Origin of the sequence: Sneathiella sp. P13V-1 (genome assembly GCF_015143595.1) — a bacterium.
In the GTDB taxonomy this organism is placed as follows: Bacteria; Pseudomonadota; Alphaproteobacteria; order Sneathiellales; family Sneathiellaceae; genus Sneathiella.
Genome location: NZ_WYEU01000005.1, coordinates 115,344 through 156,078, shown reverse-complemented (window position 1 = coordinate 156,078; position 40,735 = coordinate 115,344). Strand labels below are relative to the sequence as shown.

At 48.1% G+C, this 40,735-nt stretch carries 34 protein-coding genes and 1 tRNA gene (1 of these 35 running past the window's edge); 22 read left to right on the top strand and 13 right to left on the bottom strand.

Annotated features, from left to right (window positions below; genetic code table 11):
- Both GUA87_RS17190 and GUA87_RS17185 read left to right on the top strand, forming a co-directional pair.
- Positions 1 to 2,602, top strand: a 2,602-nt coding sequence (locus GUA87_RS17190; protein WP_193717853.1) for a VCBS domain-containing protein, incomplete at its 5' end; no start/stop codon positions are given.
- A gap of 154 nt (positions 2,603 to 2,756) precedes the next feature.
- Complete coding sequence (locus GUA87_RS17185; protein WP_193717852.1) at positions 2,757 to 3,515, top strand: substrate-binding periplasmic protein; 759 nt, start codon at positions 2,757 to 2,759, stop codon at positions 3,513 to 3,515.
- A gap of 94 nt (positions 3,516 to 3,609) precedes the next feature.
- On the opposite strand, the gene GUA87_RS17180 is transcribed toward GUA87_RS17185, so the two are convergent.
- Positions 3,610 to 5,094, bottom strand: a complete 1,485-nt coding sequence (locus GUA87_RS17180) for an inorganic phosphate transporter (protein ID WP_193717851.1) — start codon at positions 5,092 to 5,094, stop codon at positions 3,610 to 3,612.
- 356 nt (positions 5,095 to 5,450) lie between these two features.
- On the opposite strand from GUA87_RS17180, the gene GUA87_RS17175 reads away from it, so the two are divergent.
- Positions 5,451 to 6,611, top strand: coding sequence for a branched-chain amino acid ABC transporter permease (locus GUA87_RS17175; protein ID WP_193717850.1), 1,161 nt, complete (start codon positions 5,451 to 5,453; stop codon positions 6,609 to 6,611).
- A 235-nt stretch (positions 6,612 to 6,846) separates the two neighbouring features.
- Entirely contained in the window at positions 6,847 to 7,455 is a 609-nt protein-coding gene (locus GUA87_RS17170) for a LysE family translocator (protein ID WP_321575929.1), read from the top strand.
- Positions 7,456 to 7,597: 142 nt separating this feature from the next.
- On the opposite strand, the gene GUA87_RS17165 is transcribed toward GUA87_RS17170, so the two are convergent.
- The 4 genes from GUA87_RS17165 to flgK all read right to left on the bottom strand — a co-directional run bounded on the left by GUA87_RS17165 (position 7,598) and on the right by flgK (position 12,133).
- Positions 7,598 to 7,674, bottom strand: a tRNA-Met gene (locus tag GUA87_RS17165).
- A gap of 188 nt (positions 7,675 to 7,862) precedes the next feature.
- The gene (mnmA, locus tag GUA87_RS17160; RefSeq protein WP_193717849.1) at positions 7,863 to 8,984 is read right to left on the bottom strand and encodes a tRNA 2-thiouridine(34) synthase MnmA; all 1,122 of its coding nucleotides are present in this window, start codon (positions 8,982 to 8,984) and stop codon (positions 7,863 to 7,865) included.
- Positions 8,985 to 9,054: 70 nt separating this feature from the next.
- Positions 9,055 to 10,014: a flagellin gene (locus tag GUA87_RS17155; protein WP_193717848.1), complete on the bottom strand. Its 960-nt coding sequence runs from the start codon at positions 10,012 to 10,014 to the stop codon at positions 9,055 to 9,057.
- Between the two features lie 22 nt (positions 10,015 to 10,036).
- The gene (gene flgK / locus GUA87_RS17150; protein WP_193717847.1) at positions 10,037 to 12,133 is read right to left on the bottom strand and encodes a flagellar hook-associated protein FlgK; all 2,097 of its coding nucleotides are present in this window, start codon (positions 12,131 to 12,133) and stop codon (positions 10,037 to 10,039) included.
- Positions 12,134 to 12,588: 455 nt separating this feature from the next.
- Between flgK and GUA87_RS17145 the strand changes: the two genes are divergently transcribed.
- From GUA87_RS17145 to GUA87_RS17080, 14 genes are all read left to right on the top strand, one after another.
- The gene (locus tag GUA87_RS17145) at positions 12,589 to 14,211 is read left to right on the top strand and encodes a flagellar hook-length control protein FliK (protein WP_193717846.1); all 1,623 of its coding nucleotides are present in this window, start codon (positions 12,589 to 12,591) and stop codon (positions 14,209 to 14,211) included.
- A 35-nt stretch (positions 14,212 to 14,246) separates the two neighbouring features.
- Positions 14,247 to 14,951, top strand: a complete 705-nt coding sequence (locus tag GUA87_RS17140; RefSeq protein WP_193717845.1) for a flagellar hook assembly protein FlgD — start codon at positions 14,247 to 14,249, stop codon at positions 14,949 to 14,951.
- Positions 14,952 to 15,012: 61 nt separating this feature from the next.
- Positions 15,013 to 16,341: a flagellar hook protein FlgE gene (gene flgE, locus GUA87_RS17135; RefSeq protein WP_193717844.1), complete on the top strand. Its 1,329-nt coding sequence runs from the start codon at positions 15,013 to 15,015 to the stop codon at positions 16,339 to 16,341.
- A gap of 154 nt (positions 16,342 to 16,495) precedes the next feature.
- Entirely contained in the window at positions 16,496 to 16,795 is a 300-nt protein-coding gene (locus GUA87_RS17130) for a DUF1153 domain-containing protein (protein ID WP_193717843.1), read from the top strand.
- Between the two features lie 231 nt (positions 16,796 to 17,026).
- Complete coding sequence (fliF, locus tag GUA87_RS17125) at positions 17,027 to 18,736, top strand: flagellar basal-body MS-ring/collar protein FliF (RefSeq protein ID WP_193717842.1); 1,710 nt, start codon at positions 17,027 to 17,029, stop codon at positions 18,734 to 18,736.
- Positions 18,737 to 18,751: 15 nt separating this feature from the next.
- Complete coding sequence (gene fliG, locus GUA87_RS17120) at positions 18,752 to 19,765, top strand: flagellar motor switch protein FliG (protein ID WP_193717841.1); 1,014 nt, start codon at positions 18,752 to 18,754, stop codon at positions 19,763 to 19,765.
- 11 nt (positions 19,766 to 19,776) lie between these two features.
- On the top strand, positions 19,777 to 20,418 hold the full coding sequence (locus tag GUA87_RS17115) for a FliH/SctL family protein (protein ID WP_193717840.1): 642 nt from the start codon (positions 19,777 to 19,779) through the stop codon (positions 20,416 to 20,418).
- Between the two features lie 35 nt (positions 20,419 to 20,453).
- Positions 20,454 to 20,843 carry a flagellar motor switch protein FliN gene (gene fliN / locus GUA87_RS17110; protein WP_193717839.1) on the top strand — a complete coding sequence of 130 codons (390 nt, stop codon included), beginning with the start codon at positions 20,454 to 20,456 and terminating at the stop codon, positions 20,841 to 20,843.
- Positions 20,844 to 20,856: 13 nt separating this feature from the next.
- Positions 20,857 to 21,630 carry a motility protein A gene (locus GUA87_RS17105; RefSeq protein ID WP_193717838.1) on the top strand — a complete coding sequence of 258 codons (774 nt, stop codon included), beginning with the start codon at positions 20,857 to 20,859 and terminating at the stop codon, positions 21,628 to 21,630.
- Between the two features lie 17 nt (positions 21,631 to 21,647).
- The gene (locus GUA87_RS17100; RefSeq protein WP_193717837.1) at positions 21,648 to 23,045 is read left to right on the top strand and encodes a sigma-54 interaction domain-containing protein; all 1,398 of its coding nucleotides are present in this window, start codon (positions 21,648 to 21,650) and stop codon (positions 23,043 to 23,045) included.
- 18 nt (positions 23,046 to 23,063) lie between these two features.
- Positions 23,064 to 25,175: a flagellar biosynthesis protein FlhA gene (flhA, locus tag GUA87_RS17095; RefSeq protein WP_193717836.1), complete on the top strand. Its 2,112-nt coding sequence runs from the start codon at positions 23,064 to 23,066 to the stop codon at positions 25,173 to 25,175.
- Positions 25,176 to 25,186: 11 nt separating this feature from the next.
- A complete protein-coding gene (locus GUA87_RS17090) occupies positions 25,187 to 26,377 on the top strand; it encodes a hypothetical protein (protein WP_193717835.1) in 1,191 nt (396 codons plus the stop codon).
- Positions 26,374 to 27,183 (top strand): MinD/ParA family protein, encoded by an 810-nt coding sequence (locus GUA87_RS17085; RefSeq protein WP_193717834.1) that lies wholly within the window; start codon positions 26,374 to 26,376, stop codon positions 27,181 to 27,183. The genes GUA87_RS17090 and GUA87_RS17085 overlap by 4 nt, the downstream gene beginning before the upstream one ends.
- Positions 27,184 to 27,197: 14 nt before the next feature.
- Entirely contained in the window at positions 27,198 to 29,024 is a 1,827-nt protein-coding gene (locus tag GUA87_RS17080; protein WP_193717833.1) for a hypothetical protein, read from the top strand.
- A gap of 4 nt (positions 29,025 to 29,028) precedes the next feature.
- Here the strand turns inward: GUA87_RS17080 and GUA87_RS17075 are convergent, their stop codons facing one another.
- Entirely contained in the window at positions 29,029 to 29,445 is a 417-nt protein-coding gene (locus GUA87_RS17075; RefSeq protein WP_193717832.1) for a hypothetical protein, read from the bottom strand.
- An 18-nt stretch (positions 29,446 to 29,463) separates the two neighbouring features.
- Positions 29,464 to 30,825, bottom strand: a complete 1,362-nt coding sequence (gene fliI, locus GUA87_RS17070; RefSeq protein ID WP_321575928.1) for a flagellar protein export ATPase FliI — start codon at positions 30,823 to 30,825, stop codon at positions 29,464 to 29,466.
- 202 nt (positions 30,826 to 31,027) lie between these two features.
- Here fliI and ctrA point away from each other — a divergent pair, with 202 nt between their 5' ends.
- Entirely contained in the window at positions 31,028 to 31,729 is a 702-nt protein-coding gene (gene ctrA / locus GUA87_RS17065) for a response regulator transcription factor CtrA (protein ID WP_193717830.1), read from the top strand.
- Between the two features lie 90 nt (positions 31,730 to 31,819).
- Here ctrA and GUA87_RS17060 read toward each other — a convergent pair whose 3' ends face one another.
- From GUA87_RS17060 to GUA87_RS17035, 6 genes are all read right to left on the bottom strand, one after another.
- On the bottom strand, positions 31,820 to 32,653 hold the full coding sequence (locus GUA87_RS17060; protein ID WP_193717829.1) for a CheR family methyltransferase: 834 nt from the start codon (positions 32,651 to 32,653) through the stop codon (positions 31,820 to 31,822).
- Entirely contained in the window at positions 32,650 to 33,777 is a 1,128-nt protein-coding gene (locus GUA87_RS17055) for a protein-glutamate methylesterase/protein-glutamine glutaminase (protein ID WP_227712119.1), read from the bottom strand. The genes GUA87_RS17060 and GUA87_RS17055 overlap by 4 nt, the downstream gene beginning before the upstream one ends.
- Before the next feature lie 44 nt (positions 33,778 to 33,821).
- Positions 33,822 to 34,187: a response regulator gene (locus GUA87_RS17050; protein WP_193717828.1), complete on the bottom strand. Its 366-nt coding sequence runs from the start codon at positions 34,185 to 34,187 to the stop codon at positions 33,822 to 33,824.
- A gap of 24 nt (positions 34,188 to 34,211) precedes the next feature.
- Positions 34,212 to 34,661 (bottom strand): chemotaxis protein CheW, encoded by a 450-nt coding sequence (locus GUA87_RS17045; RefSeq protein ID WP_227712118.1) that lies wholly within the window; start codon positions 34,659 to 34,661, stop codon positions 34,212 to 34,214.
- 2 nt (positions 34,662 to 34,663) lie between these two features.
- Positions 34,664 to 37,486 carry a chemotaxis protein CheW gene (locus tag GUA87_RS17040; RefSeq protein WP_193717826.1) on the bottom strand — a complete coding sequence of 941 codons (2,823 nt, stop codon included), beginning with the start codon at positions 37,484 to 37,486 and terminating at the stop codon, positions 34,664 to 34,666.
- A gap of 241 nt (positions 37,487 to 37,727) precedes the next feature.
- Positions 37,728 to 38,366, bottom strand: a complete 639-nt coding sequence (locus GUA87_RS17035; protein ID WP_193717825.1) for a histidine phosphotransferase family protein — start codon at positions 38,364 to 38,366, stop codon at positions 37,728 to 37,730.
- 106 nt (positions 38,367 to 38,472) lie between these two features.
- Between GUA87_RS17035 and GUA87_RS17030 the strand changes: the two genes are divergently transcribed.
- The 3 genes in view from GUA87_RS17030 to fdhF are tightly spaced (each overlapping or abutting the next) and all read left to right on the top strand, a layout consistent with a single transcriptional unit that may run on beyond the window.
- Positions 38,473 to 38,691, top strand: coding sequence for a DUF3553 domain-containing protein (locus GUA87_RS17030; protein WP_193717824.1), 219 nt, complete (start codon positions 38,473 to 38,475; stop codon positions 38,689 to 38,691).
- On the top strand, positions 38,691 to 40,385 hold the full coding sequence (locus GUA87_RS17025) for an NADH-ubiquinone oxidoreductase-F iron-sulfur binding region domain-containing protein (RefSeq protein WP_193717823.1): 1,695 nt from the start codon (positions 38,691 to 38,693) through the stop codon (positions 40,383 to 40,385). Before GUA87_RS17030 ends, GUA87_RS17025 begins: the two co-directional genes overlap by 1 nt.
- Positions 40,382 to 40,735, top strand: the start of a protein-coding gene (fdhF, locus tag GUA87_RS17020) for a formate dehydrogenase subunit alpha (RefSeq protein ID WP_193717822.1). The gene runs 2,391 nt beyond the window's last position; only the first 354 of its 2,745 coding nucleotides appear in the window; its start codon is at positions 40,382 to 40,384; the stop codon falls past the right edge of the window. The genes GUA87_RS17025 and fdhF overlap by 4 nt, the downstream gene beginning before the upstream one ends.

Genomic DNA, 40,735 nt, shown 5'->3' with positions numbered 1-40,735 from the left:
TGAGGAAGGCGCAGACAGCCTGTTTGGTGACAGCGGTAACGACACAATGCACGGCGGCGCTGACAATGACACTATGCGTGGCGGTGCTGACGACGATGTCATGTATGGCGATGGCGGCAACGACCTCATGTATGGTGACGGTGGTTCTGACAAGATGCATGGTGGTGCTGGCAATGACACCATGATCGGCGGCGCAGATAATGACTCTCTCCGCGGTGGCGATGACGACGACCATATTTCAGGCGGCACTGGAGATGACACTGTTGTGGGTGATTCAGGTCACGACCTGATGTTCGGCAATGAAGGAAATGATCTTCTTGTTGGCGGTACTGGCAATGACGAAATGTTCGGAAATGCGGACAATGACACATTGCTGGGAGGAAACGGCAGCGACACTATCATGGGCGGTTCTGGCGACGATACTATTCAATGGGTTATGAATGCTAATGCTGGCGCTGCAGATATCGTAGAAGGCGAGATCGGAAACGATACACTGGAACTTTATTTCACGGCCGCAGAGTTTGCTGCTCATGAAGAAGCGATTGCAAAATTTGCTAATGAGGTTGAAGCGGGCGGTACAGCTACTTTGAATGTCGCTGGTCGCACCCTGACAGCCGGTAGCATTGAAAATGTTGCGGTTATTGTTGATGGCGTTGAAGTACCCGTCCTGTTGGATGATGTTATCACGACTGACGAAGATACTGATATCACCGCGGAAGTTATAACTGGTCAGGCCCCAACTTGGGATCAGGATTTCGTTCCAAATGATGGGGACACAATCTTTAATGCACCAGGTGCAGTTACATTGACAATGCCTGGGCAAGCCGCCGTGATCCATTCCGGTTGGGTTGAGACAGCCGTTGGCTCCAACATCTGGAAATTGACCATTGCGGGCCATGGCGAGCTGACATTCGATGCTACAAATGAGGAGGATGTTCAGGTATCTTTGGATATCACTCCAATTGGAAGTGCTACGGATGGTTCATCTGCATTTGATGTAATGAATACCTCAGATCAGGCGACACTTGTCTTTGATTACACGGCTTCAATCAGCGGTTCCCCAACCACTGAAACTGCGACTGTTACAATCAATGTCGATGGTACGAATGACGCGGCGGTCATTTCTGGTACAACATCAGGTTCCGTCACTGAAGATGATGATACCGACACTGTTGGAGGATCACTCAATAGTGCTGATGTAGATAATCCTGATGACTTGTTCTTGGAGAGCAGCGGAACATCTGCCAATGGCTATGGTACATTTACTATGACGACTGCTGGCGTCTGGGAATACACATTGGATAACAGCAACCCGACAGTTGACGACCTGAACAACTTTGACAGTTTGACGGATAGCTTTGTTGTGTATTCTGCGGATGGCACGCCACAAACCATTACGATTGCAATCAATGGTACGAATGATGAGCCAAATGTAGCGCCTATTGCGGCGGATGATTTTATTGTCACCAATGCCTCCGCCTTTACAATCGCAGGGGCACTTCTGACAGCCAATGACACTGATGCAAATGGGGATCAATTAGCGGTCTCGGACGCTGGTGCTCTGAACTCAATAACTTCGGTCTCAAATGGTGATGTGTTGGTTTCAAATGTTACTGGAAGCGATCTTATTGGTTATGAAGTAACTGATGGTGATGAAACGGATACTGCGATCGTAGCTGTTTTCAAACAAACCGGTTCAACGATTGAAGGCACCCCAGATGACAATATCCTTATCGGAACTGACGGAGCGGATGTCTTTATCGGTGGTGAAGGGAATGATACGATCGTTGGTGGCTCCGGAGGTGGCGGCCTAAACGATGTGCTTGATGGTGGCGATGGCACTGATACAGCATATTACGGACACCTTTCTGACGGCATCTCAATCAATAGCAATGGTTTTGTTTCTCTAAATGGACAACTCATAGAATCACTTGGCAGCATTGAAAACATTATTGGCACGAGCGGTGATGATTTTATCAATTATGGCGACTATACAGCCTTTGGAGGCGGTGTTGTCAGAGTTGACAATCATTACGATGGTGGAGAAGGCAACGACGCTATCTATAGTGAGACGGGCAATGATACGCTCTATGGCGGCGAGGGTAATGATACCCTTGGCGGTGAAGGAGATGATGATCTGCTCTATGGTGAAGAAGGCAATGACCAACTATTTGGCGGAAGCGGCCTGGACACCTTGCATGGCGGGGTAGGCAACGACTATCTCGACGGTAGCTTAGGAAATGACGTTCTGGATGGTGGTGCAGGTGATGATACCCTGAATGGCAGCAACCAAGATGACCAACTAACCGGCGGTATTGGTGCAGATACTTTCCTTTACACAAGTATTTATAATGGCGATGATACTGTCACCGACTTCGATATTGCTGAAGGTGATACTATTGATTTGGATAGTCTGTTTGATAGCCTTGGGATCGCAACGGCAGATCGCGACGCAGATGTTATTCTGACGGATACTGGAACGGATACTGTTCTAACCGTTGATGGCCAATCTAACTTCTCTATCACACTGGAAGGTGTTGATCTGGATGTCGTTGATGAAACAGCCCTTCGAGCCCAGATAAATGTGAGTGACGAAAGTTAATCGCCTTCTCTGACAATCAAGTAAAAAGCCCGGTCCATGACCGGGCTTTTTTTATGCATCATTTTTGTAAAGCCGCACGATTTGACTAATTCAATTCATGCTTCATATCATTTTTATATTGCAGAGTGGCGGTGTAGAATAAGGGTGGCTTCATATGGGATTTCTTTTTAGATTATACGCGCTTTCAATCGCTATTAATCTGCTTTTGATTCAGATAAATCCAGCCAGCTCGTCAGAAATCAACCTGATCTCCAACAACCTCTATCCCACCTCATATGTTGAAGACGGTAAGATCAAAGGGTTAGCAATTGAGATTTCAAAAGCGGTATTCAAGCGCGCAGGATTAGAGTACCCATCCCCCCAAATATACCCTTATAAGCGCGCGCTGTACTTAACCGAAAACAGTTCAAATACAGTTTTGGTTTCTCTCGCCAGAACCCCCACACGTGCGGCAAACTTTGTCTGGATAGGACGGCTAGTTGTTGCTGTTAGGTTTATTGTATCCCGCAAAGACAGCCTCGCGTATAGCATCGCGGAAGCGAGAGAGTTGGAAAGCATTGGCGTTCTAAAAGGCTCCTCGTTAGAGAACCAGTTAAAAGGTATGGGTTTTAAAAACCTCGTTCCACTGGAGACTGAACAAACCAGCTTTAGGATGCTTTCCAAACAGCGGCTTGATGCCTGGTATACCTCAAATGTCTTGCTCTCTGGGGTTCTGCTTTCACAGGGGCTGGAGAGCAGATCGGCCATAACAATTGGGCCACCTCTTTCCGAAACAACCGATGTGTATATGGCCGCCTCAAAAAATTTCCCAGAGGGTGATTTTTTAAAACTCAAAAGTGCTTTTCAGCAACTTGAGAATGAAGGCGCCCTCACATCCATTAGAAGGAAATATGGGTTAGAGAGTTATCAATAACTGATGACTTTTAACCCTTATTCCTAATATCAGTAGCTATTTGACAATCGGCAAAAACCCAACCTGTTTGACAAACATATATGATCCAATCCCCCTAGATTGCGACCCAAGAAAATACCATAAAAATCAAACCAGAAATGATCGCTGCAGCGGGGACAGTGATCACCCAAGCAGCAATAATTGACAAGAAATGGGAGCGTCTTACCAGTTTTCTCCGGCTCCGTTCCTCAACCGACACCTCAACCTGCTGATCAGGGGTCAATTTGACCTTCTTCATGCGACGTACCGTATCCCACTCACGGAAAAAGCCCACGCCAAATACTGCGCCCACTGCGATATGAGTTGAGCTGACCGGTAGGCCTAACCAGCTTGCCACAATCACTGTAATCGCCGCAGACAATGCCACACAATAAGCCCGCATCGGGTTTAGCTTGGTAATCTGATCGCCGACCACTTTGATCATCTTTGATCCAAAAAGGAACAGCCCGAAAGAAATACCGGCGGCGCCGATAACCATCACCCATAATGGTATTGAGATCGCAGTTCCGTAATCACCAGATTGCGACGCCTGTACAATGGCGGCCAGAGGACCAACTGCATTAGCCACATCGTTGGCGCCATGGGCAAAACTCAACAGCGCCGCGGAGACAATCAAAGGAACATTAAACAGCTTCTTCAAGGATTTGTTTCTGTTCTCTAAGCCCCTCGCCTGACGTGCCACCAATGGCCGCATGACCAACCAGAAAAGAACGCCAATAGAAGCGCCAATCAGGATCGCTGTTTGCAGATCAATTTTGATGATTTTTTTCAGGCCTTTAAGCGCAAGGTAACTGGCAAAAGCACCTGACATGATGCCCACAAGAACGGGCACCCAACGCTTCGCAGCGGTTATTTTATCTTCTTGGTAAATGATGCGTGACTTGATGAACCAAAGGAACAAAGCCGCAATCAAACCACCCAAAACCGGGGAGATGACCCAGCTGGCGGCGATCTTGCTCATGGTGGCCCAGTTGACCGCGGCAAATCCAGCGGCGGCAATACCCGCGCCCATCACACCACCAACCACAGAATGGGTTGTAGAGACCGGCGCGCCAATCCAGGTTGCCAAATTCACCCATAGCGCCGCGGAGAGAAGCGCAGCCATCATTGCCCAGATAAAAACTGACACCGTCGGCATACTGGACGGGGCGATAATCCCCTTGGCAATGGTGGACACCACATCACCGCCTGCAATCAACGCACCTGCACTTTCAAAAATAGCGGCAATCACAATGGCCCCAACCATGGTAAGCGCATTCGCCCCCACCGCCGGCCCCATATTGTTCGCAACGTCATTTGCACCAATGTTAAGCGCCATATAGGCCCCGAACACAGCGGCGATGATAACGATAAAGCTGTTACTGGAAGCGCCAAAAACGGTCGCGGCCAAAATACCCGCAAACACCATAAAGATCAGAGCAATCCCGGGCCCGACCAAGGGCCTGGCAACAAAAACGGATGCTTGTTCAAGAGTACTCAGTCGTCCCAGATCACGATCAAGCGTTTCTAAATGGTCCGCGTCTAAGTCATGTTCCGCCATATCCAAACCCTTACCTATACAAATATATCGGTTGTACAGGGCACGGATAACTCAGTCTGATAACTATCACAAGTTTTTATGAAGCTTTTCTAACCAAATCACTCATTTATTAGTATCGGTTTTGACTTATTCGCTGGAAAACACCTGTTTCAGCCATACATGTCTTAGAACTCGTGAAGTTGATTCCGGCAAAAATGAGCAGCCCACAATTCACTATAAACCCTATTAATTGCATTTCAATTCTGCGCAATTGAGATATGATCAGATAAACCAATAATAAAAAAATATGTGTATATCGTGTGACCTATAGAGAAAATCCCGTTTCAATCAAATATCCTGTTTTAGGAATTTCAGCCTTGGCGGCGTTGTCTTTTTTCGCCCCCCTTTTGACCAATAGTCCATCTCACATACTCACCTTTAATCAGATGGGGATCGCCGTTGTTCTGGCTGTTTCCTATAATCTGTTGTTGGGTAAGGCAGGCCTTCTTTCTTTGGGACATGCCGCCTATTTTGGATTTGGCGGTTTTTTCGCGGTTCATGTCATAAATTATTTTTCCAATGGTGATAGCTGGATTGTAGCCCCCCTCATCCCCTTATTTGGGGGGTTAATGGGATTATTAGGTGCCTTTGTTCTTGGCAGTTTTACCACGCGGCGCGGGGGATTGGTCTTTGCAATGCTCAGTTTTGCCGTCGCAGAGCTTGTCATTGCTTCTTCTACTGTTTTTGGAAGATTTTATGGCGGCAGTGTTGATCGAACCCAGTTGCCGCCTTTTCTAGGTTTTGATTTCCAATCTGATACAGCTGTGTTTTACATCGTTTGGACCTGGGTTCTCATTGTGATAGGGCTTGCTGCCTGGTTCAATGCGAGCCCTGTTGGGAGGATTTCTGAAGCCGCCGGACAAAACTCAGACCGGATTGAATCTTTGGGATACAGCCAAAGGAAACTCAAACATTTCACTTTTTGTGTTTCCGGCTTTCTCGCAGGTATTGCAGGTGGCCTGTTTGCCCTTACCTATGAATTCGTTACCGTTGAAATTATTAGCCTTCAACAATCCTGGCTCATTCTCCAGATGGTTTTTATCGGTGGTACGGGAGTTTTCTGGGGGCCACCTCTTGGCGCCCTCCTCCTAACCGCCATTTTTTCAGGTTTAAACGGGACAACGGATAATTTGCACCTTTATGCGGGTATTCTATTCATAACAATCGTACTCTTTGCCCCAAGCGGTCTGTCCGGTCTTGCGACCGACATCTTCAAACGATTGAGACGAGATAAGGATGAAAAATTAGCCTCCGCATACATTTTCTCCGCCCTTTCCCTTCTTGCGATTGCAGTGGGTTTAATAGGGATTCTGGAGATGATCTCTACCTTGAAAAACAGCAACGCACCGTCGGTCTCAACAAACTTGTTTGGTATTATGATTGATCCTCGAACCATATGGCCATGGATGATATTCGGTCTCTTGATAATCGCTGGCGGGGTCAGTTTCACCAAGTTTAAAGCTAAGCTGAGCTCATAAAAAACACCGCCTTTATTCAACAGACGAGGATTTTTCGTTTTCATCGGAAGAAACCGGCATTGCTAGGGTTAGCCTCTTTTTTGAATATCCTAGATTTCAGAATCTATCGAAAATATGTATTATGATTGATCTGATTTTGAAAATAGCTTCAAAAACTCTAGTCCATTTGACCATTCACAATGATTGTTTTGATAAACCACCGTTGCCCTAGACCACTAAAAATAAAGATAACTAAGTGCTGGAGCATCATACAGTGCTAACATTTGCCGTTGCGGTATTTTTTCTGTTGATTACGCCAGGACCTGGTGTCCTTACAACCGCGGGGGTTGGGGCTGCGTTTGGCCGTAAAGCGGGGTTGCAGTATGTTTCCGGATTATGTATCGGTAACGCCCTTGTAGGGCTTGCTGTGGTCACAGGGCTGGCGGCTATCATCTTTGCCCTGCCTTTGGTCCGGAACGTATTGCTGGTCGTGTCGGCCCTTTATTTGTCATATTTGGCTTTCCGTATTGCCACCGCCGGATCAAAGATTTCCTTTATCGAAGCGGATAGCCGACCCGGCTTCTTTTCCGGTGTCACACTTCAGGCAATCAATCCCAAAGCCTATGCGGTGAATACAACTTTATTTTCCGGATTTGCCATCTTACCAGATGCCTTGCTCACAGAGACGGTGATCAAGTTCGGGATCCTCAACGCGATCTGGATTCCCATTCACCTATTGTGGTTGGCCGCGGGCATATATGTCGAACGGATGGAACTCGCGCCCCGCATCCAGTTCCGCGTCAATCTCCTGATGGCCTGCTCCTTAATGGTGGTTGTCATCCTGGCCATCTATTCGTTGCTCTAAGCTCACGCATAGTTTTCAACGAGGAAACCTGCGTCCAATATTTAAATACGGGTTAGCCTAATACAAAGCAAGCAACTGACTGAACGGCAAATTGCGCTATTAATCGCTTGAAACAGTTCAAATTATTTACGAGAGAGATTTCTGGTAGCGGAGGAGGGACTTGAACCCCCGACACGCGGATTATGATTCCGCTGCTCTAACCAACTGAGCTACTCCGCCCCAAAAAAGGGCGCCATATTTGGCGTCTGGAGCCCGGTTTTTAGGGTTATTTACCCCCTCTGTCAAGCGGTGAAATGAAAATAATTACACTTTTGAGCTTCACGAGAGATATCGAACGAATTCCATCCGCATCGACTTGGCTGAAATTCATATTTAACCAAGAAATCGACGAGTAATCGAAGAGCGTCCTAAATGGTGACAGGGGCTTCCGTACCGGCGATCCAGCCGCCGCCAAGCAACCGATCCCCATCATACATCACACAGGCCTGACCTGGGGAAACTCCCGCCTCAGGCTCTTTCAAGCGGACTTCAGCCCAGCCATTTGGCGCGCCGAAAACGGTTGCTTCCATCGGCTCCTGCGTTGAGCGGACTTTGACCATAACGTCAATGCCCTGATCATCCAGCGGCTTATCCCCGATCCAGTTGACTTCCTTCAAGGAAATACCGGAGACGAGCAAGGCCTCCTGAGGACCAACAACCACACGGTTATTTTCAGGGTCTAGACGCACAACATAAATCGGGCTGCCTGTCGCGACACCCAAGCCGCGGCGTTGCCCGATTGTATAGTTGATAATCCCGTTGTGCTGCCCCAGAACGTTACCATTCAAATCGACAATGTCACCAGATTTTCCGGCCCCCGGGCGTAATCTTTCAATAACGCTGGCATAGTTGCCATTGGGTACAAAGCAGATATCCTGACTTTCAGGTTTTGCCGCTACGGCCAGATTATATTTATCTGCAAGAGCGCGCGTTTCGTCTTTGGTCAAACCACCAAGCGGGAAACGCAGGAAATCAGCTTGTTCCTGCGTTGTTGCAAACAGAAAATAGCTTTGATCTTTGATGGAATTTGCACCGCGGTAAAGTTTTGCACCAGTCGCATCACCTTCACGGCGGATATAATGACCTGTCGCCATGGCAACCGCGCCTAGATCCTGTGCCGTTTCCAGCAAATCCCGGAATTTTACCGTCTGATTACAGCGCACGCACGGCACTGGCGTTTCACCGCGCAAATAACTGTCAGCAAACTCGTCCATGACGCTGTCTTGAAAACGGTTTTCATAATCCAGCACATAATGAGGAATACCGATGGCTTCCGCGACACGGCGGGCGTCATGGATATCCTGACCTGCGCAGCAGGCGCCTTTTTTCTGAACCGCTACACCATGATCATAAAGCTGAAGCGTGATGCCAACCACGTCATAGCCCTGATCTTTCAGGAGCGCAGCTGTCACCGAACTGTCCACGCCGCCGGACATGGCAACGACAACCCGAGTATCTTCTGGTGCTGTATCAAAACCTAATGAATTCATGGCGGGCAATATAGGCCTGAATTAAGTTTATGCAAGGGGAGATGAGCCCGCCTCCCTTATTCCATAAGACTTACAGGAAGTTCAGGAGGCTGGTTCGGTTGATTTGGCTGAGAACGTTGTAAGAAGATTCCAGCGCAAAATTAGCCTGATTGAGATTTGTAATCGCTTCTGCCGCATCCACATCTTCGATATTGCTGACAAAAATCTTTGCTTGATCAATCTGAAGATCCAGCTGTTCCTGCGTATCGATCACTGTTTTCAAGTTAAGACCATTTACACCCCGCGCTTCATTGAAGCCACGGACTAGATTTTCAAGCTGTTGTATCTCACCAATAAGAAAATCCTGATCCTCTTGACGCAGTGGTGACGTAACAGGTCCTGCGGGGCCTGTTGGCACAGGTGCCGTTGTTGGAAGGGTACCATTTTGCCAAAGCGCGATACGCTGTAGTGACGTCATGATATCCAACGCCAACTCATCTGCAACCATCCCTGTTTCCAGCACACGATTTTCATCGATGCGCACCTGACGTTTCAAAGTATCATTTGTAAAAATATCTGTTGGTGGCTCAAGTGCTGTGGTTAGGTCCGACCAACTGGTAATATTAATGGGGGCAACAGACCTTTTAGAGCCTGCAAACAGATAACCCTCAGTATCCGCAGAATTAAGCACCCCCAAAACCGTGTTAAAAACACCTTCAACGGTCGCTTCCAATCCCAGTGAGGAGGATGAGTTCACTGCACCCATAACCGCTTCCTTAAGATCAGTCGCCGCATTTTCAAGTGAGCCAAGCATCTGATCATATGTCTGCAAATTCGTCAGAATAACACCCGCATTCTCTTTATGCTGCTCCAGCGTACTCACCAGTGATTTCGCGCCCGCAAGGCTTGTCGCCTCCTGATAAAGGCCCTGATAGGTGTCAGCAACCTTACCGGTGTTAACCTGGCGCTGCGCGTCGGTCACGTGCTTTTGCGAATTCAACATATGTTGAATAAGTGTCTGACTTTGCTGGTAAGTTGATACGCGTGTCATGATACTTCTCCTATCCTTGGCCCTATACGATATTCAGCAATACGTCATACATATCGCGCGCAGTGGTAATAACCCGGGCCGCTGCGTTGTAGGAATTTTGATAAACAATCAGATTGGCAAGCTCTTCGTCCATATTAACACCAGAGGCTTCTTGCAGCTTTTCATTCAACACCTCGGCGAGTGTCGTACGATCCTGCTGCAAACTATCTGCACGTGCCGCATCAAGACCGGATTTTGCTAAAATCTGTGCGGCATATTCTGCGATGGTAACAACTGATCCTGGCAATTCCCCCACTGTCGGAAAATCCATCGTCGCGTTGCGAAGATCCTGAAAAGCGAGGGCACCGCGGTTATCTGATAAGTTCAAGGCAGGTGTCCCGGCAGGATTGATCTGCGCCAGCGCCATTGTCATGGGGGAGTTTTCAATATCATCGCGGACACCGAAATCCATACCCTGATCGCTAGGGTACCGAAGACCGATACCGAACATATCAGAAAAATAGGTGCCTGTTGCCGCACGATTTGAAGTATCACTGACCACGTTCATTTTGTAGTTTTCATAACCGGCAGCATTTGTGATCTCAATAGCACCTTCCGCGGTCAGCACAGCGGTGGCGGCGGGTGAAATGCTGGCATTGATTTCATCAACCACATCCTGCATGGTTGCACCGATTGCCCCGAAATCAATTGTAAAGGTACTTTGCACCTCCCCATTTGGTCCCCGAAACTCCAGATCGGTGGTTCCTGTGAAGCTGTGATTGTCTGCTGGCACCAGACCTGTTTCAAAATGCGTGGGGACGCGGGCATCAATCAGATCATTCATGCCAAAGAAATGAGAAAAGCCGCGTCCTGCTCTTAAAGCTGGATCAGCTGCGTCCTGCGCAATACCAACTCCAGTCGCCCCCCCTTGTGCGGCCATTGTCATTACACCATTGGTTAGCGCGAGAGTACCGGCACCAAGCGCACCATTAACTTCAGCGATCACATCCGCAAGCGTATTTGTTCCCACCGCATCAAAGTCAACAGTGTAAGATGCAACGATGTCGTTATTGGCGTCAAAACTGTAAAAAGTTGCCTCGCCTGTAAACCCATGACCATCAGCCGCTACCAGCCCCGTACTGCGTCCAGTTAGGGATGCAGGTGGCGGAACTGCCGTATTGGCATTATGAACCGCGTTAAATTGTTCGGCTGTGGCTGAAGCCAAAGTACCAATCTGATCGGCAAGCGCGGGCAATTCAACATTCCGCATATCTAACCAGCCACGAAGCGACCCACTAGAAAGTTCAGGATCGAGAGGCAGGCCTGTGGCTGCAGTGGTCTTCGTCACAGTGTCATATACGTTAATACTGATCTGATCAAAAATCGCTTCAGAAGAAACGGAGGCTGCCGGTGAATAGACCAATTGCCGCGGCGTAAAGTCCAGTAGTTGTTGCCCCGAATTTGTTACCACTGCCAGAGAGTTATTCCCCTGCGGGTAAGTTTTTACATCCATGATTTCGGAAATCTCAGCAAGCGCTTGATCCCGCTTGTCTTCCAACTCACCGGTTGGTTTCTCACTAATTGTCGCTGAAGAGATTTCTTTGTTTAATTCGTGAATTCTAAGGATCGCTGCATTTACGGTTTCGATTTCAGAGGCAATATGCGTGTCAGCTTCTTTTCTTAAGCTTTGGATCTGGGTTAGAAGCCTATCAGTTTCAGTACCAAAGTTAGCCACCTCGGTAAGCGCCGCTGTACGGGAAACTGATAATGTAGGATCAACAGTAAGAGCTGAAAAAGAGGTATGAATAGAGTCTGCTTTGCCTGTTAGGGATGTATTCGCAGAAGGGTCACCTAATAGTGCCTGCAGTTTTCCGTAGATATCTGACATCGCGCGGTACTGTTCTGAGTCAGCTGTTGAGAGACGTAGTTCCCGCAAAATGAATTCGTCAGTTACGCGCCGGACGTCTTCTACCTCAACGCCAGCGCCAAAACCACCCAGCACAATTGTACTATAATCTACAGTTTTACGTGCGTAACCTTCGGTTTGAACGTTAGCGATGTTGTTTGATGTTACATTGAGTGCCTGCTGATGACTCAGCATACCTGTAACACCTGAATTCATGATCTGGTTCAGACTCATTTTAAATCTCCCCACTGAGTTTCAGGGGTATTGAAAGCGGCAATTTTGACCGCGCCTTTCATTCCCAATTGATCAAATCGGCAAAAGATGCCAGTCAGTCTCGCAATTTGACCTGTCTTTTGAGAATTATTTTTATGTATATTTTTCAAACACATAATCACAATCACCGATCATCATTTCAATTGTTGCATTTTTAATTCCCCCATTAATATGCAAGTGCAATGCCAATTTGTAATATCACTGAATTCAAAGGGTAAATGCAGGGAGGAATAAAAGACCACATGGGGGTCATTTTTTTCCGGAACAGGTAATTTTGTCTCAGCGAAATTCAGCTTTCACTTCGCAACAACACCATAAAAACAAAAGAAAATATCGGCTCTTCAAAAACTGGCCCGGGTTTTGCTTAATACCTAGCGACGCAAAATATATAGCGCAAATAAAGTGAGTTTAAGTCGATGGATATTACGCAAATTGCAAAAGCGAAAGACGCTTCTTTTAACTGGGGGCCCCAAGTTGGGAGTGCCCACGAAGAAGATTTCGCAAAATATATCGACACGGCTGCCGCTGAAACTTCTGATTATGAAGTAAGCGATAGTCGGGAGGCTCGCCCTGAAAATGATCGTTCAGATGATCAGGTCGATGCCTCTTCTGAGACAGAACACTCAGAAGCAAAAGCTGACGAAGACGCGAACAACGAAACACCTAACATACAGTTAACCGAAGAAGCTCTACCTGCTGCTGTGGAAACCACTACCACACAGCTGACAGGCACGACAGAAGTGACTTCGATAACCACCTCTAAAGTTCCTATGGAAGGTTCTGAGTCAGTTCAGCCAATGGCGATCACGCAGAATCTTAATGGCGGAGAGGCTAAACCTGTAGAGACATTGTCAAAAGGGAATGTTGAAACGGCGATCAATGAAACACTGCCTGTAAATGCTAAGGCTGCCTCCCCTACGGAGAAAGCACAACAGGTTATCGCCAATACTCCCGCCAGTGAAACCGCAAAAAGTATGGTAGGTAAAAACACTGAAGTCACTCAAACAGTTGCCTCAACCGGTAGCTCGGAGGGTAAAAGTGTCGTAACCAGCGCCGCATCACAGCAAGCTGTTGCCGCCAACCCACAGCAAAAAACTGTGAGTAATTCAGGAGCGAAACAAGTACTTGGATCTGATGAAGCCCCAACAGTTGTCGCCCAGCAAACCGCCAAACCAACTGCCATGCAGCAAATGCGGCAAGATGAAATGGCTCACTTGACAGACAAAGAAACACTGTCCAACAAGATTTCTGAATTGCTAGGCGCCGCTAAGGGCAAAGTCTCTCTTGCCTCAAACGGGAAAGCCACTAGCGTGGCCTCTGTCCAAAATTCTGTAATCTCAGGTGAAACAGCCACCCAGGCAACCCTATTGCAAAACAATAGCACCTTAACCACACCGCAAACAGCAACCGCGGTTGGTACGGTCACCCAAAATGTGATGCAGGCAGAGATGCCAATTGTCATTCCAAACGGAGAATTTGGCACAACGCTGATTACACCTGCCACATCTGATCTGTCTACAAGCGGCACTCTTGCCTCTACAGGCGGCGCTGTAACAGGTGTGGACAGCACTTCCGCAAGTTCCGCAAGTCAGTCCAGTCTGGCAAATCGGGCAACTTCGCAGGCAGGTAGTCCAGCAGAACAAGTTTCCAGCCAATTGATTTCTGCATCAAAAGACGGAGCTGACAAAATCAAGGTTCAACTTCACCCGGCAGAACTTGGCCGCGTGGATATTAAACTGGAAATTGCCCAAGACGGGCGAATCCTGGCTGCTATTTCTGCAGAAAATCAGGATAGCTTAGATCTTCTACAACAAGATTCAAAACTCTTGGAACAAGCACTCAAGGACGCTGGCTTCGACGCTGATGGAGATAGTCTGAGCTTTAGCCTTCAACAGGGAACCGATGGCGAAGAAATGCCAACCGGCGAACAAGTTGAAACAGCGAACTCCGAACCTGAAGAAGAAATCTCACTGGAAACGCAACTAGCAGCCTTAAGTGCGCAAAATGCGACTTCAGGCGGGTTAAACATTCAAGTTTGACGGCAACTACCAAGTTGTAGGTAAAAGGAAACGATATGAATATCGATGAGGCAAATGCCCTATATTACAAAGGCCCCTCTGATGCCAGAGATGCCCAAGGTAAGTTGGCAGACAACTTCGACGACTTCCTGTTGATGTTGACGACTCAGCTGCAAAATCAGGATCCGCTCAACCCCACGGACTCAAATGAATTTACGAACCAACTCGTAAACTTCACCCAGGTTGAACAATCCATTGCAACTAATGAGAACCTGGAAGCATTGATAAACCTGCAATCTATTAATCAACAAAATAGTCAGGCAACGATCCTTATTGACTATCTTGGCAAGACGGTGGAGGCCAATGCCAACATTGGCAACATGGAAAATGGCGAAGTCACCTGGAATATGGACTTCTCAGTTGCTGCCGATAATGTTTCCTATGACATCTACAATGAGAGTGGCGCCAAAGTAGACACAATCACTGTTGACGGCACCGTTTCAGCTGGCGAGACATCATTTACCTGGGACGGTCAGCTTTCGACAGGCGGCGGACAGGCACCTGATGGCCTCTACTTCCTTGTCCCTAATGCGACCACGGACGGTGGTAGCACCGTTGATGTTGGCTTCAACATCAAAGGGACAGCCCAGCGCGTAGAAACCATTGGTGGCGTTCCAATGCTCTTCGTCAACAACATGCCAATTAGCATAAACAACATCACCTCCGTAGCCGTAGGTGACACTACAGACAACGCGGCCTGATCCGCCGCACCGTAATCTGTCGGGCTTTTTAAGGTCTGGCATTTATTAAAGGAGTAATATCATGAGTCTTACAGCAGCAATGTTCTCCGGCGTGTCCGGACTGGCCGCTCAATCAATGTCCATGGGAATGATTTCCGACAACATCTCCAACGCCAACACCGTTGGCTACAAAGATACTCGGGCAGTTTTTTCCACTTTGGTCACTGAGAGCGCGACCGACACGACTTATTCACCAGGCGGTGTAATCGTTCACCCAACTGCTCAGGTCGACACTCAGGGCCTTATCACTGCATCAAATCAGGATACGCATATCGCGATCGCTGGTAATGGTTTCTTTGTAGTAAACACCCTGCCTGATCCAACAGCCTCTGGCGGCAATTACCTTTTCACCCGCGCGGGTACTTTTGAACCTGACGATGAAGGCCGCTTGAGAAACGCTCAAGGGTATTATCTGCAGGGTTGGGAGATTGACCCTTCAGGCGCCATTCCAACAAACCAGTCTGATCTTGCAGCCCTTCAACCTGTCAATATTTCAGGCCTTACCGGTAACGCGGAACCGACAACCGTTATTGACCTGAAGGCAAATCTTGCGAAATCCCAAACAAGTTTTGGCGCTGGTTATGTGGCAGGTGATATGACAAGCGGCGCAACCACACCGCACTTTGTACGCTCTTTCCAAGTTTATGATAGTGTGGGTGCTGCGCATTCCATTACTTTCAACTTCTTGAAGACAGGCACAGGTGTCACACCAAACGAATGGACACTTGAGATTACAGCCGATACTGACGGTGACGGCAATGAAGACACCCTGTCGACAGAGGTTGTCGCCTTCAATACAGACGGTACTATCGACCTGTCCTCCGGTGCCACAACCCAGACCAATACAATATCAATTCCTTGGGCTGCTGCCCTGGGTATTGATACACCGCAAAATCTGACCCTGAATTTTGGATCTGACGATCAATCTGATGGCTTTACACATTTTGCTGGTCCTAGTGAGCTCGTATCTTCAGATGTGAACGGCGCGCTGTTTGGTGCCTTCAATTCCGTCTTTATCGATGAAGAAGGTAATGTAATTGCGAAATTTGATAACGGTACTTCAAAGTACATCTACAAAATTCCGGTAGCCACATTCCCCAACCCGAATGAGATGCGCAATCTCGACGGCAATGCCTACGACGAGAGCCCTGAATCAGGAACTTTTACATTGCGTGAAGCAACAATTGGTGGTGCAGGCCGTATGGTCTCCGGTGCCACTGAGGCTTCTACCGTTGATATTGCCAATGAGTTTACAAAAATGATCGTAACACAGCGATCTTACTCTGCCGCAAGTAAGATTATCACCACTGCCGACGAAATGTTGGAAGAACTCATTCGGATCAAACGATAAACCAACCGCTTGATATTACTCCTAATTTCCTGGCCAATTGGCTGCCATTGGTCAGGAAATACAAAATTAACCAATCTCTTTAGCGGTTTGTTAAAACCACGTCGCTACGATCCACTTCAAGCAAATGATGAAGTTGGAGCAAGGTAGCGCCAAAATGCAGTCTCATAGTGAGCATAAAATCAGTCAGATTATTGGCCTGGATGGCAAACCAATGACCGTGGAAGATCTACCTCCAGTAGATACCAAGCGTTGGGTTATCCGGCGCAAAGCGGAAGTGGTTGCAGCCGTAAGGGGCGGCTTGATCAGCCTTGATGACGCGTGCAACCGTTATAAACTGTCAGTTGAAGAGTTTTTATCCTGGCAAAAAGCAATCGAAAAACATGGTTTACCGGGCCTGCGCACCACTAGGTTGCAACAATATCGGCCTCCCCCACCCCCAGAGTTGAGCAATTAACAGCTTGCCTGTTGCAAAATTGATTCGGTAAATGTCAAAGCGGTTCCCTCAAAATGGCGGAATCGCTTTTATATTTTTATCTTCTAATTCAATAACTTGTTTAAATAGGCAAAATTTTCCCAAAACCCGGCAAAAATTGCCCATTGTTAACTTTCTGTTTATATCCTGCATCTAGATTCGGTAGGCGTGAGGACGTGTGTCCATCTCGTCAAATGCTTATAGGTGTCAGTAGTGAACGGTCTTAGTCAACTATTACAGAGTCTCGGTGCTGTAAGGGTCGCGGTATTAGGAGGAGTTGCAGTCGGTTTGATTGCCCTCATAATGTTTATGGCGACCAAAATCGGCGACTCTGATTACGCACTTCTATTTGGCAATCTGGAACCAGAAGATTCCAGCGCCGTTGTCTCCAAGCTAGAAGCCCTCAACATTCCCTATCAGTTGAGTGCCGATGGTCGAAACATCAAAGTTCCTTCAAGCCAAGTCGCCCGCGCCCGCCTTGACGTTGCACAGGATGGATTGCCGAACGGTGGCTCAGTTGGGTATGAGATCTTTGACAACACTGACACTTTTGGAACAACTTCTTTTGTCCAAAACGTAAATCTGGTGCGTGCGTTGGAAGGCGAACTTGCCAGAACGATCCGGGCAATTGGAAATGTTGCTTCAGCTCGTGTTCATCTGGTTCTTCCCAAAAGACAAGTGTTTAGCCGGGAAAAAAGAGATGCCAGTGCTTCTATCATCGTGAAACTAAAAGGTCGCCTTCGCGAAGATCAAATTGCTGCTATCCAACATCTTGTAGCAGCTGCCGTCCCCACTCTGGATGTAAACAGAATTTCTATTGTTGACGACAAAGGTAATCTTCTTGCCAGAGGAGATGGCAAAGATAATCCCGGGAGCGGCTTTGGCAGCCAAACTGAGTTCCTTCGGGTCACCCACGAAAACAGACTGCGCGAACAAATTGAACTACTTCTTGAACGCTCCCTTGGCAAAGGGAATGTCCGTGTTCAAGTAAGTGCCCTCATGGATTTTGATCAGAAGACAGTTAAGTCTGAAACTTATGATCCGGATGGTCAGGTTGTGCGCTCAACGCAAACGATAGAAGAGTCTTCTTCAGCGAGTGACCAAACCGCTCCGGCCGAAGGGGTGACGGTTGCCAACAATCTTCCTGAAGCCGATGCCGCTGCAGGTGCTGGCAATGGCAGCCAGAGTGACGCCAACCGCGTCGAAGAGACTGTAAATTATGAGATTTCGAAAACTGTCACCACAGAAGTTCGTGAAGTTGGCAACATTCGTCGCCTCACCGTAGCTGTTCTAGTGAACGGAAAATCCGCAGTTGGCAACGATGGAAATGCAACCTATCAGCCTCTCAATGACGAAGAACTGGAACAGGTCTCCCGCCTTGTAAGATCTTCAATAGGTTTCAATGAGGAGCGTGGTGATGTGGTTGAAGTCGTCAACATGCCATTTGTAGAACTGGCCCCGGTTGACATAGATGGCGAAGCTGTTGATGAAACTATTTTTATGGGCTTGGATAAACAAGACTTATTCCGTATGGGTGAAATGGCCGTTCTAGCAGTCGTGGCAGTTCTCGCTCTGTTATTGGTTGTCCGCCCTCTTCTCACTCGGGCGTTGGCGACGGATAGTGCAGGAAATGCCCTCGCCATTCCTGGCGCCGCACCGGGTATCCCCGGCGGCATTCCCGGCCCAGACGGGACCGTAGCCTTGCCGGAGACCGCAGGAGTGGGAGGCATATCCGGTCCTGTTGACAGTGAAGGTAACCCAATCCAGTCAGAAACTCTTACCGAATTGGATGAGATGATTGATATCGCAAAAGTCGATGGTCAAGTTAAGACATCTGCCCTTAAGAAGGTCGGCGAAATTGTAGAAAAACACCCAGACGAGGCCGTCGCAATCTTGCGCAACTGGCTGTATCACGAAGCCTGAGTTACGGATTAGATTATGGCGATTACAGACGTAAAACAACTCTCCGGTTCGGACAAGGCTGCGATTATGATGCTGGCCTTGGGGGAAGAACATTCCGCCCCATTATGGAGCCGTCTTGACGAGGAAGAAATCAGAGATATCTCGCAAGCGATGTCTAACCTTGGCACAGTATCCTCGGAAGTAATGGAAGCTTTGTTCGTTGAATTTGCGGGCAGTATTTCTTCAACAGGCAACTTGATCGGGACATATGAGGCAACTGAGCGGCTCCTTTTGAAAGCCCTGCCGAGTGATAAAGTCGACGGCATTATGGAGGAAATTCGTGGTCCCGCTGGTCGCACTATGTGGGATAAACTGGCAAACGTGAACGAAGCCGTTCTCGCCAACTATCTGAAAAACGAATACCCGCAAACCGTCGCCGTGGTTATGAGCAAAATCAACCCAGACCATGCTGCAAAAGTTCTTAGCACCTTGCCGGAAGATTTCTCTTTGGAAGTTGTTAATCGCATGCTGCAAATGGAATCAGTGCAGAAGGAAGTCCTTGATAAGATCGAGGATACACTTCGCAGCGAGTTCATGAGCAACCTTGCAAAAACCAACAAGCGTGACAGCCATGAAATGATGGCTGAGATCTTTAATAACTTTGACCGCAATACTGAAGGGCGCTTCATCGCGGCCCTTGAAGAAAGAAACCGGGACAGCGCTGAGAAGATCAAGGCACTAATGTTCACCTTTGAAGATCTTCTCAAACTTGACCCTGCTGGTGTTCAAACGTTGTTGCGCAATGTTGATAAGGACCGTTTGGGTATTTGCATGAAAGGCGCCTCCGAAGCCGTCAGGGATCTTTTCTTCAGCAACATGTCTGAGCGTGCAGCGAAAATCCTCCGCGAAGATATGGAAGCCCTTGGCCCTGTCCGACTGAAAGATGTCGATGAAGCCCAAATGGAGATAGTGAACATCGCCAAAGATCTCGCGGATAAAGGTGAGATTATGCTGGCTGATGGCGGCGGTGATGATGAGTTGGTTTACTAGAGTGTTGTATAATGTCCAGTAATGCAAAATTCCTCTTCGATACTGAATTTGGCTCTGCCAATATTCCCAAGAAAGAGAAGCCCGAAGAAGTACAGGCTCCTCCTCTCCTCTATACTGAGGAAGACAGGCTGCGCTTCACTGAGGAAGCTATTCAGCAAGGGTATAAGGACGGTCAGCAGGCAGCCTTGTCGGGGATTGAAGCCTCCTCATCAGAGCTCTTGAATGCCATCGCCGGTCAACTTGGTGGCATTTCACAAACTCACATTGATGGTGTTGGCAATATTCGAAAGGAGGCGGCCAGCCTTGCGATCGCTATTGCCAAAAAGCTGGCCCCCGCCTTGATGGCCAGGCAGCCTGAGACAGAGGTACTGCAGATGATTGAGCAATGTCTGGTAGACCTCCATGACGAACCTCGGATCGTCATAAGGGCGAGCGCTCAAGTTTCCAGCACTTTGCAGGATAGAATTGATCAATTGCAGTCCATATCAGGCTTTCAAGGAAAAATCATATTGGTACCTGATGAAGCCTTGCTTGGCAGTGACTGCCGGATCGAATGGGCAGACGGTGGTGTCGAACGTAACATGGATAAAACTCTGGAACAGATGGAAACCATCGTTGAGCGTTTTATCCGCACTCAACAGGAAGCGGGATAATTTGAAGGGTTTACCCTTCATGAAGGAGCATAACAATGTCGGAAAATGAAGATCTCGAGCTGGATGAGCTAAACACGCCTCCATCAGATACTGGCAACGGCGCAGAAGACGAAAATCTCGATGACATGGATATGGCAGCAGCCATGGAAGCGGAAACAGATTCAGATGTCTCGCGAACAGCTGCTGACCTTGAAGCCGTGTTTGACATTCCTGTTCATGTTTCAGCTGTGCTTGGAAAATCTCGTATGCAGGTCAGCCAGCTATTGAAATTGGGACGTGGTGCGGTCGTGGAGCTTGATCGCAAGGTCGGCGAGGCCATCGATATCTACGTAAATAATCGCCTTGTTGCCCGTGGTGAAGTTGTTGTTGTTGAGGATCGGCTCGGCGTCACCATGACAGAAATCATTAAATCAGACCGTCGTTAAGGATCAGGTATAAATGAAGCCAGATTATGCAACCATAATTGGACTTTTTGGGGGGTTCACTGTCGTTACCGCTGCGGTGATCGCGGGGGGTTCCTATGTGGCCTTTTATAACCTTCCGTCCATTCTGATTGTGATCATAGGTACCTTTCTCGTCACAACTATGAGTTACTCGCTTGCCGAAATTTTGAGGTCACAGGGTTTAATCTTAAGAACGCTTTTCACCAAACGTGAAAATCCATTGGATACGGCCTATGATATGATGGAGCTTGCTGAAAAATGCCGCGGGAAAGGCGTTTTAAAACTTCAGGAATATGTAATTCGCCTGGAGGAAAGCAGCTTTCAACATAAAGCCCTACAACTGGTTGTAGATGGCCTTCCTGCAGATGAAGTAAACAAGATTCTGAGAAATGAGCTGTCTGCAATGACCGCGAGGCATTCTTCCAGTGCTGGCATCCTTCACCGCGCAGCAGAAGTTGCCCCGGCTATGGGCTTGATCGGAACTTTGGTGGGCCTTGTCCAGATGCTCAGTAATCTAAGCGATCCGTCAACCATTGGCCCTGCTATGGCGGTTGCCTTGCTGACGACCTTTTACGGTGCCGTTCTGGCGAACATGTTCTTCAGCCCACTGGCTTCAAAACTGGAACGTAATTCTGCTGAAGAAGCGTTGATCAACAGGATTTTTCTGGCAACTGCGACCTCGATTGGACGTCAGGAAAACCCTCGCCGTCTTGAAATGTTATTAAACACACTGCTGCCGCCGACAGAACGCGTGCAGTATTATAATTAAGTCTAGGAGCTAAGCAGATGCGTTTGCTTATCATTGGTTCACTTAACGGGCAAATCGGCGCCGCTAGCCAAATCGCCATGTCGCGTGGTGCAAAAGTTAGTCAGGTAAATGATATCGAAGCCGCCCTGGTTTCCTTGCGCTCCGGCAAGGGGGCTGACATGGCGATGATCGATGTCAACCTGCCAATTAACCAACTTGTGGAAAGCCTTGCAAATGAACGGATTAATCTTCCGATCATTGCCTGCGGTATCAACACAGATGCGACGGCGGCGGCGAATGCCATTCGGGCAGGCGCCAAGGAATTTCTCCCACTTCCTCCAGATCCGGAGCTGATTGCAGCCGTTTTGGAAGCCGTTGCGGAAGAAAGCTCCCAGCTGATTTTTAGCGATCCGGCCATGAAGGAAGTGGTTACCCTCGCAGATCAGATCGCGCCTTCCTCCGCATCTGTACTTATCAATGGGGAAACGGGTACTGGTAAAGAAGTAATGGCCAGCTACCTTCACCGTAAAAGCAACCGTTCAGATAAACCTTTTGTTTGTGTAAACTGCGCTGCAATTCCAGAAAACCTTCTGGAATCGGAGCTCTTTGGCCATGAGAAAGGTGCCTTTACTGGTGCCATTGCGCGCCGCATTGGTAAGTTTGAAGAAGCAAATGGCGGCACATTGCTGCTGGATGAGATCAGTGAAATGGACATTCAGCTTCAGGCCAAACTATTGCGCGCTATTCAGGAACGAGTAATCGATCGAGTGGGTGGAACAAAGCCAATTCCGGTTGATATCCGCATCATTGCGACATCAAACCGTGATCTTGCAGAAGCTGTTCGCGAAAAAACCTTCAGAGAAGATCTGTTATTCCGATTGAATGTGGTGACTTTGAAAATTCCACCTCTTCGGTCCCGGCCATCTGATATAATTACACTGACAGATCATTTCATTGGGAAGTATTCTGAAATGAATGCACTCCCATTGCGCAAAATAAGTGAAGCAGCACTTGAAAAGCTCAAACGCAATCGCTGGCAGGGCAACGTTCGCGAGTTGGAAAACACCATTCATCGTGCCGTTCTTTTAGCGTCCGGCGATGATATCGGCCCAGAAGCAATTTTGATGCCTGATGGAAGCGCCATACCAGAAACAGCAACAACAGCTGTTCAGACAGCGGCCACAGCGGCAATGCCGGGTTCAGCGGCTCCTCAATCAGCGCCTGAAGCATCTAGTGGTGGAATGGTAGGGCGTACTGTTGCGGATGTGGAAAAGGATCTTATCCTGAACACATTGGAACATTGCCTTGGCAATCGTACTCATGCCGCAAATATTCTTGGTATTTCCATTCGAACCCTTCGAAACAAGCTCAAGCAGTATTCCGGAGAAGGTGTACAGATCCCAACTGCGGGTTCAAACCAACGTCCTGCAATGTAAAACATGAAAGTGCAGTGAATGAGTGATAGTCAGGAACAAGGACAATCTTCCAGACCAAATCTGGATCTGAGCAATATTATCTCGATCGTGGGTCGCGGCGATATTGGTCTGGCCCTTGGTGTTGTCTGCATTCTGGTTGTTTTGATCCTCCCAATGCCGAGCTGGTTGCTTGATTTCAGCTTGGCGTTATCGATCACCTTTTCCGTGATCATCCTTATGACATGTTTGTTCATCTCCAAGCCCTTGGATTTTAGTTCATTTCCAACGGTTTTGCTCATTGCGACCATGTTGCGGTTATCCCTCAATCTGGCGTCAACACGCCTTATTCTGTCCGAAGGCCATACCGGTCCCTCGGCCGCGGGTAACGTAATTGAAGCCTTTGGCAACTTCGTGATGAGCGGCAATTTCGTTATCGGTATTATCGTTTTTGCCATTCTCGTCATTGTTAATTTTGTTGTAATCACCAAGGGTTCAGGCCGTATTGCTGAGGTTGCCGCCCGCTTCTCTCTGGATGCCATGCCCGGCAAACAAATGGCAATCGACGCGGATCTGTCCGCCGGTATGATTGATGAGGCTACCGCCCGCACGCGCCGTAAAGAACTTGAAGATGAAAGCAGTTTCTTTGGTTCCATGGATGGTGCCTCAAAATTTGTACGTGGTGACGCGATCGCGGGCCTGCTAATTACCTTCATTAACATCATCGGCGGTATCATTGTGGGGGTCGCCCAGAACGACCTAACCTTCGGGCAAGCGGCTGAAAGCTACACTATCCTGACCGTAGGAGACGGTCTTGTAAGCCAGATCCCTGCCCTGATTGTATCAGTGGCCGCTGGTATGCTTGTATCCCGTGGCGGTGTTACTGGCACAACTGACAAGGCACTTATTGGGCAGCTCGGAGGATACCCACGTGCGTTGGCAGTTAGCTCTTTCCTTCTCTTATCTTTGTCCGTTCTACCTGGTATTCCTATGATCCCGTTCCTGATCCTGGGAGGGGGCACCGGATACGCGGCCTACTACATGATGCGACAACGCGAACAGGAAGCTGTCGTTGCGCAACAACAGCTCATTGAAGAACAGAAGGAAGTTATCCCTGCTGAAGAGCCTATTTCAACGGCACTTGCCATTGATGATCTTCGTCTTGAGCTTGGGTATGGGCTCTTGTCTCTTATCAACGATACGGAAGGATACAGGCTAACTGATCAGATCAAGGCCCTCCGCCGTCAGATTGCTGGGGACATGGGTTTTGTCATGCCAAGCGTTCGTATTCTGGATAATATGCAGCTGCCGGCCAATAACTATTTTGTGCGAGTTAAAGAACTTGAGGCGGGATATGGTGATGTGCGCCCGAACCAGTTGCTTATTATGGATCCACAGGGATTGCCAATTGACCTGCCAGGTGAAGAGACGACGGAACCGACATTTGGCCTGCCAGCCGTCTGGGTAGACGAAGGTCAGCGGGAAGAAGCTTCCTTCCGCGGTTACACTGTCGTTGATCCGGCCACAGTCATTACAACGCATCTCACGGAAATCTTGAAGGATCATATGCCGGATCTGCTTTCCTATGCAGAAACACAAAAACTTCTGGATGAACTCCCGGCTGCTCATCAGAAACTTATTGCTGATCTAATCCCAACACAGATAACAGTGAGCGGCGTGCAACGTGTCCTGCAAAACCTGCTGACAGAACGCATCTCCATTCGTGACCTGCCGTCTATCCTGGAAGGCATTTCAGAAGCGACAGGCTACACCAAGAACATCAGTATGATCACCGAACATGTTCGTGCACGTCTCGCGCGGCAAATCTCTTCTGCCAATACTGCACCCGATGGATTCATTCCTCTAGTCACCCTCTCCCCGCAATGGGAACAGAATTTCGCGGAATCCATCATTGGACAAGGAGAAGAGAAGCAACTTTCTATGGCCCCTAGCCTTCTGCAAGAGTTTATTGCCTCCATCCGCAATAACTTCGACCAGTTGGCACAACAAGGGCACAATCCAGTTCTTCTGACCAGCCCGGCCATTCGCCCCTATGTTCGATCCATTGTGGAAAGGTTCAGACCTACAACAATAGTCATGTCCCAAAATGAAATTCATCCAAAAGCCAAACTTAAAACTCTGGCACAGGTCTAAGGACACCCTGAATGAGAATTAAGTCCTATACCGGGAAAAGCGTATCTGAAGCCATGGACAAGATCAGGAAAGATCTTGGAGAAGAAGCGATAATACTCGCCACCCAGAATTTGCCCTCCGGGGAAACTCAGGTGACGGCTGCTGTTGAAAAATCAGATCCTCCGGCACCGACCATTCCGCCCAAACCCACAAATGGATGGGCACAAAACTGGGACGATGACTGGAAAAAACCAATACCTCCTTCCACGCCAGTAAAAGTCAAACCAAGATCACCAAAACCGGATTTTGGTGGCATGGAAATCGTCAAAGGCAAAAAGAAAACGGACGCTTTGGATATCCCCGTCAAACCTGCTCCAATGGCTTCCAAATCCAAGAAAAAAACTCCAGAACCTCCGGTAAATGTAACACCGGAAGTGCATAGCCTCGTTCGCGCGATGGCGTATCATGGTGTACCAACTTTGCTCGCCGAACGGATATGCCGATCCGCAATTGCGGCTGAGACCGATGATATCGAGATGGCCCTTGCGGCAGCATTGGACCAACATTTTGATTTTGCTCCGCAGTTTAGTCGGAAGAATAAGCCCGTAATGCTGATCGGCCCACCAGGGGTTGGTAAAACCATGACCATCGCAAAAATGGCGGCAACCGCCATTTTGCGAGGCCGCGTTGTCCACGTTATCACGACGGATAAAAGTCGGGCGGGTGCAGTAGAACAACTGAAATCCTTTACGGATATTCTGAAACTGAAACTTTGGGTCGTTGATAACGCCGAAGAACTTAAAAACACCCTCGCCTTGCCAGATCTCTCTGATGGTGCCCATGTGCTCATCGATACGGGCGGAATCAGTTGTTATGATGATGAAGAGCTGTCTTCCTTGGCCGAACTGGTCATTTCTGCGAACGCGGAAGCTGTCGTTGTTCTTGCTGCGGGTACAGACAGCGCGGAAATGAGTGATACCGCCATAAAGTTTGCCTCAATCGGAGCACATAAACTGATCGTTACCAGACTGGACACAACGAGACGGTATGGGGGCGTTTTAACGGCTGCAGATAATGCTGGACTTAAATTTTCATACGCCAGTGTGTCTTCATCTGTAGCTAAGGGATTGCATGTGATCAATCCGGTAAATCTTGCGCGCTTAATTTTGCGCGACCCTAACGACCAAGAAGTTAGCAGCGAATTTGATAAGGCGGAAAAATGAGCGATACTGAAAGCCCACTTACAAACCGGCCAACCGCCCATCCTGCAACACCGGGCACAGGCAAAAACCTGATCACCGTCGCATCGGGCAAAGGTGGTGTCGGCAAAACTGTTTTGTCAGTCAGCCTTGCCCATGCACTGGCCAATTCGGGCAAGAAAGTCCTATTGTTTGATGGAGATGTAGGACTTGCCAATGTGGATATCCAACTTGGACTAATGCCTGATTTCGATCTAGCAACCGTTGTCTCCGGGCAGAGAAAACTTAAAGATGTTGCCTTCAGATATGAAGAAGGCGGGTTTGATATTATAGCAGGACGATCCGGATCAGGATCCCTTGGCACCTTAGACAGTGACCATTTGCGGGCAGTGCATGAGGAACTTATCCAACTCGGCGCCGAGTATGATTTCATCATTCTGGATCTGGGTGCTGGCATTGACGCGGCTGTGCAAACTCTTGCATCCGCCCGTGGTCCAAAGCTGGTGGTGACGAATGGCGAGCCTACATCGCTCACCGATGCATACGCTTTCATCAAGGTGACCAGTCAGCAACAGAAAAACGCTGATACCAGAATTCTGGTTAATATGGTAAAATCCAGGTCAGATGGTAAAAAGGTTTATGAAAAACTACTGGCGGCCTGCCAGAATTTCCTGAAGCTGGATCCACCGCTTGCTGGAATTATTCCGCAAGATGATCGGATATCTGCTGCGATTAGGTCTCAATCCCCTCTTCTCAGCCGATACCCAACAAGCCCGGCAGCAGCAGAAATTGAAGCGTTGGCGCGTTATATTATCGAAGGGTCCGGATAATCCGGCAATGAATTATGAGCGGCATCAGATCCACATCAGGAACGCCCCCAACACCGCCAGTTGATGCTGGCGGGGGCACTGGTGCCGGTCAACGCTATGTCTCTCCAGTCAACGCAACAAATCCAACCGGACAACAGGGCTCCCCGCAAACGCAGCAATCACAGGGCGGCAGCGTTTCTCAAGGGGCGCTATTAGCCGCAGTCGTTACCGCCCGCGCCTCGTCCGGAGATACTATGCTCCATACTGAAATGGGCAATTTCCGCATGTCTTCCACAAACCCAATTCCTGTGGGAAGTCATGTCGTTCTGGAGGTTGAAAGCGTAACCGATATGGTTACAGCCCGCGTTACAGCAATAAATGGAGAGAAACTGGCCTCCCCACCAACGGTAACGCTTCTGCCTGTTGTCAACAAACCAACAACGGCTTCAGTTTCCTACGGCGGACAGTATCAGGTTCCAGATAAACTGACACTTGATACCGAACTACAGCGCATCGCAACGGCACTTGAGAGTAAAGGACAACAAACAACCAGATCGCAGAATGTAAAAACAGCGATGTCAACACCTACGATCGAGACGACAGTCATCCCGTCGCAAGGAAACCCAAAAAGTGCAACACCTACGCCTTCTAACCAAACCCTTTTTGCAGCTTCTCTGGTTTCGAGCAACGTAAGTGCCTCTCCGCGTCAAACGAGCAGTTCGGGTGCTGCGGCTTATTCACACACACTCAATCCGGGCGGCAAAGACACAGCCCCCCAGCCACCTGTGAACAAGACAACTATCACCCAAGTGAATGTAGAAGCGACAACATCGAAGGAGGCCGTCAGACTAACCATTGACAGTCCGCCGCTCCGTCAAACCTCCGCACTATTCCAGACGACCGGACCTCTAGAGCGAGGCAGCCAAATCTCCGCCATCTACAACACATCTGCAAATGTGCAAGCTGATGGCGACGAAGGAGGGGCAAACCGGCTAACCGGAACCGTAATAGGAACAACAGCACCCAAAACTGCTCAATCCAGATCAAGTCAGGTATTTGTGCAATCACCAGAGCTTGGCACTTTCCGTTTTACCACATTCAATCCACCTGCCGTTGGCGCCTCCGTTTCTTTTACTGTTCAAGAAGAACTGACAGGTTTCCCCCTACCTCCTACGATGGGGGCCGTCAGTATTTTCAAAACACCTCATCTTCCCATCATGAGTCAGTGGGAGAACTTACGCGAAGCCTTAAACACGCTTGCAGCGCAAAACCCTTCTCTCACCCAGAACTTCTTTATGAATAATATTCCCCGAATGGGAGCGCATTTGGGAGCGAGTTTGCTGTTCTTTATTTCTGCGGTAAATGGCGGAAATCTATCCAAGTGGATGGGACAGGATCTGCAACTTATCTTGGAGAGCTCGGGGAAAGGGGATTTACTTCGAACCCTGAATGATGAATTTGCAACCCTCACCAGGTTAGCTAGTGAGCCTGGCGGTCAAGATTGGCGCGCCCTTGTTTTCCCGTTTTTTGACGGGGAGAAGTTACATCAGCTTCGCACCTACTACCGGCGCCATAAACGTGAAGGCAGTGACGGTGAAGAGGAAACACGTTTTATTATTGAACTGGATCTCACAAAAACCGGTCCCCTTCAAATGGACGGATTATTTAGATCTCAGAGATTTGATTTGGTGTTAAGGACAACGAAGGCATTGCCAGATCAAATTCGTGCAGATATCGGCTCGCTTTTCACCGAGAACCTCGAAATCACAGGCGTCTCAGGAAGTCTTACGTTTAAAGAAGTCGGACGTTTTCCTATTCATCCAACAGAGGAGTGGGAGAGCAACCCTCCAGCAGTATTCTAAAGAGCTATTTGTTTTTGCGCCGAAACATTTCGATAGAGAAAGCGTCAATTTCATCTTGCTGTCTCTTAGCTTCTGCTTCTTTTAATTTACGAATCCTGGTTTCTTCCGAGATTTCAAATTTCTTGAGTTCCTGAAAGAGCTCAGCCAAAACAGCTTGCGCCTCATCGAGTTTTTCTTGCAGTTCCGCAATTGTTGAGTTCAGGTTTTCTTTTCTCAGCCGCGCCGCTTTCGCATAATCAGCGAACAAAATACCCGCATCCGTATCTGTTGCAGCTAACGCTTTCTCCCTTTCAAACTCCTCCTCAAGAGCATCCAACTGCCCCAGATAGTTCGAGTGCATTTCTTCCAGATCACCGACAACACGCCGCTGCTCATCAAGTTTCCACTTTTGCATCCTGATAACATTTGCGAGGCTTCTCATACGCGTTACTCCTTAACCTCACGCCAAAGGCTGTTGAGGTCTCTCCCCCTCTGTCAATGGCTGCTCTTGAACGGCAGCATTTACATTCAAGATCTGCCCAAGGATCGCATAGCATTCTTCAAGGCTGGTATTTTCTTCCTTCATCTGGGATAAAAACTGCTCTAACAAAGGATAATAGTGAACTGCCGCATCTACATTTTGATCTGAACCCGCCTTATAAGCCCCAAGTCGGATCAGTTCCGCCATATCTTCATAGGTCGACAAGAGTTGCCGCGCGATCATTATAAGTTCGTTTTCTTCAGCAGCATTACAGCCCGGCATGGTTCTGGATACGGATTTGAGAACATTAATCGCCGGATACCGCCCACGCTCAGCGATTTGACGCTCCATAACAATATGCCCGTCCAGAATACCCCTTACCGCATCGGCTACAGGTTCATTATGGTCATCCCCTTCAACGAGAACTGTAAACAATCCCGTGATAGTTCCTGTACCCGGCCCGGGACCTGCGCGTTCCAATAGTTTGGGAAGTTCACTGAAAACTGTTGGTGTATACCCTTTACTGGTAGGTGGTTCACCGCCTGACAACCCGACGTCACGTTGAGCCATCGCAAAGCGGGTCACACTATCCATCAGACAGAGCACATCTTTGTCCTGATCTCTGAAGAATTCCGACAATGCCATGGTCAAGTATGCCGCTTGCCTGCGCATAAGTGCAGGCTCGTCGGAAGTGGCAACCACAACAACACTTCGCGCAAGTCCTTCAGGACCAAGGTCATCTTCCAGAAACTCCTGAACCTCACGGCCCCGTTCACCGATGAGACCAATGACGTTCACATCAGCAGCTGTATTTCGCGCCAACATAGACAACAGAACAGACTTACCAACACCGGAGCCTGCGAAAATACCCATACGCTGACCTTTACAACAGGTCACGAACGTATTGAGCGCCCTTACGCCCAAGTCAATTTTACCGCCAACCCTTTGGCGTGAATGCGCAGGTGGGGCCAAATTCCGAAGGGCAACTCCAACGCTCCCTTTTTTAAGGGGCGGACCACCATCAACAGGCTCACCCATAGCATTGACAACACGCCCAAGCCAACTGCTGTCCGGATAAATAACCGGATCCTGTTCAGTGATAAGCGCTTTGCATCCCATACCAACACCATCAAGCGTTCCAAATGGCATGGCAAGGGCGCGATCGTTGCGAAAACCAACAACTTCACAGGGGACAACCTTATCCCCACGAGCCAATAGATTTACTCTACTGCCAATGCTCAGTTGACGCTGAATACCGCCTATTTCCACCAACAAACCCTGAATACCGGCTACACGACCATAGTACTGCTGGGAATTAACTCTGCCGATTTCTGATATCACGCTTAACAAAGGACGCTCCGGACAATCCGTTACCGGATATAGTTTACAGATTATTGCTAGCTCTATTTTGCCTTAGAATTTTTAATGTTTGGTAAAGGGAAACGCTACTGATGGAAACAAATAAATTAACTTTTTATGCTTTCTGTTAACCTTTTGTTAGGCTAAAATATTAACAATGCTGTCTTACAGGAGGTCCACTCATATGCGGGTATTATTGATCGAAGACGACAGCTCTATGGCACGTGGCATTGAATTAATGCTGAATGCTGAAGGGTTTAATGTTTATTCCACTGACCTTGGTGAAGAAGGTGTGGATTTAGGTAAACTGTACGATTACGATATCATCATCCTGGATCTTGGTTTGCCAGACATGTCTGGCTACGACGTACTTAAAAAGCTACGGACGGCCAAGGTTTCTACTCCGATCCTGATCCTTTCAGGAATGTCGGAACCCGATGACAAAGTCAAAGGACTTGGTTTCGGTGCTGATGATTATTTGACAAAACCTTTTAATAAGGACGAATTGATTGCACGAATTCACGCAATTGTTCGCCGTTCCAAAGGTCATGCTCAGTCCACCATTACAACCGGCAAGCTGACAGTGAATCTGGATAGCAAATCTGTTGAGGTAAACGGACAGCGCCTGCACCTGACAGGTAAAGAATACGGTATGTTGGAACTATTGAGCCTGCGCAAGGGAACGACCCTAACAAAGGAAATGTTCCTCAACCATCTCTATGGCGGGATGGATGAGCCAGAATTGAAAATTATTGACGTATTTGTCTGTAAGCTGCGCAAGAAGCTGGCGTCTGCGACAAATGGAGACAATTACATCGAAACAGTCTGGGGCCGCGGCTATGTACTGCGTGATCCTGAAGAACGGGCCCAGGCAAAAGCAAGTTAGTATCTCAAAAGTAAAAATCTTAATCTCAACCTAAAAAAGCCTGGCAGGAAACTGTCAGGCTTTTTTTTATTGAAGATTTTTAGAGAGGTGTCAGCTTGCAGCTAACACTCCATTTTCTGCGGGAGTATAAACCCCCTTCAACCCAGACACAGGTCGCAATCCGTCACAAATTCCAAGTACTGTTTCAGCACCGCCCAGGAACAAGGCTCCATCATTTGCAAGAATATTTTGCATCTGGTTCAATACCTTGGACTTAGTCTCGTTATCAAAATAAATCAGCACATTACGGCAGAAGACAACGTCGAAATGACCTACACGAGCCAAATTGTCCAGCAAGTTTAACTTCTCAAACTTAACCATTGCGCGAATCGAGCTATCTATTTGCCACATTTCACCCATTTGCTGGAAATACTTGATCAACAGCTGTATTGGCAGACCACGCTGCACTTCGAACTGGGAATACAAACCTGCCTTTGCCTTCTCCAACACTTCATTGGAGATATCGGTTGCCAATATTTCTACACGCCAGCCAGACAGTTTGGCAGCTTCTTCTTTTAGAAGCATGGCAAGCGAATATGGTTCCTGTCCTGTTGAACAGGCAGCATTCCAGATTCGAAGGGTTTTCTTGCCTGTACGTGCTTGCAACAGGTGAGGCAGAATGTTTTCTTTAAAAATATCAAAAGGCTTGTTATCACGGAAGAAAAACGTCTCGTTAGTCGTCATCGCTTCCGTAATATCTTCCTTTAGCTTTTCATCATTTGTACGTCTCAGCTCGCCCACCAAATCTTCAAGCGTGTTGAGACCCCGACGACGTGCTAAAGGTACAAGACGACTTTCTAGCAGATAGATTTTATCCTCTGTCAAAATTAAGCCTGATCTCTCCTTGACCAGTGAACTTAACATCTGGAAGTCCTGAGTGTTCATACGGGCCTCCCCGTCATCGCTTTACTAATGGCAGTCGGAATTTCTTCGAGCGGCAAAACAGACGTCGAAAGTCCGGATGTTGCGACAGCTCCAGGCATCCCCCACACGACACTGCTTGCTTCATCCTGAGCAATGACAGGTGCGCCGGATTGAGCCATCACCTCACTACCTTGTTTTCCATCATGGCCCATTCCCGTCAAAATGACGGTAACAACTCGCCCACCATATGCAGAGTTGAGGCTCCTTAACATCGGATCCACAGCAGGACGACAGAAATTCTCCGGCGGATCCTGATTTAGTTTAATTCTTACATTCTCCCCCTCTTTGACAACTGTCATGTGCCAATCTCCCGGGGCTAGGTAAATCTGTTTGTCCCGAACAATCTCCCCATCTTCCGCTTCCTTACAAGTAACACCTGCTATCTTTGCAATATGTTCAGCAAGAATGGACGTAAAAGTCGCCGGCATATGTTGAGTAATAAAAATTGGTTTGGTTATCGTGCCCTTAAGCTTTTCGAACAGTTTGAAAAGGGCTTGCGGTCCGCCTGTTGACGATCCAATTGCAAGAGCCTCCGGCATCAGAGAGAGTGTGCTTTTACGCAGGATAATTTCTCCGTTTTTGTACAAGCCGCTAGCTGAAGGTTTAGCGCGATCTGCTGTATTGGGCTTAACTTCCGTATTTCTATCGGGAGCCGCCGCACCGCTCTTGGCCCGTCGACGTGCACCAAGCGCACGAACCTTTTCAACCAAATCTCTTTGAAAGGCTTCCTTATCACCCGCAACACGAGTACTCTCTGGTTTTGGGATATAGTCCGCTGCGCCCATGGCAAGCGCTTTCATACTGATATCCGCATTTCTAACTGTTAGTGTAGAAGCCATAATTACTTTCACATCTGGATCCTGTTGGATCAGCTTAGGCAAAGCTGTCATGCCATCCATCTCAGGCATTTCAATATCCAAAATCACAACATCCGGTTTTACTTTTGCGAAATCCCTTACTGCGATTGCTCCATTACTGACCGAAGCGACAACTTCGATATCACTTTCTTCCTTTAGCCATCTCGCCAAAAAACCTCTGATCACAGCGGAATCATCAACAAGCATTACCCTGTAAGGATTAGACATTCTATTTACAATTTCCTTGACTTCCGGATAGCCCAGTTGGATCACTAGAGCACTCCTACCTGAGAGAATTTTGCTTCAATGATCGCCCGATCAAAAGGTTTCATAATATATTCGTTTGCACCTGCAGAGATTGCTTCTCGAATATGTGCCATATCATTTTCCGTGGTACAGAAAACAACAACCGGTTCGTTCCCGCCCTCCGAAAGCCGAAGCTGTTTAAGGAAATCCAAGCCGTTCATGACAGGCATGTTCCAATCCAGAAGAATTACATCTGGCATTCCCTTTAAACACACATCCATGGCACCTTGGCCATCTTCTGCTTCCAAGATGTCGAAGTTCAGATCCTCAAGGATGCGCCTGGCAACCATACGGACAACTTTAGAATCATCAACTATGAGACATGAAGCCATTCTATCTCTCTACTTCTCTATTAATTATGCTGCTTGCGCTGCTCCACCGGCAAAATCAAGCAGTCGGTCGATCTGCAAAATCACCAGCAATTTGTTTTCAGTACGATAGATACCAGATGACACCTCTCGCCAACGGCTATCCAAAGTAGCGGGATTGGATTCCATATTTTCTGTTTTAAGGCTCAACACCTCTCCAACAGCGTCAATCAGAAGGCTGTATGGTTCTCCATGATGTTCCACGACAACGCTCATTTGTTCCTTGCCCCCATCAGCGGCACTCAAACCCAAGCGTTTGCGCACATCAATACAAGTCACGATACGGCCACGCAAATTGAGTGCTCCAGCCACTTCTGGTGGGGCCAGCGGGATATTTGTCAGTTTGATTGTTCCCAAAACATCATGCACTTGAAGTACCGGGATACCAAACATTTGCCCGCCAATTGTGACTGTGACGTATTCTTGCAACTCACTCATACTCATTTTGCTCCTCCACCAATACGCAGTGTTTGTGAAAGCGTATTCATCAGGGCGTCGCGATCAAATTTAGCGACGTAGTCAGAGAAACCGACTTGACGGCCTCTATCAAAGTCCTGCTGCGTTGTGTGTGAAGACAAAGCAATAATAGGTGTATCCGCCCAACGCTCATCCTTCAACACTTCTTCGGCAAACTGGAAACCATCCATATCAGGCATTTCAATGTCACTAACGATGATATCGAATTGCTCGCCACGTTCTCTCAGGTCAAGTGCCTGAGTTGGATTTTCGGCAGTCCTGACTTCATATCCAGCAACCGATAGCAGCGGCACCAGCATATTTCGGAAGAACGGACTGTCGTCTACTAACAGGACCCGTTGGGACGATTTGTCCGACCCGTAAGCGACATTATCGCTAGCGCCAAACCAGTCACCGAAGCATTTCTGCAGGAAATACCCCACATCAATAATATCTGTGGCTTTTCCGCGGATAACGGCGCTACCAATCATACCTTCGATATTGGAAGCCATTTCCACGTTGAGGTGATCTTCGACAATATCCACAATTTCATCGACAACCAGACCCATTGTCCGTTCATTGTCAGTGAACACCAGAATTGGCTGACGTCCTTCTGTCGCAACGGAGCATCCATCATTCATTGTGACCAGCGGCATGATTTTGCCGCGATACTGAACAACTAGTTGACCATTTGTATTTTCGATAGTTTCCACGTCAATTTCTTCAAGACGCGCAACCAACGACAATGGAACAGCCTTCGGTTCCTGACCACCAGCACGGCAAATAAGCATCGCCTCTTTGTTGCTTTCCGAGTTTTCGCGGCGCATCTCTTCTTCATGGCTGTGATCACTCACGATATTTTCACCAGACTGAGAGGCAATACCGTTCGGATCCAAAATCATGATCACACTACCATCACCCAGAATTGTATTGCCTGAGAAGATGGAAAGGTGACGTAGAATAGGAGCAACTGGCTTAACAACAATCTCTTCAGTGTCGAAGACACGGTCAACGACGATACCGAATGTGTAGGCACCTACCTGAGTGACAATAATAAATTCTTCGCTGCCTTTAACTTCGCTCTTCTCTGCGACTTCATCCGCAGACGTTTCAAGACGGAGAATTTCGTTAAGATGTACCAGTGGTAACAAGCGATCACGAAGTCTCAAGACAGGTGAGTCGTTGATCATCTCAATAGTGTTTTCGCTGGAACCATCAGTGGATGCGCGAACCAGTTCAACAACACTGATCTGAGGAACAGCAAAGCGTTCACCGCCACACTCAACGATCAGCGCAGAAACAATTGCCAATGTCAGCGGGATCTTGATGGTGAAAGTAGACCCTTTACCCTGTTCGGATTTAAGTTCGATCGTACCACCAATTTTCTCGATGTTGGATTTCACCACGTCCATGCCAACACCACGGCCGGATACGTTTGTGACTTTTTCTGCCGTGGAGAAGCCCGCACGCATAATAAAGTTATGGATCTGCTGAGTTGACATGTTTTCAAGTTCAGCTTCTGAGGCAAGGCCATTTTCAAGAACCTTCGCCTTAATCTTTTCCTCATTCAGGCCGCGACCATCGTCTGTGATGGTGATGATAATATGCCCGCCTTCATGATACGCATCCAGAACAACCCGGCCTGTATCGCGCTTACCTGCTGCAAGACGTTCTTCAGGACCTTCAAGGCCGTGATCAGCAGAGTTACGCACCATATGAGTGAGCGGATCCTTGATCATTTCAAGTACTTGGCGATCAAGTTCAGTTTCCGCACCGTGCATGACAAGGTCAATTTTCTTGCCTAGTTCGTGGCTAAGATCGCGAATAATACGAGGCAATTTTGACCAGGCGTTGCCGATTGGCTGCATACGTGTTTTCATCAAGCCTTCCTGCAACTCAGTAGTTACATGGCTCAGGCGCTGAAGTGGAACAGTAAACTCGTTGTCATCCATACCACGAACCATCTGCAACAGCTGGTTACGTGTCAAAACCAATTCACTGACCATTGTCATCAGGTTTTCAAGCAATTCGACATTCACACGAATGCTTTGGTTTGCAAGATTTGATTCTTTTTGCGCACCTTCTCCCGCTTTGCTATTTGCTTTAGGGGTTGCTGCTTTTTTCTCAACAACTGTTGGCGCTGCAGGAGCTTCAGGCTCAACCGGTTCCGCCACTAGAGCAGGGGCATCGTCATCAGGACCTGGAGCTGCCATGAATGCAGCCTCAAGTTCTTCTAGAGAAACTTCACCTGGCCTTAATTCTTCTTGCTGAGCCGGCGCCTCCTCAACAATATCATCTGGACCGGGTGCGGCTGCAAAAGCGGCTTCAAGCTCTGCTTCGGAAACTTCACCTGGCATCTCATCCTTAAGTTCCACCACATTGGAAACTTCAGGCTCAGGTGTTGGCACAGGTGCCGCAACAGTTGACGCTGTTCCATAAGCGACATCATTGAGTCGCTTAATCAGGTCCGCGTCATCTCCTTCTGGTTCTTCTTCGGTTTGTTCCAGCGCTTCCAGAAGATCCTTAATAACATCCATAGCCTCAAGAATAATAGTCACGACATCCGGTGTTACCTGAAGTTCACCATCCCGAATTTTGCCAAGAACATTTTCTCCCGCATGCGCAACTGCTTCAAGACGCGGAAGTCCCAGAAAACCACACGTCCCTTTAATTGTGTGCACAAGCCTGAAGATATTATCAATCTGAGTACCGTCATCGGGATTTTGCTCAAGCGCAACCAATGCGGCATCAACAATGCCAATATTTTCATTCGTTTCGGTCAAAAATTCGCTTAACAGATCATCCATGTTGTTGCTCTCTCCCCGCGCCAATGCAGGATCACATGTAAAAAAACTTTAGCCAGAGACTATGGCAAAGAATGCGATAAAGAGGTTAACAAGCAGTTACGGTTAACAAGCCAAAAACAGAAAATGCGATTTTTCTAAAATTTTAGACAAATTGAATGGGCGCGGAGCGGCAGTTCATCTAGGGGGGAAGGCTCCCACAACGGAGAAGATGAGCTCTTTCCGCTGTGGAAATAAGAAGGGTTTATGAGGAGCTTGCCGTTAAGACAACGGTTTCCTCTTCCAGTGAATCTACTGAAACCTTAAAGCCATTATTCTGAGCGATCGCCATCATATAGTGTGCGGCTACATTTTGTGCAGTGAGATCTTCTTCGTTGTAGCCATCAATGAGAGTTTTAGTGATTTCTTCACGCAAACCGGCACGGCGTCCTTTCCCAGTAAACGTAAAGTTCCATTCACTCCCATTAATTCCACCACTGACCTCTATATTGCCGCCACGTGGCAAGGCACCAACCGCGATAGAAGCGAGATTGCATAGCACTTTTACCGCGTCTTTAGACAGGTTCTCGGCACCCCCAACTTCATCTGGCCAGTCCATCTGAACCTTGCCGTGTTTAATATAGCCCTTCGTCAAATTGCGGGCATCTCTTAACGAAACCTCTGGGCCCATACCACCTGCAAGTCCATATGCCAGTCTATAAAACTGCAGCCTTGCAGCAGCTTCGCCTGCACTTTGACTAACAAGTTCTATTGCCTGTTCGCGCATATTGGCGCTGCTTTCATCCTGCAGCAGTTCGATACCATTGTTAACAGCACCAACTGGTCCAATAATATCATGGCACAATTTGGAGCTCATTAAAGCTGCCAGTTTCAGATCAATCATGATGTCCCTAAATTCCGTTTTGTCTCATCCCCTAAGGAACAGACTTTGTTCCCTTGGCGTTAGTTTGCTACACTCTACCCTAAAGAATCAACAAGGTGCTAGTTTCATGATCTCCTTTTTTTCTCCGGGCCAATATGTTCGCCATCCCAAACAACCAGAATGGGGGTTGGGTCAAGTTCAATCCTGCATTGCCGATCGGGTAACTGTGAATTTTGAACATGCCGGAAAACAGCTGATTATTTCCGGGGCAGTAGTTCTGGAAACAGTAACTGACAAAGAACTGCGGGAACTGCGGGCACAAAAACTGGAAGCAAGAAAAGGCTGATGAGCAAAGCACAAACGTTTGACAAAACACCGGTCCCGCCCGGTAGATCAAAAAAAAAGAGAAAAAGCCGGTATCAGGCGAGAGGGCGGCAGGCCACAAAGGCGGATCTTGACGCAATAGAAAAGATCCTGCCCCCGGCCCCCTATCAGCGTGATCTTTTACTTGAATATCTTCATTTGCTTCAGGATCAGTACAACCAACTGTCAAAACCTCACCTGACAGCACTTTCTGAAATCACAGGGTTTTCACTGGCGGAAATTCACGAAGTCGCCAGCTTTTACCACAATTTCGAAATCACCGAAGAGCTTGACCCATCTTTAAACGCTCCCATCAAAGTTTGCGAAAGTCTCAGTTGCGCATTGGCGGGGGCTGGCGAACTTTATCAAGACCTTCAGTCACAGATACCCGGAAGTCGCGTTAAGAAAGCCGCCTGTATGGGACGATGTCAATCGGCACCGGTTGTCAGAAAGGGCGATACTTATCTTGAAAAAGCAACAACGGAAAAAGTTCTGGACCAAGAAACAGATGTAAAATCAGAGAATTCAATTCTGACGCTGGATGACTATCTGGGTCAACAAGGCTTTTCGACACTAAACCAACTTCGGTCGAACACTGTCTCGTCACAAGATCTTATCGAGACACTGAAAGTGAGTGGACATCGCGGTTTAGGCGGGGCTGGCTTTCCCCATGCTGTGAAAATTAATTCTGTGCTTTCTAAAGAAGGCCCACGCTACCTCGCGGTGAATGCAGATGAAAGTGAACCAGGGACTTTCAAAGACCGCCACTTCATGAATAGTAATCCCTTTCAGTTTCTGGAAGGAATGCTGATAGCCGCGGAATTAGTTGATGCAGATGCAATCTACATCTTTCTTCGCGACGAATATGCGGATACGCGACAGATTTTGGAAAAGTCGCTTAAGGAACTGGCAGACAAATCCATACTTGGAAATTGCCCAGTGCATCTTCGCCGTGGTGCAGGGTCTTATATTTGCGGTGAGGAAAGCGCCATGCTTGAGAGCCTTGAAGGCAAGCGTGCCCTTCCCCGTCAAAAACCCCCTTTTCCAGCGCATGTTGGATTATTTGGCAAACCAACCCTCATCAACAATGTAGAAACCCTTTATTGGCTCCCTGAGATCATTCGTAAAGGGGCTGATTGGTATACCCAGGATGGGCGCCACGGGCACAAAGGGATACGCACCTTTTCTTTGTCGGGCCATGTCAAAAAGCCGGGGGTCTACACTGCACCCGCTGGCATCACTGCAGAAGAGTTGATCAATGAATATGGCGGCGGCATGAAGGACGGGCATACTTTCAAGGCCTACCTTCCAGGCGGGGCTTCTGGCGGAATACTGCCAGCCTCTATGGCGAATATTCCGCTCGACTTTGGAACGCTGGAAAAGCATGGATGTTTTATCGGCTCCGCCGCGGTCATTGTTCTCTCAGATCAAGACAATATGAAAATGGTGGCCCGCAATTTGATGGATTTCTTCGAAGACGAAAGTTGCGGTCAGTGTACCCCTTGCCGCGTTGGCACACAAAAAGCAAGCCAGCTTATGCAGGAACAAGATTGGGACCTTCCTCTTCTTGAAGAATTAAGTGAGGTGATGCAGCAGGCCTCCATCTGTGGCCTTGGACAGGCTGCTCCAAATGGTCTGCTTTGCCTTATGAAGTATTTTCCGGAGGATCTGGCATGACCGAGGAAATCACCTTTACCTTAGACGGCGAGCAAATAAAAACTTCGACCGATAAGTCGCTTTGGGAAATCGCCAAGGAGGCTGGAACAGATATCCCGCACTTGTGTTACACCGATCGCAAAGGATATCGCGCTGACGGCAACTGCCGCGCCTGTATGGTGGAAATTGAAGGAGAACGTGTTCTTGCCCCTAGCTGTATGCGCAAACCCACCGAAGGAATGGTTGTTCATACACAATCCGAGAAAGCCTCAAAAGCTCGGCGCATGGTCGTTGAACTTCTGGTTGCCGATCAGTCTAACGAAAAAGAACCACGTTTTAAAAACAGCCATTTCACCAGTACAGCCAATAAC

What these genes read in the sequence shown, in the direction of transcription:
- GUA87_RS17185 (WP_193717852.1), top strand. Translation starts at nt 2,757, where the DNA reads ATGGGATTTCTTTTTAGATTATACGCGCTTTCAATCGCTATTAATCTG.
- GUA87_RS17180 (WP_193717851.1), bottom strand. Translation starts at nt 5,094, where the DNA reads ATGGCGGAACATGACTTAGACGCGGACCATTTAGAAACGCTTGATCGT.
- mnmA (WP_193717849.1), bottom strand. Translation starts at nt 8,984, where the DNA reads ATGAATTCATTAGGTTTTGATACAGCACCAGAAGATACTCGGGTTGTC.
- GUA87_RS17155 (WP_193717848.1), bottom strand. Translation starts at nt 10,014, where the DNA reads ATGACACGCGTATCAACTTACCAGCAAAGTCAGACACTTATTCAACAT.
- flgK (WP_193717847.1), bottom strand. Translation starts at nt 12,133, where the DNA reads ATGAGTCTGAACCAGATCATGAATTCAGGTGTTACAGGTATGCTGAGT.
- GUA87_RS17145 (WP_193717846.1), top strand. Translation starts at nt 12,589, where the DNA reads ATGGATATTACGCAAATTGCAAAAGCGAAAGACGCTTCTTTTAACTGG.
- GUA87_RS17140 (WP_193717845.1), top strand. Translation starts at nt 14,247, where the DNA reads ATGAATATCGATGAGGCAAATGCCCTATATTACAAAGGCCCCTCTGAT.
- flgE (WP_193717844.1), top strand. Translation starts at nt 15,013, where the DNA reads ATGAGTCTTACAGCAGCAATGTTCTCCGGCGTGTCCGGACTGGCCGCT.
- GUA87_RS17130 (WP_193717843.1), top strand. Translation starts at nt 16,496, where the DNA reads ATGCAGTCTCATAGTGAGCATAAAATCAGTCAGATTATTGGCCTGGAT.
- fliG (WP_193717841.1), top strand. Translation starts at nt 18,752, where the DNA reads ATGGCGATTACAGACGTAAAACAACTCTCCGGTTCGGACAAGGCTGCG.
- GUA87_RS17115 (WP_193717840.1), top strand. Translation starts at nt 19,777, where the DNA reads ATGTCCAGTAATGCAAAATTCCTCTTCGATACTGAATTTGGCTCTGCC.
- fliN (WP_193717839.1), top strand. Translation starts at nt 20,454, where the DNA reads ATGTCGGAAAATGAAGATCTCGAGCTGGATGAGCTAAACACGCCTCCA.
- GUA87_RS17105 (WP_193717838.1), top strand. Translation starts at nt 20,857, where the DNA reads ATGAAGCCAGATTATGCAACCATAATTGGACTTTTTGGGGGGTTCACT.
- GUA87_RS17100 (WP_193717837.1), top strand. Translation starts at nt 21,648, where the DNA reads ATGCGTTTGCTTATCATTGGTTCACTTAACGGGCAAATCGGCGCCGCT.
- flhA (WP_193717836.1), top strand. Translation starts at nt 23,064, where the DNA reads ATGAGTGATAGTCAGGAACAAGGACAATCTTCCAGACCAAATCTGGAT.
- GUA87_RS17090 (WP_193717835.1), top strand. Translation starts at nt 25,187, where the DNA reads ATGAGAATTAAGTCCTATACCGGGAAAAGCGTATCTGAAGCCATGGAC.
- GUA87_RS17085 (WP_193717834.1), top strand. Translation starts at nt 26,374, where the DNA reads ATGAGCGATACTGAAAGCCCACTTACAAACCGGCCAACCGCCCATCCT.
- GUA87_RS17080 (WP_193717833.1), top strand. Translation starts at nt 27,198, where the DNA reads ATGAGCGGCATCAGATCCACATCAGGAACGCCCCCAACACCGCCAGTT.
- GUA87_RS17075 (WP_193717832.1), bottom strand. Translation starts at nt 29,445, where the DNA reads ATGAGAAGCCTCGCAAATGTTATCAGGATGCAAAAGTGGAAACTTGAT.
- ctrA (WP_193717830.1), top strand. Translation starts at nt 31,028, where the DNA reads ATGCGGGTATTATTGATCGAAGACGACAGCTCTATGGCACGTGGCATT.
- GUA87_RS17060 (WP_193717829.1), bottom strand. Translation starts at nt 32,653, where the DNA reads ATGAACACTCAGGACTTCCAGATGTTAAGTTCACTGGTCAAGGAGAGA.
- GUA87_RS17055 (WP_227712119.1), bottom strand. Translation starts at nt 33,777, where the DNA reads ATGTCTAATCCTTACAGGGTAATGCTTGTTGATGATTCCGCTGTGATC.
- GUA87_RS17050 (WP_193717828.1), bottom strand. Translation starts at nt 34,187, where the DNA reads ATGGCTTCATGTCTCATAGTTGATGATTCTAAAGTTGTCCGTATGGTT.
- GUA87_RS17045 (WP_227712118.1), bottom strand. Translation starts at nt 34,661, where the DNA reads ATGAGTGAGTTGCAAGAATACGTCACAGTCACAATTGGCGGGCAAATG.
- GUA87_RS17040 (WP_193717826.1), bottom strand. Translation starts at nt 37,486, where the DNA reads ATGGATGATCTGTTAAGCGAATTTTTGACCGAAACGAATGAAAATATT.
- GUA87_RS17035 (WP_193717825.1), bottom strand. Translation starts at nt 38,366, where the DNA reads ATGATTGATCTGAAACTGGCAGCTTTAATGAGCTCCAAATTGTGCCAT.
- GUA87_RS17030 (WP_193717824.1), top strand. Translation starts at nt 38,473, where the DNA reads ATGATCTCCTTTTTTTCTCCGGGCCAATATGTTCGCCATCCCAAACAA.
- GUA87_RS17025 (WP_193717823.1), top strand. Translation starts at nt 38,691, where the DNA reads ATGAGCAAAGCACAAACGTTTGACAAAACACCGGTCCCGCCCGGTAGA.